This window comes from Streptomyces sp. GESEQ-4 (assembly GCF_017948455.1).
Lineage (GTDB): Bacteria > Actinomycetota > Actinomycetes > Streptomycetales > Streptomycetaceae > Streptomyces.
Genome location: NZ_JAFFSU010000008.1, coordinates 1 through 56371 on the forward strand (window position 1 = coordinate 1; position 56371 = coordinate 56371).

The 56371-nt window shown below is 70.1% G+C and carries 53 protein-coding genes, 1 tRNA gene and 1 pseudogene (1 of these 55 cut by a window edge); 36 read left to right on the forward strand and 19 right to left on the reverse strand.

Annotated elements, in window-relative coordinates:
• The 7 genes and pseudogenes from KCH48_RS17200 to KCH48_RS17230 form a co-directional block, all read left to right on the forward strand.
• Window positions 1-351: pseudogene (locus KCH48_RS17200) on the forward strand (hypothetical protein); the annotation flags it as partial.
• The gene (locus KCH48_RS17205; RefSeq protein ID WP_210575062.1) at window positions 348-1415 is read left to right on the forward strand and encodes a sugar phosphate isomerase/epimerase; all 1068 of its coding nucleotides are present in this window, start codon (window positions 348-350) and stop codon (window positions 1413-1415) included. The pseudogene KCH48_RS17200 and the gene KCH48_RS17205, both read left to right, overlap by 4 nt.
• Window positions 1412-2122, forward strand: a complete 711-nt coding sequence (locus tag KCH48_RS17210) for an EboA domain-containing protein (protein ID WP_210575063.1) — start codon at window positions 1412-1414, stop codon at window positions 2120-2122. Before KCH48_RS17205 ends, KCH48_RS17210 begins: the two co-directional genes overlap by 4 nt.
• Complete coding sequence (locus tag KCH48_RS17215) at window positions 2122-2970, forward strand: TatD family hydrolase (RefSeq protein WP_210575064.1); 849 nt, start codon at window positions 2122-2124, stop codon at window positions 2968-2970. The genes KCH48_RS17210 and KCH48_RS17215 overlap by 1 nt, the downstream gene beginning before the upstream one ends.
• 3 nt (window positions 2971-2973) lie before the next feature.
• Window positions 2974-4143 carry a metabolite traffic protein EboE gene (eboE, locus tag KCH48_RS17220; protein WP_210575066.1) on the forward strand — a complete coding sequence of 390 codons (1170 nt, stop codon included), beginning with the start codon at window positions 2974-2976 and terminating at the stop codon, window positions 4141-4143.
• Window positions 4140-5528, forward strand: coding sequence for a nucleotide pyrophosphatase/phosphodiesterase family protein (locus KCH48_RS17225; protein WP_210575068.1), 1389 nt, complete (start codon window positions 4140-4142; stop codon window positions 5526-5528). The genes eboE and KCH48_RS17225 overlap by 4 nt, the downstream gene beginning before the upstream one ends.
• A gap of 80 nt (window positions 5529-5608) precedes the next feature.
• Window positions 5609-6670 (forward strand): sugar phosphate isomerase/epimerase, encoded by a 1062-nt coding sequence (locus KCH48_RS17230; RefSeq protein ID WP_210575070.1) that lies wholly within the window; start codon window positions 5609-5611, stop codon window positions 6668-6670.
• Between the two features lie 60 nt (window positions 6671-6730).
• Here KCH48_RS17230 and KCH48_RS17235 read toward each other — a convergent pair whose 3' ends face one another.
• The 4 genes from KCH48_RS17235 to KCH48_RS17250 all read right to left on the reverse strand — a co-directional run bounded on the left by KCH48_RS17235 (window position 6731) and on the right by KCH48_RS17250 (window position 13308).
• Window positions 6731-8113 (reverse strand): OFA family MFS transporter, encoded by a 1383-nt coding sequence (locus tag KCH48_RS17235; protein ID WP_210575072.1) that lies wholly within the window; start codon window positions 8111-8113, stop codon window positions 6731-6733.
• Between the two features lie 121 nt (window positions 8114-8234).
• Window positions 8235-10379, reverse strand: a complete 2145-nt coding sequence (locus KCH48_RS17240) for an acetate--CoA ligase family protein (RefSeq protein ID WP_210575489.1) — start codon at window positions 10377-10379, stop codon at window positions 8235-8237.
• Window positions 10380-10383: 4 nt separating this feature from the next.
• Complete coding sequence (gene frc / locus KCH48_RS17245; protein ID WP_210575074.1) at window positions 10384-11613, reverse strand: formyl-CoA transferase; 1230 nt, start codon at window positions 11611-11613, stop codon at window positions 10384-10386.
• 12 nt (window positions 11614-11625) lie between these two features.
• Window positions 11626-13308 carry a thiamine pyrophosphate-binding protein gene (locus KCH48_RS17250; protein ID WP_210575076.1) on the reverse strand — a complete coding sequence of 561 codons (1683 nt, stop codon included), beginning with the start codon at window positions 13306-13308 and terminating at the stop codon, window positions 11626-11628.
• A gap of 144 nt (window positions 13309-13452) precedes the next feature.
• Between KCH48_RS17250 and sucC the strand changes: the two genes are divergently transcribed.
• The 4 genes from sucC (at window position 13453) to KCH48_RS17270 (ending at window position 17375) form a co-directional block, all read left to right on the forward strand.
• On the forward strand, window positions 13453-14583 hold the full coding sequence (gene sucC / locus KCH48_RS17255) for an ADP-forming succinate--CoA ligase subunit beta (RefSeq protein WP_210575078.1): 1131 nt from the start codon (window positions 13453-13455) through the stop codon (window positions 14581-14583).
• 11 nt (window positions 14584-14594) lie between these two features.
• Window positions 14595-15479, forward strand: coding sequence for a succinate--CoA ligase subunit alpha (gene sucD, locus KCH48_RS17260; RefSeq protein WP_210575079.1), 885 nt, complete (start codon window positions 14595-14597; stop codon window positions 15477-15479).
• A 111-nt stretch (window positions 15480-15590) separates the two neighbouring features.
• Window positions 15591-17132, forward strand: coding sequence for an aldehyde dehydrogenase family protein (locus KCH48_RS17265; RefSeq protein ID WP_210575081.1), 1542 nt, complete (start codon window positions 15591-15593; stop codon window positions 17130-17132).
• Window positions 17133-17290: 158 nt separating this feature from the next.
• Window positions 17291-17375, forward strand: a tRNA-Leu gene (locus KCH48_RS17270).
• Window positions 17376-17536: 161 nt separating this feature from the next.
• Here the strand turns inward: KCH48_RS17270 and KCH48_RS17275 are convergent.
• The 3 genes from KCH48_RS17275 to KCH48_RS17285 are packed head-to-tail and all read right to left on the reverse strand — an operon-like array spanning window position 17537 to window position 22283.
• Entirely contained in the window at window positions 17537-19060 is a 1524-nt protein-coding gene (locus tag KCH48_RS17275; RefSeq protein ID WP_210575083.1) for an AMP-binding protein, read from the reverse strand.
• A 5-nt stretch (window positions 19061-19065) separates the two neighbouring features.
• Window positions 19066-21390: a CoA transferase gene (locus tag KCH48_RS17280; protein ID WP_210575084.1), complete on the reverse strand. Its 2325-nt coding sequence runs from the start codon at window positions 21388-21390 to the stop codon at window positions 19066-19068.
• A gap of 26 nt (window positions 21391-21416) precedes the next feature.
• Entirely contained in the window at window positions 21417-22283 is an 867-nt protein-coding gene (locus KCH48_RS17285) for an alpha/beta fold hydrolase (RefSeq protein WP_210575085.1), read from the reverse strand.
• Between the two features lie 138 nt (window positions 22284-22421).
• Between KCH48_RS17285 and KCH48_RS17290 the strand changes: the two genes are divergently transcribed.
• Together KCH48_RS17290 and KCH48_RS17295 are read left to right on the forward strand one after the other, a co-directional pair.
• Window positions 22422-22901 carry a MaoC family dehydratase gene (locus KCH48_RS17290; protein ID WP_210575086.1) on the forward strand — a complete coding sequence of 160 codons (480 nt, stop codon included), beginning with the start codon at window positions 22422-22424 and terminating at the stop codon, window positions 22899-22901.
• Window positions 22898-23323 carry an acyl dehydratase gene (locus KCH48_RS17295; protein ID WP_210575087.1) on the forward strand — a complete coding sequence of 142 codons (426 nt, stop codon included), beginning with the start codon at window positions 22898-22900 and terminating at the stop codon, window positions 23321-23323. Before KCH48_RS17290 ends, KCH48_RS17295 begins: the two co-directional genes overlap by 4 nt.
• Before the next feature lie 100 nt (window positions 23324-23423).
• On the opposite strand, the gene KCH48_RS17300 is transcribed toward KCH48_RS17295, so the two are convergent.
• Window positions 23424-23960, reverse strand: a complete 537-nt coding sequence (locus KCH48_RS17300) for a hypothetical protein (protein WP_210575088.1) — start codon at window positions 23958-23960, stop codon at window positions 23424-23426.
• Between the two features lie 156 nt (window positions 23961-24116).
• Here KCH48_RS17300 and KCH48_RS17305 point away from each other — a divergent pair, with 156 nt between their 5' ends.
• Window positions 24117-24335, forward strand: coding sequence for a hypothetical protein (locus KCH48_RS17305; protein WP_246885453.1), 219 nt, complete (start codon window positions 24117-24119; stop codon window positions 24333-24335).
• Between the two features lie 105 nt (window positions 24336-24440).
• Here the strand turns inward: KCH48_RS17305 and KCH48_RS17310 are convergent, their stop codons facing one another.
• From KCH48_RS17310 to KCH48_RS17330, 5 genes are all read right to left on the reverse strand, one after another.
• Window positions 24441-25394, reverse strand: a complete 954-nt coding sequence (locus KCH48_RS17310) for a zinc-binding alcohol dehydrogenase family protein (protein ID WP_210575090.1) — start codon at window positions 25392-25394, stop codon at window positions 24441-24443.
• Entirely contained in the window at window positions 25391-26212 is an 822-nt protein-coding gene (locus KCH48_RS17315) for an ABC transporter permease (protein ID WP_210575092.1), read from the reverse strand. The genes KCH48_RS17310 and KCH48_RS17315 overlap by 4 nt, the downstream gene beginning before the upstream one ends.
• Window positions 26209-27063 (reverse strand): ABC transporter ATP-binding protein, encoded by an 855-nt coding sequence (locus KCH48_RS17320; protein WP_246885454.1) that lies wholly within the window; start codon window positions 27061-27063, stop codon window positions 26209-26211. Before KCH48_RS17320 ends, KCH48_RS17315 begins: the two co-directional genes overlap by 4 nt.
• A complete protein-coding gene (locus KCH48_RS17325; RefSeq protein WP_210575094.1) occupies window positions 27060-28061 on the reverse strand; it encodes an ABC transporter substrate-binding protein in 1002 nt (333 codons plus the stop codon). Before KCH48_RS17325 ends, KCH48_RS17320 begins: the two co-directional genes overlap by 4 nt.
• A gap of 153 nt (window positions 28062-28214) precedes the next feature.
• Complete coding sequence (locus KCH48_RS17330) at window positions 28215-29033, reverse strand: SDR family NAD(P)-dependent oxidoreductase (RefSeq protein ID WP_210575096.1); 819 nt, start codon at window positions 29031-29033, stop codon at window positions 28215-28217.
• Between the two features lie 133 nt (window positions 29034-29166).
• Here KCH48_RS17330 and KCH48_RS17335 point away from each other — a divergent pair, with 133 nt between their 5' ends.
• The 7 genes from KCH48_RS17335 to KCH48_RS17365 all read left to right on the forward strand — a co-directional run bounded on the left by KCH48_RS17335 (window position 29167) and on the right by KCH48_RS17365 (window position 35578).
• The gene (locus KCH48_RS17335) at window positions 29167-30390 is read left to right on the forward strand and encodes a Rieske 2Fe-2S domain-containing protein (protein WP_210575098.1); all 1224 of its coding nucleotides are present in this window, start codon (window positions 29167-29169) and stop codon (window positions 30388-30390) included.
• A 115-nt stretch (window positions 30391-30505) separates the two neighbouring features.
• Window positions 30506-31855 carry a M20 family metallopeptidase gene (locus KCH48_RS17340; RefSeq protein ID WP_210575100.1) on the forward strand — a complete coding sequence of 450 codons (1350 nt, stop codon included), beginning with the start codon at window positions 30506-30508 and terminating at the stop codon, window positions 31853-31855.
• Complete coding sequence (locus tag KCH48_RS17345; protein WP_210575102.1) at window positions 31852-32799, forward strand: catechol 1,2-dioxygenase; 948 nt, start codon at window positions 31852-31854, stop codon at window positions 32797-32799. The genes KCH48_RS17340 and KCH48_RS17345 overlap by 4 nt, the downstream gene beginning before the upstream one ends.
• A gap of 9 nt (window positions 32800-32808) precedes the next feature.
• Window positions 32809-33666 (forward strand): alpha/beta fold hydrolase, encoded by an 858-nt coding sequence (locus tag KCH48_RS17350; RefSeq protein WP_210575104.1) that lies wholly within the window; start codon window positions 32809-32811, stop codon window positions 33664-33666.
• A 147-nt stretch (window positions 33667-33813) separates the two neighbouring features.
• Window positions 33814-34647, forward strand: a complete 834-nt coding sequence (locus KCH48_RS17355; RefSeq protein ID WP_210575106.1) for an IclR family transcriptional regulator — start codon at window positions 33814-33816, stop codon at window positions 34645-34647.
• Window positions 34644-35174: a MaoC family dehydratase N-terminal domain-containing protein gene (locus KCH48_RS17360; protein ID WP_210575108.1), complete on the forward strand. Its 531-nt coding sequence runs from the start codon at window positions 34644-34646 to the stop codon at window positions 35172-35174. Before KCH48_RS17355 ends, KCH48_RS17360 begins: the two co-directional genes overlap by 4 nt.
• Window positions 35171-35578: a MaoC/PaaZ C-terminal domain-containing protein gene (locus tag KCH48_RS17365; protein ID WP_210575109.1), complete on the forward strand. Its 408-nt coding sequence runs from the start codon at window positions 35171-35173 to the stop codon at window positions 35576-35578. The genes KCH48_RS17360 and KCH48_RS17365 overlap by 4 nt, the downstream gene beginning before the upstream one ends.
• A 1-nt stretch (window position 35579) precedes the next feature.
• Here KCH48_RS17365 and KCH48_RS17370 read toward each other — a convergent pair whose 3' ends face one another.
• A complete protein-coding gene (locus KCH48_RS17370; protein ID WP_246885455.1) occupies window positions 35580-36572 on the reverse strand; it encodes an ABC transporter substrate-binding protein in 993 nt (330 codons plus the stop codon).
• Window positions 36573-36706: 134 nt separating this feature from the next.
• Here KCH48_RS17370 and KCH48_RS17375 point away from each other — a divergent pair, with 134 nt between their 5' ends.
• The 7 genes from KCH48_RS17375 to KCH48_RS17405 are packed head-to-tail and all read left to right on the forward strand — an operon-like array spanning window position 36707 to window position 42654.
• On the forward strand, window positions 36707-37729 hold the full coding sequence (locus KCH48_RS17375; RefSeq protein ID WP_210575110.1) for an NAD(P)/FAD-dependent oxidoreductase: 1023 nt from the start codon (window positions 36707-36709) through the stop codon (window positions 37727-37729).
• A 1-nt stretch (window position 37730) separates the two neighbouring features.
• Entirely contained in the window at window positions 37731-38057 is a 327-nt protein-coding gene (gene fdxA, locus KCH48_RS17380; RefSeq protein WP_210575111.1) for a ferredoxin, read from the forward strand.
• Window positions 38054-38854: a 2-keto-4-pentenoate hydratase gene (mhpD, locus tag KCH48_RS17385; RefSeq protein ID WP_210575112.1), complete on the forward strand. Its 801-nt coding sequence runs from the start codon at window positions 38054-38056 to the stop codon at window positions 38852-38854. The genes fdxA and mhpD overlap by 4 nt, the downstream gene beginning before the upstream one ends.
• Window positions 38851-39789 (forward strand): acetaldehyde dehydrogenase (acetylating), encoded by a 939-nt coding sequence (locus KCH48_RS17390; RefSeq protein ID WP_210575113.1) that lies wholly within the window; start codon window positions 38851-38853, stop codon window positions 39787-39789. The genes mhpD and KCH48_RS17390 overlap by 4 nt, the downstream gene beginning before the upstream one ends.
• Complete coding sequence (dmpG, locus tag KCH48_RS17395) at window positions 39786-40802, forward strand: 4-hydroxy-2-oxovalerate aldolase (RefSeq protein ID WP_210575114.1); 1017 nt, start codon at window positions 39786-39788, stop codon at window positions 40800-40802. The genes KCH48_RS17390 and dmpG overlap by 4 nt, the downstream gene beginning before the upstream one ends.
• The gene (locus tag KCH48_RS17400; RefSeq protein ID WP_210575115.1) at window positions 40799-41863 is read left to right on the forward strand and encodes an LLM class flavin-dependent oxidoreductase; all 1065 of its coding nucleotides are present in this window, start codon (window positions 40799-40801) and stop codon (window positions 41861-41863) included. The genes dmpG and KCH48_RS17400 overlap by 4 nt, the downstream gene beginning before the upstream one ends.
• On the forward strand, window positions 41860-42654 hold the full coding sequence (locus tag KCH48_RS17405; protein ID WP_210575117.1) for an alpha/beta fold hydrolase: 795 nt from the start codon (window positions 41860-41862) through the stop codon (window positions 42652-42654). Before KCH48_RS17400 ends, KCH48_RS17405 begins: the two co-directional genes overlap by 4 nt.
• A 5-nt stretch (window positions 42655-42659) precedes the next feature.
• Here KCH48_RS17405 and KCH48_RS17410 read toward each other — a convergent pair whose 3' ends face one another.
• Window positions 42660-44243: an AbgT family transporter gene (locus KCH48_RS17410; RefSeq protein ID WP_210575119.1), complete on the reverse strand. Its 1584-nt coding sequence runs from the start codon at window positions 44241-44243 to the stop codon at window positions 42660-42662.
• Window positions 44243-45517, reverse strand: coding sequence for an amidohydrolase family protein (locus KCH48_RS17415; protein WP_374104688.1), 1275 nt, complete (start codon window positions 45515-45517; stop codon window positions 44243-44245). The genes KCH48_RS17410 and KCH48_RS17415 overlap by 1 nt, the downstream gene beginning before the upstream one ends.
• 77 nt (window positions 45518-45594) lie before the next feature.
• Here KCH48_RS17415 and KCH48_RS17420 point away from each other — a divergent pair, with 77 nt between their 5' ends.
• Together KCH48_RS17420 and KCH48_RS17425 are read left to right on the forward strand one after the other, a co-directional pair.
• Window positions 45595-46752: an Lrp/AsnC family transcriptional regulator gene (locus tag KCH48_RS17420; RefSeq protein ID WP_210575123.1), complete on the forward strand. Its 1158-nt coding sequence runs from the start codon at window positions 45595-45597 to the stop codon at window positions 46750-46752.
• A gap of 631 nt (window positions 46753-47383) precedes the next feature.
• Complete coding sequence (locus tag KCH48_RS17425; RefSeq protein WP_210575125.1) at window positions 47384-48142, forward strand: YhjD/YihY/BrkB family envelope integrity protein; 759 nt, start codon at window positions 47384-47386, stop codon at window positions 48140-48142.
• Between the two features lies 1 nt (window position 48143).
• Here KCH48_RS17425 and KCH48_RS17430 read toward each other — a convergent pair whose 3' ends face one another.
• Window positions 48144-48833, reverse strand: coding sequence for a FadR/GntR family transcriptional regulator (locus KCH48_RS17430; RefSeq protein WP_210575127.1), 690 nt, complete (start codon window positions 48831-48833; stop codon window positions 48144-48146).
• Between the two features lie 244 nt (window positions 48834-49077).
• Here KCH48_RS17430 and KCH48_RS17435 point away from each other — a divergent pair, with 244 nt between their 5' ends.
• From KCH48_RS17435 to KCH48_RS17450, 4 genes are all read left to right on the forward strand, one after another.
• Entirely contained in the window at window positions 49078-50319 is a 1242-nt protein-coding gene (locus KCH48_RS17435; RefSeq protein WP_210575129.1) for an aminotransferase class V-fold PLP-dependent enzyme, read from the forward strand.
• Window positions 50320-50393: 74 nt separating this feature from the next.
• Complete coding sequence (locus KCH48_RS17440) at window positions 50394-51698, forward strand: sugar ABC transporter substrate-binding protein (RefSeq protein WP_210575131.1); 1305 nt, start codon at window positions 50394-50396, stop codon at window positions 51696-51698.
• 2 nt (window positions 51699-51700) lie between these two features.
• On the forward strand, window positions 51701-52711 hold the full coding sequence (locus tag KCH48_RS17445) for a carbohydrate ABC transporter permease (RefSeq protein ID WP_210575134.1): 1011 nt from the start codon (window positions 51701-51703) through the stop codon (window positions 52709-52711).
• Entirely contained in the window at window positions 52708-53544 is an 837-nt protein-coding gene (locus KCH48_RS17450) for a carbohydrate ABC transporter permease (protein ID WP_210575136.1), read from the forward strand. Before KCH48_RS17445 ends, KCH48_RS17450 begins: the two co-directional genes overlap by 4 nt.
• A 51-nt stretch (window positions 53545-53595) precedes the next feature.
• On the opposite strand, the gene KCH48_RS17455 is transcribed toward KCH48_RS17450, so the two are convergent.
• Together KCH48_RS17455 and KCH48_RS17460 are read right to left on the reverse strand one after the other, a co-directional pair.
• A complete protein-coding gene (locus KCH48_RS17455) occupies window positions 53596-54321 on the reverse strand; it encodes a chitinase (protein WP_210575138.1) in 726 nt (241 codons plus the stop codon).
• A gap of 51 nt (window positions 54322-54372) precedes the next feature.
• A complete protein-coding gene (locus KCH48_RS17460) occupies window positions 54373-54891 on the reverse strand; it encodes a lytic polysaccharide monooxygenase auxiliary activity family 9 protein (RefSeq protein WP_210575140.1) in 519 nt (172 codons plus the stop codon).
• A gap of 281 nt (window positions 54892-55172) precedes the next feature.
• Between KCH48_RS17460 and KCH48_RS17465 the strand changes: the two genes are divergently transcribed.
• Window positions 55173-56072, forward strand: coding sequence for an oxygenase MpaB family protein (locus KCH48_RS17465; protein WP_210575143.1), 900 nt, complete (start codon window positions 55173-55175; stop codon window positions 56070-56072).
• A gap of 153 nt (window positions 56073-56225) precedes the next feature.
• Window positions 56226-56371, forward strand: partial view of an isochorismatase family protein gene (locus KCH48_RS17470; protein WP_374104689.1) — the start only. 415 nt of this gene lie beyond the right edge of the window; only the first 146 of its 561 coding nucleotides appear in the window; the start codon lies at window positions 56226-56228; the stop codon falls past the right edge of the window.

Below are 56371 nucleotides of genomic sequence, written 5' to 3' on the forward strand. Positions count from 1 at the left end.
CCCCCCCCCCCCCCCCCCCCCCCCCCCCCCCCCCCCCCCCCCCAACCCCCCCCCCCCCCCCCCCCCCCCCCCCCAACCCCCCCCCCCGCCATGCCACCCCCGGCCACCCCGACCCCCCTTCCCACAGCCCTCGCCACGGTCTACGCGGCAACCGCGGCCCGCCCCTACTTCCACGCCACGCTCAACCCGTCACCCCCACTCACCCAACGCGCCGTCGCCGGCGGCATCCGCGCGATGATCCCCCTCCAAGCCGCCCTCGCCGCCCGCTCCGGCGCCCCCGCCACCGCCCTGCTGACCGCCGCCCTGGCCCCACTCGCCCGCAGGTTCGCAAGGAAGGTGACTATCACATGACCCCGGAACCTCACCTTCCCCAGAACACCCGAGCATCGGCCGCCTCCACCAGGGGTGACGACAAGACAGGCCTCGCGCAAGCCGCCCCAGCAACCACCCCGAACCGCGGCCCCCACCTCCTCCGTTTCGGCTACGGAACCAACGGCCTCGCCGACCTCCGTCTCGACGACGCCCTCTCCCTGCTCGCCGACCTCGGCTACGACGGAGTCGGGCTGACCCTCGACCACATGCACCTCGACCCGATGGCGCCCGACCTCGCCGCCCGCACCCGCCGGGTCGCGCAACGGCTGGACGCGCTCGGGCTGGACGTCACCGTGGAGACCGGCGCCCGCTATGTGCTCGACCCGCGCCGCAAGCACGGCCCTTCTCTGCTGGACGCCGATCCGGCGGATCGGGCGCGCCGGGTCGACCTGCTGATCCGGGCCGTCCGGGTCGCCGCGGACCTGGGCGCGCACGCGGTCCACTGCTTCAGCGGAATCACCCCGGCCGGGACGGACACGGACACGGCGTGGAAGAGGCTGGCCGAGTCGCTCGAACCGGTCCTGGATGCCGCCACCGACAACGACGTCCCGCTCGCTGTCGAACCGGAACCGGGTCACCTCCTCGCCACCCTCGCCGACTTCCACCGTCTCCGGGAGACCTTCGGTGACGCCGAGTACCTGGGCCTGACCCTCGACATCGGCCACTGCCAGTGCCTGGAACCCCTGCCGCCCGCCGACTGCGTTCGCGCCGCCGCCCCCTGGCTGCGGCACGTCCAGATCGAGGACATGCGCCGCGGCATCCATGAACACCTCCCTTTCGGAGACGGCGACATCGATTTCCCGCCGGTACTCGCCGCCCTCGCCGCCACCGGCTACCAGGGCCTGACCGTCGTCGAACTGCCCCGCCACTCCCACGCGGGCCCACACCAGGCCGAACTCTCCCTTCCCTTCCTCCAGCAGGCCGCCGGACAGTACGCCGCCGAACAGCACGCGGCCGGACAGCACGCCCCCGCCCCACACACCCCTCCCGTCGCACCACCCCACGGCGAGCCCTCCGCCACCCCTGAAGGGAGCACCCCATGACGCAACCGCACGCCGCGCCGGAGCCCCCCGCGGCCGGCACCCAAGGCGGCACCGCACTCGCCCTCACCCCGCTGGACGAGCTGCACCGCCACCTCACGACCCGCCTTGCCGGTGCCGCCCGGGCCTGGCTGGACCAGGCTCTCGACGAGGCCGCCGCCCATCCCGGCACACACGGCCCCATCTCGGTGTGGGAGCTGCGCCTCGCTGAGGCCGGCCGCCGCTGCGGAGCCGACCATGCCGACGCCGCCCGCGTCCTGATCCTGCACGCGGCCCACGCCGACGCCGACGCCCTCACCCGGGTCTACTCCCAGGGCACCGCCGCCGAACGCCGAGCCGTCCTGCACGCCCTGCCCCACCTCGTGCCGGGCCCGGACGCCCTCCCGCTCGTCGAGGACGCCCTGCGCACCAACGACACCAGCCTCCTCGCCGCGGCCGTCGGCCCGTACGCCGCCCGTCACCTCACCCCCCACCACTGGCGGCACGCGGTCCTGAAGTGCCTGTTCACCGGCGTGCCGGTCGACGAGGTGGCCGACCTGGAACGCCGCGCCCACGGCGACGCCGAACTCGCCCGCATGCTCGGCGACTACGCGGCCGAACGCAGCGCCGCGGGCCGTCCCGTACCGGAGGACCTGCACCGCGTCCTGGCCCTGACCGAGCCCGGACCCACACGGCACTCAGCTGCCGACCCCCACGGCAAGGAGTCCTGATGCGCATCTTCGACCCCCACATCCACATGACGTCACGGACCACCGACGACTACCAGGCCATGCACGCGGCCGGTGTCCGCGCCGTCGTCGAGCCCTCCTTCTGGCTCGGCCAGCCCCGCACCTCTCCCGCCACCTTCCTCGACTACTTCGACTCCCTCCTCGGCTGGGAACCCTTCCGCGCGGCCCAGTACGGCATCGCCCACCACTGCACGCTCGCCCTCAACCCCAAGGAGGCGAACGACCCGCGCTGCCTCCCCGTCCTCGACGAACTGCCCCGCTATCTCGTCAAGGACCAGGTCGTGGCCGTCGGTGAGATCGGCTACGACTCCATGACCCCCGCCGAGGACACCGCGCTCGCCGCCCAGCTCCAGCTCGCCGCCGACCACGGCCTGCCCGCGCTGGTGCACACCCCCCACCGCGACAAGCTGGCCGGCCTGCGCCGCACCCTCGACGCCGTCCGGGAGTCCGCGCTGCCCCCGGAACGCGTCCTGGTCGACCACCTCAACGAGACCACCGTCAAGGAGGCCAAGGACAGCGGCTGCTGGCTGGGCTTCTCCGTCTATCCCGAGACCAAGATGGACGAGCAGCGGATGGTGGCGATCCTCCAGCAGTACGGCCCCGAGCAGGTGCTGGTGAACTCCGCCGCCGACTGGGGCCGCAGCGACCCCCTGAAGACCCGCAAGGTCGCCGATCTGATGCTGGCCGAGGGCTTCACGGAGGACGACGTCGACCGGGTGCTGTGGCGCAACCCCGTCGCCTTCTACGGCCTCAGCGGACGACTCGTCCTCGACGTCGCCGCCACCGACGCCACCCACGAGGGCAACTCCATCCTGCGCGGCGGGGAGTGAGCGATGCGCTTCCGCCACCCCGACGGTTCCACCGTCCACCTCGCCTACTGCACCAACGTCCACCCCGCCGAAACCCTCGACGGAGTCCTCGCGCAACTCCGCGACCACTGCGAACCCGTGCGCCGGCGCCTCCACCGCGACCGCCTCGGCATCGGCCTCTGGCTCGCCAAGGACGCCGCCCACGCCCTCGTCACCGACCCGTCCGCCCTGCGCGGACTGCGCACCGAACTCGACCGCCGCGGCCTCGAAGTCGTCACCCTCAACGGCTTCCCCTATGAAGGATTCGGCGCCGAAGAGGTCAAGTACCGCGTCTACAAGCCGGACTGGGCCGACCCGGAACGTCTCGACCACACCTTCGCCCTGGCCCGCGTCCTCGCCGCGCTGCTCGCCGACGATGTCACCGAGGGCACCATCTCCACGCTGCCCCTGGCCTGGCGCACCGCCGCCACCGAGGAGCGCTCCGCGACGGCCCGCACCGCCCTGCTCGCGCTCGCCGAACGCCTCGACGCCCTCCACGAGTTGACCGGCCGGTCCATCCGCATCGGCCTGGAACCGGAGCCCGGCTGCGTCGTCGAGACCACCGCCGACGCCCTCGCTCCGCTGACCGCGATCGCGCACGACCGCATCGGCATCTGCGTCGACACCTGCCACCTCGCCACCTCCTTCGAAGACCCGCACACCGCCCTGGACGCGCTCACCGAAGCCCGCGTCCCTGTCGTCAAGTCCCAGCTCTCCGCCGCCCTGCACGCCGAACACCCCCATCTCCCCGAAGTCCGTACGGCCCTCGCCGCCTTCGACGAACCCCGCTTCCTGCACCAGACCCGCACGGCCACCGCCGCCGGCCTGCGCGGCACCGACGACCTCGGCGAAGCCCTCAACGGCGACTCCCTCCCCGACGGCGCCCCCTGGCGCGCCCACTTCCATGTCCCGCTGCACGCGGCCCCCGCCGCGCCCCTCACCTCCACGCTCCCCGTGCTCAAGTCCGTACTGACCCGCCTGGTGGGCGGCCCGCACCCGCTCACCAGCCACCTCGAGGTCGAGACGTACACCTGGCAGGCCCTCCCGCCCGAGCTGCGTCCCCGCGGCCGGACCCAGCTCGCCGACGGCATCGCCGCCGAACTCGCCCTCGCCCGCGATCTGTTGACGGACCTCGGCCTGAAGGAACTGCCATGACCCGATCCGAAGGGCCCACTCCTCTCCTCGTCCTCGATGTCGTCGGTCTCACCCCCCGCCTGCTGGACCACATGCCCCACCTCAAGACGCTCGCCCAGTCCGGCTCCCGCGCACCGCTCGGCACCGTCCTGCCGGCCGTCACCTGCGCCGCCCAGTCCACGTTCCTCACCGGCACCCACCCGTCCGAGCACGGCATCGTCGGCAACGGCTGGTACTTCCGCGAACTCGGCGACGTCCTGCTGTGGCGGCAGCACAACGGCCTGGTCGCCGGAGACAAGCTCTGGGACGCCGCCCGCCGCGCGCACCCCGGCTACACGGTCGCCAACATCTGCTGGTGGTACGCCATGGGCGCCGACACCGACATCACCGTCACCCCCCGTCCGGTCTACTACGCCGACGGCCGCAAGGAACCCGACTGCTACACCCGGCCCCCGGCCCTGCACGACGAACTCACCGAGAAACTCGGCACCTTCCCCCTCTTCCACTTCTGGGGACCCGGCGCGGACCTGGTCTCCAGCCGCTGGATCATCGACGCGACCCGTCACATCATGCGCACCAGGCACCCCGACCTGACGCTCTGCTACCTCCCTCACCTCGACTACGACCTGCAGCGTTTCGGCCCCGACGACCCACGCTCCCTCAAGGCGGCCGGCGACCTGGACGCGGCCCTGGCCCCGCTCCTGGCCGACGCCCGCGCCGAAGGCCGTACCGTCGTCGCCCTGTCCGAGTACGGCATCACCCGCGTGAGCCGCCCGGTCGACATCAACCGCGCACTGCGCCGCGCCGGCCTGCTCGAAGTCCACACGCAGGACGGCATGGAGTACCTCGACCCGATGGCCTCACGGGCCTTCGCGGTAGCGGACCACCAGATCGCCCATGTCTACGTACGCCGACCCGAAGACCTGGAGGCCGTCCGGCAGGCGCTGCACGATCTGCCCGGCATCGAGCAACTCCTCGACGACGAGGGAAAGAAGGCCCACCATCTCGACCATCCGCGCTCCGGCGAGCTGGTCGCCGTGGCGGAGCCGGACGCCTGGTTCACGTACTACTACTGGCTCGACGACGACCGCGCGCCCGACTTCGCGCAGCTGGTCGAGATCCACCGCAAACCCGGCTACGACCCCGTCGAGCTCTTCATGGACCCGCTCGACCCCTATGTGAAGGTCAAGGCGGCCACCGCCCTGGCCCGCAAGAAACTCGGCATGCGCTACCGCATGGCGGTCGTGCCCCTGGATCCCTCACCTATTCGCGGCAGCCACGGCCGCCTCCCGGCGAGCGACGACGACGGTCCGCTCTTCATCTGCTCCACCCCCCGCGCTGTCGGTGACCGCGTCGCGGCCACCGATGTGAAGTCACTGCTGCTCCAACTAGCCGGTCTCACCTGAGGAGTGAACCCATCAGGTCCGACTGGTCACAAGTGAAGCACTCACCACTGACAACGCCCTCCCACCACGAGGAGTTCCAGATGAGCCGCACACCCCGCACCGCCAGATCCAGCAAGGCGCACGACCCCGAACTGGCCCACCGCCTCAGCAGACGAGGCATGCTCGGCGTGGCCGCCGGCGCCACCGCCGCCGCCCTGCTCGGCGCCACCTCCACTCCGGCCGTCGCCGCGACCGACGCGACAGCCGGCGCCCAGCGCCGCGGCCGTCCCGTCCTGCCCCCCGGCCGCCTGGGCATCCAGCTCTACAGCCTCCGCGACAAGGTCTCCACCCTCGGTTTCGCCGCCGTCTTCGCTGAACTGGAGAAGTACGGCTATGACGAGGTCGAGTTCGCCGGATACACCCAGGGTTCGGCGGGCCCGATCACGCTCGCCCAGCTCAAGCGGCTGGCGAGGAACCACGGTCTGAACCCGATCGGCAGCCACGTCGGCTACTACTCCGACGACCCGAACGCCTACACCTTCGCGCAGAACCTCACCAAGGTCCTCGACGACGCCCAGGCCCTCGGCCTCAAGCACATCGGCACCGCGTCGAACCCGTTCCGCTACGGCTCGACCGTCGACGCGTGGAAGCGCGCCGCCGAGGAGTTCAACACCTACGGCGCGGCGGCGAGGGCCCGCGGCATGAAGTTCTACCAGCACAACCACTCCGAGGAGTTCTCCTTCGCCACCGACAAGCCGAACGTCCGCCTCTACGACGTGCTGCTCGCCGAGACCGACCCGAAACTCGTGTACCTGGAGATGGACATCTTCTGGGCGTACTCGGGCCAGTTCCGCTTCTCCAAGCGGGTCGACGGCACGCCCGCCCCCTTCGAGCCCCTCGACTACGTACTCAAGCAGCCGGACCGCTACCCGCTGTTCCATGTGAAGGACGGCGAGAGCGACCCGTCGAATCAGTACGGCTACCGCATGACCGACGTCGGCGACGGCGACATCGACTACCAGCGCTTCATCTCCGGCGTCACGCGCCTGAAGGGCCACCGCCTGGCCCACCACTGGCAGGCCGAACACGACAACCCGACCGAGTCCTTCACGTTCGCCCGCCGGTCCAGTGCGCACCTGCACTCACTGCGTGAGAAGTGCTGAACGGCACACTCACACACGAGGAGGCCCCTCCCGAGCTCCGCGGGAGGGGCCTCCTCGTGCTCACGCCGTCTCCTCGCCGAGCGGGTGCGGGTTGGGAGTGATGCGGCCCTTGTCGCGCCCTGGTGGACTCAGGAACACTGCCACGCAGCCGGCGAAGAGCGAGATGGAGCCGGCCAGGATGAAGGCACCCGAGTGTCCCCAGGCACCGACGACCACGGCACCCATGCCGGCGCCCAGACCGGAGACGAGCTTGGCGCTGTAGACCATGCCGTAGTTGGACGCGTTGTTGTTCTCACCGAAGTAGTCCGCGGTGAGCGCGGCGAACATCGGGAAGATGGCGCCGCCGCCGAAGCCGGAGATCGAGGAGAAGACCAGGAACAGCGGCAGGTTCTTCATGTCGGCCGACCAGAGGATGCCGTACTGGGACAGGCCCAGGATGACGCAGACGGCGAGCAGGCACCGCTTGCGGCCGTAGAGGTCGGAGAGCCAGCCGATGACGCCGCGGCCGGTGCCGTTGACGATCGCCTTGAGGGACATGGCGGTTGCCACGATGCCGCCCGCGAATCCGGCTTCCTCGCCGATGTCCACCTGGAAGGCGATACCGAAGATGTTCACGCCGGACGTGCACGCCAGACAGAACCACATCAGGGCCACCCGGCCTGTCTTCCACGCCTCCTTGGGGGTGTACTGCTTGACGGCCGGTGGGTTCATGCGCAGCGAGCGTGCCGCGCGCGGGTCCTTCGGCGGGTTGAGCGGGTCGATCGTCGCGGGCCACCAGTTCTTCGGCGGGTCCCTGAAGAAGTAGCCGGAGCACGCGACCATCCCGGCCAGGAACACACCCACCGAGACCAGCACCCAGCGGAAGTTGGTGAGGTCCATGTAGCCGTTGAAGAGGAAGACGAAGGGCACCGAGCCATAGGCGAAACCGCCGTTGACGAACCCGGTCTTGCCGCCCTTCCGCTCCGGATACCACTTGCCCACCATGTTGACGCAGGTGGCGTACACCATGCCCGCGCCCATACCGCTGAACACGCTGAAGCCGACATAGGCGACGATCACGTGCGGCGCGAAGGCCAGTGACAAATAACCCAGCAACGTGCCCGTCGCGCCGAGCATCATCGCCCAGCGGGCGGGCAGTTTGCCGCTCTCACGCAGTTTTCCCGCGGGGAAGGCCACCGCGGCCTGGAAGAAGACCCAGACGGTCATCATCCAGAAGATGTGCATGCTGTTCCAATGGTGCGCGGTGTGCAGCGTGTCCTCGGCGGACGCGAACGCGTACTCGGCGGAGGAGATGCCCATCATGCCGATCCAGGGCAGGATCACCATCCACTTGCGTTTGCGACCCATGATGTCGATGTCGGACTCGCCGATGCGGTAGACGCGTCCGTTCTTGTCGGTCACCTCCCGGTAGGCGGTGACCGATGAAACGTCGGTGGTAGTCACAGTTGGTTGCACCCCTAGCGTCGAAAGTTCTGGCCAGCGCCCCCTGTCCAATGCCTTTCGTGCGCGCGCGGGTCCCGGGGCCGGCCGACGCGCACCGTCGGCCGGCCCCTGCTCCCTCACCTCATGAGCCGCCCCCCAACAGGCCTGCCGCCCGCGCCCACCGGTACTTCGCGCCGAGCACCGCCACCGGCTTCTCGGTCGTGTACGGGTACGCCACGACCCCGCGCTCGTACAGGTACTGGCAGGCCTCCTCGACCTCGACGTCACCGGCGAGCGACGCGACGACGGGCTTGTGAATGCCGCGCTCCCGGAATTCGGCCACCACGCGCGCGGTGAGTTCGGCGAAGACCATCGGGGGAGTGACGATGGTGTGCCAGTAGCCTAGGACCAGCGCGTGGATGCGCGGATCCTCCAGGCCGAGACGGATGGTCGCCTCGTACGTCGACGGCGGCTCGCCCCCGGTGATGTCCACCGGGTTGCCCGCGGCCCCGAAGGGCGGGATGAACTTCCGGAAGGCCTCGTCCAGGTCCGGCGGGATCTCCATCAGGGACAGCCCGTTGTCGGTCACGGCATCCGACAGCAGCACACCGCTGCCGCCGGCCCCGGTGATGATCACGATGTTGTCGCCCTGGGGAGCGGGAAGCACCGGCAACCCGCGCGCGTACTCGAGCATTTCGTTGAGCCCGGGCGCCCGGATGACACCGGCCTGCTTGAGGATGTCGTCGTACACGGCGTCGTCGCCCGCGAGCGCCCCGGTGTGCGAACCGGCCGCCTTCGCACCGGCCGCCGTACGCCCCGCCTTGAGAACCACGACCGGCTTCTTCGGTACGGTCGCCCGCGCGGCCCGCACGAAGGCGCGTCCGTCCTTGAGGTCCTCCAGGTGCATCGCGATGCACTCGGTGTGCGGGTCCTCGCCGAACCACGTCAGCAGGTCGTCCTCGTCCAGGTCCGATTTGTTGCCGAGGCCGACGATCGCCGACACACCCGTCTTCGTGGTGCGCGCGAACCCCAGGATGGCCATCCCGATGCCACCGGACTGCGAGGTCAGCGCCACCCCGCCCTTGACGTCGTACGGCGTGCAGAACGTGGCGCACAGGTCCTGCCAGGTCGAGTAGTAGCCGTAGATGTTCGGCCCGAGCAGCCGGACGCCGTGCCGCTCGGCGATCGCCACGATCTCGGCCTGGAGTGCGTGCTCGCCGGTCTCCGCGAACCCGGAGGGGATGAGGACGGCGTTGGGGATCTTCTTGCGTCCCACCTCCTCCAGCGCCGAGGCCACGAACTTGGCGGGAATCGCGAAGACCGCCACATCCACCTCACCGGGAACGTCCGTGACACTCTTGTACGCCTTGCGGCCCAGAATGTCATCGGCCTTGGGATTCACCGGATGGATCTCCCCGGAGAAGCCGCCGTCAATGAGGTTGCGCATCACCGAGTTGCCGATCTTGCCCTGCTCGTTGGAGGCGCCGATCACGGCGACCGAGGAGGGCTGCATCAGGCGGCGCATGGAGGTGAGGATCTCGTCACGGGTGTACGTCCGCCGGGGCGTCGGCTGCGACTCGGCGAGGATGACCCGGATGTCCGCCGCGACCGCGCCCTCGGGGGTGGCGATCACCGGGTTGAGGTCCACCTCGGCGATCTCCGGGAAGTCCGCGACCAGTTGGGACACCCGGCGGATCTGCTCGGCGACCGCCCACCGGTCCACGGCCGGCGCCCCGCGCACACCGCGCAGGATCTCGGCCGCGCGGATCGAGTCCAGCATGGACAGCGCCTCGTCCGCGTCGACCGGCGCGAGGCGGAAGGTGACGTCCTTGAGGACCTCGACGAGAACACCGCCGAGCCCGAAGGCGACGACCTTGCCGAAGGTCGGGTCGGTCACCGCGCCGACGATGACCTCCTGACCTTGGGGGAGGAGTTCCTGGACCTGAACGCCCTCGATGCGCGCGTCGGCGGCATAGGCACGCGCGTTCTCGATGATCTTGTGGAAGGCGGCCCGTACGTCGCCGGCGCCCTCGACCCCGACGATCACACCGCCGGCGTCGGTCTTGTGCAGGATGTCCGGGGAGACGATCTTCATCACGACGGGCCCGCCGAAGCGCGCCGCGTACGACACCGCCTCCTCGACGTCCGTCGCCAACTCCTCGCCGGGTACGGCGATCCCGTACGCGTCGGCGATCACCTTGCCCTCGGGTGCGGTCAGCGCGGTGCGTCCCTCGGCCCGCACGGCATCGAGGAGCGTGCGCACCCTCAGGAGGCGGTCTTCGGCCATCACGTCAGATCACTCCGTTCGACTTGAGCAGGCGCAGTTCCTCGTCGCCGAGGCCGAGCTCGCCGATGTAGACCTGTTCGTTGTGCTCGCCGAGCAGCGGTGAACTGCTCACCTCGACGGGCGAGTCGGAGAGCTTGAGCGGGCTGCCGACGGTGACGAACTCGCCCCGCTCGGGATGCGGCACCGTCACGACCATCTCGTTGGCGACCAGCGACCGGTCCTCGATGATCTCCCTGGTGGACAGGATCGGACCGCACGGGATGTTGTGCGCGTTGAGCTTCTCCAGCACCTCCCACTTGGGAAGCGTCGCGGACCACTCCTCGATCAGCTGGAACATCTTGTTGAGCCTGGGCAGCCTGGCCTCGGGGCTCGACCACTCGGGGTCGTCGGCCAGTTCGGGCCGGCCGATGAGCTCGGTGATCGGCTTCCATCCGACGGGCTGCACGATCACGTACACGTAGTCGTTCGGGCCGCCCGGCGCGCACTTGACGGCCCAGCCGGGTTGACCGCCGCCGGACGCGTTTCCGGACCTGGGAACCTCGTCGCCGAAGTCGTCGTTGGGATATTCAGCGAGGGGCCCTTGTGCCAGGCGTTGCTGATCCCTCAGCTTCACCCGGCACAGATTGAGTACAGCGTGCTGCATGGCCACGTTGACCCGCTGACCACGCCCGGTGTTCTCCCGCTGGAAAAGCGCCGCGAGAATCCCCGCCACGGCGTGCACGCCCGTTCCCGAGTCACCGATCTGGGCCCCAGTCGCCAGCGGCGGCCCGTCCTCGAAACCGGTGGTCGACATCGACCCGCCCATGGCCTGCGCGACGACCTCGTAGGCCTTGAAGTTGGTGTACGGCCCGTCCCCGAACCCCTTGATGGAGGCATAGACGATCCGCGGATTGATCTCCTGGATGCGGTCCCAGGTGAAGCCCATACGGTCGACCGCGCCCGGCCCGAAGTTCTCGACCATGACGTCCGAGCGCCGGATCAGCTCGGTGAGGATCTCCTTGCCGCGCTCGGTCTTGGTGTTGAGGGTGATGCTCCGTTTGTTGCAGTTGAGCATCGTGAAGTAGAGGGAGTCGACGTCCGGGAGGTCGCGCAGCTGCTTGCGCGTGATGTCACCGGTCGGCGCCTCCAGCTTGACCACGTCCGCACCGAGCCAGGCGAGCAACTGGGTGGCGGAGGGCCCGGACTGGACGTGCGTCATGTCGAGGACGCGGATGCCTTCGAGAGCCTTGGTCATGCCGAGGTCACCTCACTTGTACATCGTCTGGTTCATGGTTCCGGGGGCGTACGCGTCCGGGTCGACCCAGACGTTGATCAGCGACGGCTTGCCCGACTCGCGGGCGCGCCGCAGTGCCGGGCCGATGTCGGCGGGGTCGCGGACCTCCTCGCCGTAACCGCCCAGCATCTGGGCGAACTTGTCGTAGTGGACGTCGCCGAGGGTGTTGCCGACCCGCTCGCGTGCCTCGCCGTACTTGGCCTTCTGGCCGTAACGGATCTGGTTCATGGAGGAGTTGTTGCCGACGATGCCGACGAACGGGAGGTCGTAACGGACGAGAGTCTCGAAGTCCCAGCCGGTGAGGGAGAACGCGCCGTCACCGAAGAGGGCCACCACTTCCTTGTCGGGCCGCGCCTGCTTGGCGGCGAGCACGAAGGGGACACCGACGCCGAGCGTGCCCAGGGGGCCCGGGTCCATCCAGTGCCCGGGTGACTTGGGCTGCACGACCTGCCCGGAGAAGGTGACGATGTCGCCGCCGTCGCCGATGTAGATCGAGTCCTCCGTGAGGAAGTCGTTTATCTCGCTGACCAGACGGTACGGGTGGATCGGCGAGGCGTCCGACTTCAGGTTCGGCAGCCGCTTCTCGAGGGCCGTCTGCTCGGCGGCGCGCAGCTCGTCGAGCCACTCCTTCCGCTTCGACGCCCCGCCGTTGACGCGTCCTGAAGCCGCCTCGGTCACCGACTTCAGCACCAGCCCCGCGTCGCCGACGATCCCGAGGTCGATGTCGCGGTTCTTGCCGACGGTCCGGTAGTCGAGGTCGATCTGCACGACGGTCGCGTCCGGTGACAGCCGCTTGCCGTAGCCCATGCGGAAGTCGAAGGGCGTGCCGACGATGACGATGACGTCGGCGCCCGAGAAGGCGTACCGGCGGGAGAGCTGGAAGTGGTGCGGGTCGCCGGGCGGCAGAGTGCCGCGGCCGGCGCCGTTCATGTACGCCGGGATGTTCAGCGTGCGGACCAGCTCGATGGCCGCTTCGGTGCCGCGGGTCGTCCACACCTGGCTGCCGAGCAGGATGGCCGGCTTCTCGGCGTGCACGAGCAGGTCGGCGAGCTTCTCGATCGCGTCGGGATCGCCGGCCGAGCGGGTGGAGGCGCGGTAGGCCCCGGGCTTCGGGACGCGGGCCTTCTCCACCGGCACCTTGGCGTCGAGCACGTCGCGCGGGATCTCCAGGAAGGAGGGGCCGGGCGCGCCGTGGTAGCACTCGCGGAAGGCCATGGAGACCATGTCCGCCGCCCGGGCGGTGTCCGGCACGGCCGCCGCGAACTTGGTGATCGGCGTCATCATGTCGACGTGCGGGAGGTCCTGGAGGGACCCCATCTTGTGCTGGGTGAGGGCCCCCTGGCCGCCGATCAGCAGCATCGGGGACTCCGCGCGGAAGGCGTTGGCGACACCGGTCACGGCGTCCGTCGTTCCGGGACCGGCGGTGACCACCGCGCAGCCGGGTTTGCCGGTGATGCGTGCGTAGCCGTCGGCGGCGTGGGCGGCGACCTGCTCGTGACGGACGTCGACGACCTCGATGCCCTCGTCGACGCAGCCGTCGTAGATGTCGATGATGTGGCCGCCGCACAAGGTGTAGATGCGGTCGACCCCCTCGGCCTTCAGGGCTTTGGCGACGAGGTGACCGCCGGAGATGACGTCCTGAGTGTCGTCGGGCATGGCGAAGTCCTGTCCCTTCATAGGGGGTTGGAGCACTCTCGCGGTACATTGCATACAGTCGACGAATACTGTATGAAGCTTGTTATCCCGCATCCGGTGGGTGGTGTCCAGGGGGCGTGCGGCACTTTTGAGTCAGGAGCCGGAATGGACCTGTACGAGCACCAGGCAAGGGAACTCTTCGAGGAACACGGCATCTTGGTGCCCCGGGCCGAGGTCACCGCCTCGTCCAAGGAGGCGCGCGAGATCGCCCGCAGGCTCGGCGGCCGGGTCGTCGTCAAGGCACAGGTGAAGACGGGCGGACGCGGCAAGGCCGGAGGCGTCAAGCTCGCCGCGGACCCGGCCGCCGCCGAGATCACGGCACGCCAGATCCTCGGCATGGACATCAAGGGCCACACGGTGGGCACGGTGATGCTGGCCCAGCCCGTGGACATCGAGACCGAGTTCTACGTCTCCTACGTCCTCGACCGCGCGGCGGGCCGCTTCCTCGCGATCGCCTCCGCCGAGGGCGGCATGGAGATCGAGGAGGTCGCCGCCACCCGGCCCGAGGCCGTGGCGCGTGTCCCCGTCGACCCCGCCGAGGGCGTCACCTCGGCGAAGGCCGCGCAGATCGCCGAGGCGGCGGGGCTGCCGCCGCAGACCGTCGACGTTCTCGTACGGCTGTGGCAGGTGCTGGTCCGGGAGGACGCGGTCCTCGTCGAGGTCAACCCCCTCGTGCGCACCGAACAGGGCCAGATCCTGGCGCTCGACGGCAAGGTCACCCTCGACGACAACGCCCGCTTCCGGCAGGCACGTTGGGGCGACCAGCGAGCCGCGCACGACGATCCCCTCGAAGCCGCGGCCGCCGCCAAGGGCCTCAACTACGTCAAGCTGGACGGTGAGGTCGGCATCATCGGCAACGGCGCCGGCCTGGTGATGTCGACGCTCGACGTGGTCGCCGGCTGCGGCGCCCGCCCCGCCAACTTCCTCGACATCGGCGGCGGAGCATCCGCCCAGGTCATGGCCGACGGGCTGTCCGTGATCCTCTCCGACCCGGCCGTGAAGTCGGTCTTCGTCAACGTCTTCGGCGGGATCACCGCCTGCGACGCGGTCGCCGACGGCATCGTGCGGGCCCTGGACACCGTGCAGTTGACCAAACCGCTGGTCGTCCGGCTCGACGGCAACAACGCCGTACGCGGGCGCGCGATCCTCGACGAGCGCGCGCACCCCCTGGTCCAGCAGGCCCCCACCATGGACGGCGCCGCGGCCAAGGCCGCCCAACTCGCCCACGCAGCCTGAGGAGACGGAACATGGCGATCTACCTCACCAAGGAGAGCAAGGTCCTCGTCCAGGGCATGACGGGCGCCGAGGGCATGAAGCACACCCGGCGCATGCTCGCGGCCGGCACCGATGTCGTCGCCGGCGTCAACCCGCGCAAGGCGGGCCGCACCGTCGACTTCGACGACCGGGCCGTCCCCGTCTTCGGCTCGGTGCGCGAGGGCATGGACGCGACCGGCGCCGACGTCACCGTCGTCTTCGTGCCGCCCGCGTTCGCCAAGGCGGCCGTCATCGAGGCCGCCGACGCCGGCATCGGCCTCGCGGTCGTCATCACCGAAGGTATCCCCGTCCACGACTCCGTCGCCTTCACCGCGTACGCGAAGGCACGCGGCACGCGCGTCGTCGGCCCCAACTGCCCCGGCCTGATCACCCCCGGCCAGTCCAACGCGGGCATCATCCCGGCCGACATCACCAAACCGGGCCGCATCGGCCTGGTCTCCAAGTCCGGCACGCTCACCTACCAACTCATGTACGAACTCCGCGACATCGGCTTCTCGTCCTGCGTGGGCATCGGCGGCGACCCGGTGATCGGGACGACCCACATCGACTGCCTCGCCGCCTTCGAGGACGACCCCGACACCGAAGTGATCGTCCTCATCGGGGAGATCGGCGGCGACGCGGAGGAACGCGCGGCCGCGTACATCCGCGAGCACGTCACCAAGCCGGTCGTCGGCTACATCGCCGGCTTCACGGCACCCGAGGGCAAGACCATGGGGCACGCGGGCGCGATCGTGTCCGGGTCGTCGGGTACGGCGGCGGCGAAGAGGGAGGCACTGGAGGCGGCGGGCGTCGGGGTGGGAAGCACGCCGACCGAGACGGCGCAACAGGTACTCGCCGTACTGGGCGAGCCGAGGTGACGTCACTCATAGTTGACAGCGGGTGACTTTCAGGAGTTATCGCGCCTCGCCGGCGTCCACCGTAGCCATTCACCTACCGCCCCCGACTGTGCACCGAGAGCGGAGTAACCCATGGCAACCACCCTCACCCTCAAATCAGGCACCTCCTGGACCGACGCCTGGCAACGCTGCCTGAGCGTCGCCCCCGAGGCCTTCCGGGACGACCGTGTCCTCAATCTCTGGAACTCCTCCTGGCAGGCGGACGGCCGGGCCCTGCCCGCCACCAGCCCCGTCGACGGCAGCCCGATCGCCGGCCCGCCACGCCTGGACCGCACCACCGCCCACCAGGCCGTACGCGTCTCACTCGACCAGCACCGCGCCTGGCGCCACGTTCCCCTGGACGAGCGGCGCGCCCGCGTCGCCGCCACCCTCGACGCCCTCACCGCCCACCGCGAACTGCTCGCGCTCCTGCTCGTCTGGGAGATCGGCAAGCCCTGGCGGCTCGCGCAGGCGGACGTCGACCGGGCGATCGACGGGGTGCGCTGGTACGTCGACGGCATCGAGCCGATGATCGACGGCCGGGCCCCGCTGGACGGCCCGGTGTCCAACATCGCGAGCTGGAACTACCCGATGAGCGTGCTCGTTCACGCAGTACTGGTACAGGCCCTGGCAGGCAACGCGGTCATCGCCAAGACCCCGACCGACGGCGGTGTCGCCTGTCTGACCCTGGCCTGTGCGCTGGCCGCCCGCGAAGGGATTCCCGTCACCCTCGTCAGCGGCAGCGGAGGCGAGCTGTCCGAGGCGCTGGTGCGGGCGCCCGAGGTCGGCTGCGTCTCCTTCGTCGGCGGCCGGGACACCGGCGCCGCGGTGGCCACCGCCGTCGCCGACCTCGGCAAGCGACACGTACTCGAACAGGAAGGACTCAACACCTGGGGCATCTGGAACTACACGGACTGGGACGCACTCACGGCCCTCGTCCCCAAGCTCTTCGACTACGGCAAGCAGCGCTGCACGGCGTACCCGCGCTTCGTCGTCCAGCGCGAGCTGTTCGACGAGTTCCTGGCGGCGTACCTCCCGGCGGTCCGTACGCTGCGGATCGGCCACCCGCTCGCCGTCGAGCAGCGGGACGACCCGTACCCGCGGCTGGACTTCGGGCCGCTGATCAACGCGGCGAAGGCCAAGGAACTCCAGGACCAGGTCGCCGAGGCCATCGACCGCGGCGCCGTACCCCTGCACCGAGGCAAGCTGTCCGACGCACGCTTCCTGCCCGGCCAGGACACGTCCGCGTACGTCCACCCGGTCACGCTCCTCAACCCGCCGCCGTCCTCCCCGCTGCACCACGCGGAACCGTTCGGCCCGGTCGACACCATCGTCCTGGTCGACACGGAGGCGGAGCTGCTGGCCGCGATGAACGCCTCGAACGGCGCGCTGGTGGCCACGCTGTCCACGGACGACCGGGCGACCTTCGACCGGCTCGCCCCCCAGATCCGCGCCTTCAAGGTCGGCCACGGCGCACCCCGCTCCCGCGGTGACCGTGACGAGCTCTTCGGCGGCTTCGGCGCGTCCTGGAGGGGCGCGTTCGTCGGCGGCGAGCTGCTGGTGCGCGCGGTGACGCAGGGGCCGACGGGCGAGCGGCTGCCCGGGAACTTCCCGGAGTACCAGCTCATGCCGTGACCGATCGACCACCCGTGGTGAGAGGCCCGGCAGGGGTGCGCGCCCGCCCTCCGGCCGGGTCTCACGCCGCGGATATGCAGGTGAAGGGCACTACGAAACCTTGGTATTGTTGTCCGTGTCGCCGCGGGGAACACCTCCGTCAAGGCGGCAGACACCTAGTCCGGGTGGCGGAATGGCAGACGCGCTAGCTTGAGGTGCTAGTGCCCTTTATCGGGCGTGGGGGTTCAAGTCCCCCCTCGGACACAGACCGTATCCCCAACTTGTGCGGGTCGAGCTGAGCCTCGGCCCGCACGAGCTGTTTTGCGGGCTCGTAGGTGAGCTTGCTCGGCGACGACGCGGACCTGGCGATCGTGGACACCGATCTCCGGGGCGCCGGCGCCCAGACTCTGCGCGCGACGCTGACATCAGGCCTTCGCAGGTGCGCGGGCGGTCAGGTCCCAGGTGTCGGCGGTGACGCCGCGTTCGCGCAGCACCGCTTTGCGGACCTTGCCGGTCTCGGTGAGCGGCAGGGACGGGACCGTCTCGATGTACCGGGGCACGGCGAACGCGGGCAGCTCGCGCGCGCAGTGCCGGGCCAGAGCCTCCGGGTCCAGCACGCTGCCGGGCCGTACGACGACCGCGACCATGACCTCGTCCTCGGCCAGCTCTGACGCCACGGGGAAGGCCGCGGCTTCGGCGACGGCCGGATGGGAGCGGACGGCCGACTCCACCTCGTACGAGGAGATGTTCTCGCCGCGCCGCCGGATGACGTCCTTGATGCGGTCGACGAAGCGGAACCAGCCGTCCGGCTCACGGATCACGCGGTCGCCGGTCCTGCGCCAGGAGTGGGGCGGTGGTGCCGACTCGCCCAAGTAGCCGGTGCAGAAGGCGAACGGCTGGTGACTGCGGACGACCAGCTCGCCGGGGGTGCCGTCCGGGACGGGGACGAGGGCCTCGTCGACCACACGTGCGGAGAAGCCGTCGCGCACGGTGCCGATGAGGCCGGGCCGCTGCTGCGTGGGGGTGGAACCGATGACGAGGTTTGTCTCCGTGGAGCCGAATCCGTCGATCAGAGTGACACCGAAGCGCTCGCGGAAGGGCTCCCAGGCGGGGCCCGGAGTGGCGGGGGAGAGGCCCCGCCAAGCCCGGTGCCCGCGGTCCTGCTCACCGGGCGGCTGGGCCAGCAGCATGGGCACCATCGCCCCGAGCAGATGAATGACCGTGGCGTCGGTCTCCGCCACCCTCGCCCAGTACTTCGAGGCGGAGAAACGCTCGTCGAGCGCGTAGGCGGCACCGGCCACCGTGGCCTGCGCCAGCGCGTTCAGGGCGTTGGTGTGGAAGAGCGGAAGGCAGGTGTAGAGCACGTCGTCCGAGGTCAGCCGCAGCGAGTCCGCGACGTTGCGGCCCCACCAGGCGAACTGCGCGTGCGGGCAGCGCACCCCTCGTGGTGTCCCCGTGGTGCCCGAGGTGAACAGGATCGAGGCGGTGTCGTACGGCCGTACCGCGGCCGGTGGCACAGACTCGGCCTCTCCCGGCCGTGGGGCGTCGCCCTCGCCCACGATCCAGAGCGTGCCCCGGTAACCCGACTCGACCACCCGGCCCGCCGACTCCGCCTCCGTGAGCAGGAAGGACGGCGCCGCCTCCCGCAGGACGTGGCGCAGACTCCGGCCGCGCAGGCCGGTGTTGAGCGGCACCAGCACCGCGCCGAGCCAGGCGCAGCCGAGGATCAGGTCGACGAACTCGATCCGGTTCGACAGCAGGGCCGCGACCCGGTCGCCCGGTCGGCAGCCGCGTGCGGCGAGCGCTCCCGCCGTCGTCGCCGCGGCCTGACGGGCCTGCCGGTACGTGCGCTCCGTCCCGCCCGCGCGCAGGAAGATGCGGTCGCCGTACTCCTCCGCCGAGGAGTCCAGCAACTGTGGGATGGTCATGGCGTTCAGCGGGATGGGCATGGCGTTCACTGGAGCACTCCGGCCTCCCGCAGTCGACCGAGCCGCTCGGCCGGGATCCCGGCCCACTCGCTCAGCACCTCGTCGGTGTCGGCACCGAGCAGGGGCGCGGGCTTGCGTATGCCGCCAGGTGTGCCGGTGAGGCGGACGGGCACGCCCTCGTGGAGGAAGGCGCCCGCGGCCGGGTGCTCAAGACGGACGTAGAAGCCACGTGCCCTCAACTGCGGGTCGTGCTCGACGAGTTCGCGGCCGTCCTGCACGGCACCGGCCGGAATCCCGCGCTCCTGCAGCAGCTCGGCGGCGGCGTCGGCGGGCAGGCCGCGCGCCCAGTCGCCGAGTACGCCGTCGATCAGCGTGCTCTCCCGCCTGCGGCCGTCGGCGGTCAACAGCCGTGCGTCCTCGGCCAGTTCGGGTTGCCCGATGGCGTGGCACAGGGCCGTCCACTCCTCGTCCGAGCGGACGCTGACGGCGAGCCAGCGGTCGGCACCCAGGCAGCGGTACACACCCTGAGGGCTCCACCGGTGGTGTGCGTTGCCCATCGGCGACCGTGCCGATGTGAGGAGGCTCGTCCCCATGTGGGCGGCGATCGCCTCGAGTTGGGACAGGTCGATGTGCTGTCCGCGGCCCGTTTCCGCGCGGTGTTCCAGCGCGGCGACCGTGGCCAGCGCGGCCTGGAGTCCCGCGACGATGTCGCCGTGGCCGTAGATCACGCCCACCACGTCGTCCGGGTCCCAGCCGGTGAGCCCGGTCAGCCCGCCACTGGCCGAGACGGTGTCCGCGTACGACACCCAGCCGGACCGCGGGCCGGTGTGGCCCATGCCAGACATGCTCACGTAGACCAGACCCGGGTTGATCTCGCGCAGCGCCTCGTAGCCGAGGCCGAGCCCGGTCATGACCGTGGCGCTGAAGTTCTCCACGAGGACATCGCAGGAGGCGATGAGTTCGCGCAGCACCACGACGCCCTCCTCGGTCCGCGTGTCGAGCGCGATGCTGCGCTTGTTCCGGTTGACCTCGTTGAAGTAGCCGTTGGTGTTCGGGTCCGTGTGGTCGCCCCGGGACAGGTGCATGAAGGGCGCGAAGCGGGTCGGGTCGGGGCGCCGGACGGACTCGACCTTGATGACGTCGGCGCCGTGGTCGGCGAGGACTTTGGTGCAGTACGGGCCGGCGAGCACCCAGGTCAGGTCCAGGACGCGTACGCCGTCCAGCGCGGGCAGGCCGGGGGAGTCGCCGTCGACCGGGCGCGTCGCACGAGGTTCGTCGAGCAGCGCCTGGTCGGCACCGGGCCCGGGCACGGTGAGCGCCGTGACGCGGCGGCCCTCCGGGAACGCGAAGGGGAAGCCGAGGTCGGTCCGGTCTCCCTGCTCCGTCCTGACCTGGGTGAAGAAGCCGCGCGCGGTGAGCTGCGGGTTGTCCGGCAGTTCGTGGGGCAGGTCGACGGCGGCCCACGGCAGTTTCCTGGCCTGGGCCCGCTCCGCGAACTCGGCCTTCGGCCATGTACCCACGAAGTCCTGCACGACCTTGAACACATGTTCCTGGTGCTTCTTGCGCTCGACGGGATCCTGCCACCGGGGCTCCGCCAGATCGGCCTCCGCGCCCTCCTCGCGCAGCCAGGCGAGCAGCGCGTCCCACATACGGGGGCTGCCGCCGAGCCCTCCGCCCAGATGACCGTCCGCGGCCCGGAACAACCCGTGCGGGACCAGCGGATGCACCCGTCCGGGGCGCGACGGGACCCGGTCCTCGTGCAGGTAGGCGAGGGCGCCCGCCTCCAGCGCGGCGGCCACGCACGCCTGTGCCGACACGTCGATGAGTTGCCCGGAGCCGCCCCGCCGGGCGCGCAGGCCGAGCAGGACGGCGATCGCCGCGTTGACGCCCGCGAGTTGCTCCGCCTGGTTCTCCGGCAGCCGCAGCGGCGGGCCGTCCGGATCGCCGACCTGCGCCAGCATGCCGCCGAGCGCGGCCACCACCAGATCGGTGCCCTGCCAGTAGCTGCGCGGGCCGACGAGGCCGAACGGTGTGACCCGTACATGTACGAGGTGGTCGAGACAGGCGGCGACCGGCTCGGCGCCCTCGGTGCTCCCGTCGAGCAGCGCGGCCGCGCTCTCGAGGAGCCGGCGCAGCTCAGCGGCACCTTCGGGCGTGCCCGTATCGAGGGTGACCGAGCGTTTCCCGGCGTGCCAGTGGGCGAAGGCGTCGCCGTCGAGTTCGTGCCGGGTCGCATCGCCTCCCGGCGGTTCGACGAGGACCACCTCGTGACCGAGGCCCACCAGGAGCCTGCCCGCGAAACGGGCGAAGGGACTGGACAGTTCGACGACGCGCACCACGGACTCACTCACTGTCGCTCCTCGGCATTCATCGGCATTCAGTCGTGCTGTTGGTTCAGGAAACCGGTGACGACGGTGTAGTAGTCGTGCGGTCGCTCTTCCTGGAGGTGATGGGACGTCCGGCTCATCACATGGAGGTTGCCCCGGGGAACCATCCGGGCAAGCATCAGCGGGTAGTCCGGCGTCAGGAACGCGTCGTACATGCCCCATATGAACAGCGACGGCGCCTCGATCCGGCCCAGTTCCCCGGTGAGGTCCTGCCAGTCGCCGCGCGGGTTGTCGGATGCGGCGGCGAGCGCCATCTCCTCGGGGTCCAGGCTCTGTTCGTGACGCAGCTTCACCGTGCCCTCGGGGATGGCGTCCGCGTCGTACCACTCCAGGCGGGCCATCAGCTCGCGCATCTTCTCCGGCGAGGGGCCGTCGCCGCCGTAGTACACGTCCCGGGCGTTGCGACCGCGACGGGCCCCCTCGGGGAGGGGCGCGAGCGGCCCGTAGAAGACCGGCATGCTGCCGGTGATGACGAGGGACCGGACCCGTTCGGGGTACTTGGCGGCGAGGTTGAGGGCGATGGTCCCGCCCCACGAGTTGCAGACGAAGTCGGCGCGTGCCACGCCCAGCGAGTCGAGCAGCGCCACGGTCTTGGCGGCGTGGTAGTCCCACATGGGGCCCTTGATGACCGGCTTCGCGGACTTCCCGTACTGCAGGATGTCGACGAGGAAGCACCGGCGGTCCTCGGCGAACAGCCGCGCCACCTGCCCGAAGTCCGACCAGCTCGTGCACCCCGGGCCGCCGCCGTGCAGGAAGACGGTGGGGCTTCCCTCGCCCATCTCGATGTAGTGGTACGTGACGCCGTCCGCCTCCGCGTAGGCGCCCTGCGGAGGCGGCTGAATGTCCATGAGGTCCATGTCCCGCATGGTGTCCCCGCGAGGCGGGCCCGCCCAAGCGGAGCGGTCCGCTGAGCGGGCCGGTTCCATGGCGACGCGGAAGGCGTCGCGGCTAGCGTCCGGTCATCCGAGTGTGGCTTTCGAATATGGAGGCGGTGCATGGCGAACGGGCTTGACCTCGCCGAGGAGCGGGCACGGGCGTTGGTCGGGCGGTTCGAGCGGCGGCAGCTGGGTGTCGTACGGGCCGAGGACGCCGCGGAGTTCGCCCGCGCGGCCGGCGAGACCGCGCCGCACCTGACGGATCCGGACAGCTCCCGGTTCACCGTCCACCCCATGTACGTCGTCAGCCTGCTGCGCGGCGCGCCCGGAGCCGGCCCCGACGAGGTCCGGCCGGACGGCATGTACCGCGACGAGGTCCCCGGCACCGACGGGCTCGACGTCCGGCTCATGGCAGGTGGTCAGCAGGTGCGCTGGACGGGCGAGGTGCGGGCGGGGGACCCGATCGAACTGCTCCGGGTCCTCACGGCAGTTGAACGCAAAGGAGCGGGGGACGGGTTCCTGCTGCTCACGGTCGAGAAGACGTGCAGCACGACGCGCGGAACGCTCGTCGAGGTCACGGAGAGGTTCATCGCCAGGTGAGGGGATACAGCGACGTCACCGTGGGGCAGCCGGTAGCGCCCGTGGAGTTCACCCCGGACGCGGTCGCCCTGCTGCGTTTCGGCGCCGTCACCCGCAACACCCATCGCATCCACTACGACACCGCCTTCGCCCGGTCCGAAGGGCTGGCCGACCCGGTCGTCATGGCGCAGCTGCACGGCTGCCTCTTCCACCGGGCCGCGGCGGGTTTCGCCGGCGAGACCGGGCGGGTGCGCGAGGTCGCGTGGCAGAACCGGGCGCCCGCCCACGCGGGGGACCGGCTCGTGGTCACCGGCACGGTACGCGAGGTTGATCGGGCGCGTGGTGAGGTCACGCTCGACCTGGTGGAGCACTGCTCGGCCGCGCACGGCGACGGCCCCGGAATCGTCTGCTGCCGGGGCCATGCCGTGGTCGTACTCGCCTGACACCGACACCTCCAAATGGTGTTCCAGAACTCCATCTCCAGCTACCACGTCGAGGTCGAGACTCGCCGGGCCTGCCTTCTGGCCCGGCGCACCTGCGGGCTCAGCCAGGGATGGGCGGCCCACCAGGGACATCGGCGCCGGCTTCGCGCGCCGGATACATCTGCAGACTGCTCAGCCGGTGCGGTGGTTCGGCTTCGGTCGCTGCCTCGATGTGCAGGTCGGCGAGGCGTGCGCGAAGGTACAGCGGTTCGGCCTGCACGTCAGCGAGGCCCTCGCGCAGTCGTTCGGCGACCGTGGTGAACAGGTGGGTCACCCAGTCCGTCGGCACGAGGCTCAGGTAACGGTCATCGAAGTGTCGGCGCAGCTCCTCCTCGTCGGGGGGTGTCCATCCCGGGGTGCCGGCCGCCGCGAAGCGCGACATCACCCACCGCACGTGCGTCAGGGCGTGGCTCGCGGGGTTTTCGGCCTCGATGCGTTCCTTGAGTGCGGTCCAGCTCGGCAGCCCGTGCTCACGGGCGATGGCCAGCTGGGCTTCGTGGAGTGTCGCGAACTCCCCTGTGGAGAGGCGACGTTTCGCCTCGATCTTCAGGTACCGGAGGCTGGGCCGGTCGGGGAGAGGGCGTGGTTGATCGGACAAGGCAGTCCTTCCTCGGCGCCCGCGGGTCCGCGACATCGGGCTGGAAGATCTGCCAGTGATGTTCATGTGCAACCGGTGAGCTTGCAGCTCTGCCTGCGGACCCAGAGGCGGCCGGGAAACCGCCAGGGCACGACCGTACACCGCCACCCGGGGTTCATGGAGCGGCGCATTGGTGCGTTCTTCGTCCGGCACATCGCGCCGTTGCAGGCCCGCGGGTTGTCCAACCCGGCGCTGGACAAGTGCCTGGCTGCCGTCGGCGGCTGGGCGGACATCGGCGTGACGCTGCGCTGGCCGGCGTCGTCGGCGCCCCTCGACGCGGTCGAACCGGCCCGCGCCGACGCCCGCCGGCTGCTGCCCGAGCTCTTCCCGGCGTAGCCCCTGCCCGCTCGTCAGCACGACCTGGCCCACGATCTGAGCATGAGCCCGGCCCCACCGGGAGGGATCCGCGATGGCAGAGCAGAGTTCCTAGGCGGATGCGCGTCAGGTCAAGTCCAGCGCCACCTTCCCGACCGCCTCACCCGTACGCAGCCGCTCCACCGCCTCCGCCAGCGCAGCGAGCCCGTACCGTTCGATCGGCAACGTCAGCTCCCCCGACGCCAGTTCGCCCAGCATCCGCTCGGCGTCCGCGGCGACCTCCTTGCCCCGTGACATCAGGTTGACGGGCAGCAGTGCCACGTCGGCGAGGAGGAAGTCCGCGAGGTCCACGGTGAATTCGCGCCCGGCGGTGTAGCCGACCAGTGCGACACGCCCGCGCGGGCGGACGAGCCCGAGGCAGTCGCGCAGCACCGGCCCGCCGACGGTGTCGATGAGCGCGTCCACCGGCCCGCCCACGGACTCCGGCGACAACTCGGCCGCCAGGACCGGCTTTCCGGGCGCCGGCACATGGCCGAGCTTGGCGGGACGGCCCACCACCCCGATCACCTCGGCTCCTGCGCGCGCGGCAACCTGTACGGTCAGCGCGCCGACCGCGCCCGCCGCGCCGGTCACCATGACCCGCTCGCCGGGCCGTATCGCCGCGACCGAGTGCACCGCCGCCCAGGCCGTGCCCGCCGGTGAGAAGAAACTGCACGCCAGCGCGGGATCCGTACCCTCGGGCACCGGGACCGCGGCGGCGTCCGGCACGACCGCGTGCTCGGCCCAGCACCCGTCCCGACGCAGCCCAAGCCCCTTGCCATTGATCCTGACCAGGCTGCCCTCGGCGTGCGTGTCCGAGGCCAGAACCACCCCGCACGCCGTGGTGCCCGGCACCGCGGGCAGCTCCGGCAGGATGCCGAACTTGCCGTCCACGACGTTCAGATCGAGGTGGCCCACCTGCGCCGCCCGTACGCGTACGAGGGTCTGGCCGGGCTCCCGTACGGGCACCGGCCGCTGCACCAACCGGGGCAGGGTGCCGAACTCTTCCAGGACAAGGGCACGCGAGGTCTCGCCACTCACAGCTTCACTCCGTATCGACGCAGGACCCGGGAGGCGACGATCCGCAGCACGCGGTCGAAGACGAACCCCAGGATGCCCAAGGTGATGATCCCGACGAAGACCCAGTCGATGCGCCCGTAGTTGCGGGACGTCCAGATCAGCGAGCCGAGTCCGACCTGGGCGGCGACGATCTCGGCGGAGACGATGGTCAGGAAGCTGTTGCCCATGGCGAGGCGCGCCCCGGTGACGATGTACGGCACCGTCGACGGCAGCACGATGCCTTGCAGGATCTGCCGGCGGCTCGCGCCCAGACTCGCCGCCGCGCGCAGCTTCGACTCGCTCACGGCCATCACGCCGGCGCTCGTGTTGAGCGTGACGATGAAGACCGCCGTGTAGAAGATCAGCACGACCTTCGACGACTCGCCGATGCCCAGCCACACCACCGCCAGCGTCACGAACGCGACCGGCGGGATGAAGCGGAAGAACTCGATGTAGGGGTCGAGGAGTTGGCGAACGAGCGTGATCTGCCCGATGAGCAGGCCGACCGGTACGCCCACGAGCAGACCGAGTCCCCAGCCGATCAGGATGCGGCGGCTGGAGGCGATGATCGAGTTGGTGAGCGTTCCGTCGCCCGCCAGTTCGCCCGCCGCGTCCAGGGTCGCGCTCGGGGAGGCGACCAGGGAGGCGCCGTACTGCATCGCCAGCAGCTGCCAGATCCCGATGCCGACGAGGACGGACACCACGGACAGACCGATCCCGCGCAGTCCTCGCGCGGCGTCCCGCAGCGCACGCCGCTCGGCACGGGGTTCGGCGGCGGGTTTCGCCGTGACGACCGTCATGCGTCCACCTCCGCGTCGAGGCCCTGGTCGCGCAGGGCCTTGCGTACCTCTTCGCCGATGTCGTCCCGCAGGGCGCGACGCAGTTCGAGGGCCGCGGGGTCGGTCTCGTCGCGCGGCCTGGGCAGGTCGACGGGGTAGACGGACTTGACCGACGCCGCCGGTCCCGCCGTCATGACGGCGACGCGGTCGGCCAGCAGGATCGCCTCGTCGATGTCGTGCGTGACGAAGACGACGGTGCAGCCCGAGGCCTTCCAGATACGGTTCATCTCCTCCTGCATCACCTGCCGGGTCTGCGCGTCGAGCGCGCCGAACGGCTCGTCCATCAGCACGACCCGCGGTTCGTTCGCCAGCACGCGGGCGATCTGCACCCGCTGGCGCATGCCGCCGGAGAGTTGGTCCGGGAACCGGTCGGCGCAGTGCCGCAGCCCGACCAGGGCGAGGTACTCGTCGGCCAGCTCGGCCTGCTCGGCACGGGACTTGCCGCGCATACGCGGGCCGAACGCCACGTTCTGGCGCACCGTCAGCCAGTCGAAGAGTGCCTCACTGCTCTGGAAGACCATGCCCAGGTCGGGATCGGGACCGCCGATCGGGGCTCCGTCGACAGTGAGGGCGCCCTGGTGCGGCCGTACGAAGCCGGCCAGCGCGGACAGCAGAGTGGACTTGCCGCAGCCGCTCGGACCGAGCAGACACAGGAACTCACCGGCGGCGATGTCCAGTGAGATACCGCGTACGGCGTGGAAGGAGCCGAACCGGATGTCCACTGAGTCGACGGACACCGCCGCGCCGCGGCTGCCGCCCACGGGTGGCGAGCCGGACGGCGGCCGGTCGGCCTCGATGGCCTTCGTCATCATGATCCCTTCGTCTGTTCGGTGAACCATCCGCGCAACGCGGCCCGTGCCACGTCCGGCGGGGACTCGACCTTGCCGGTGTCCGCGTAGAACTCGGCGGTCGAGGCGTACCCCTCGAGGTCCTGTGCGGTGATGTCGCGTACGTCGAAGTCGATCTCCTCGATCGCCTTCAGGGTCTGGGCGGTGGGAATCTTCGCGGCCTTCTGGGTGGCACTCGCCGCCCCGTCCGGGTCCGACTCGGTGAGCCGGGCCGCTTCCTGGAGCGTCTGCGCGATCTTGACGGCCGTGGATTTGTTGGTGCTCAGCCACTTGTTGTCCGTGATGAGCCAGTGGGCGTACGACAGACCGTAGTCGCCGGTGGTTTCCAGGACTTTTCCGCCCAGCTCGGTGCCCTTGGCCGGCCAGGGCTCCCACAGGACGTAGGCGTCGACGTCGCCCTTCTGCAGCAGAGCCGGGATTTCCGGCGGGTCGGCGGTGATGAAGTCGACCGACTTGGTGTCGATCCCCTTCGACTCCAGGAAGCGGGTCGCCGCGAGTTCCGAGAGCCCCGGTACGACGGCCATCGTGCGGATCTTCGAGGGGTCGGCGACCTCGGGGCCGAGGACGACCTTGAGGTAGCGGCCCGACTCCTCGTACACCAGGAGGGACCGCAGGCCGGAGTTCTGCCCGAGCATGCCGATGGTGGTGGTGTCCGAGTTCCCGGCCAGCTGTACCTGGCCGCCGGCGAGGGCGTCGACGCCCTCGCCGCCCCGCCCGAACTGGACGAGTTCGACATCGAGACCGTTCTCCGCCCACAGCCCCTGCTCGTCGGCGAGGAAGAAGGGCGCGAAGGAAGGGTCGATGCCGACAGCGATGCGGACCGTGGGGCCGGTGGCCGCGCCGGCGCCGGAACCGCCGGCGGAATCGGTGGTGGCCGCGCTGCACGCGGTCAGCGACATCAACGCGATGAGGAGAACGACGATGCGCGGAACGGATCGTCTGCTGTTGGCCCGTGCCTCCATGAATACCTCGGTGGGTTGACGGGAGACCGCCGGTTCCGGCTGGTCATCGGGCATCGGCGTGCGGACGCGGAATTGGCGAACCGTAGAACGCGGCACGGCGGGAGGGCATGGATCGCGGTCCGCTGAGCGGGACGCTGTGCCGCAGCAGAGCCGTCAATGGGCCAGATAGCCGCCGTCCACCGGCAGTACGGCGCCGGTGAGATACGCCGAGTGAGGCGAGGCCAGCAGGAGCAGCGCGGCCGACAGTTCGTGGACCTCGCCCCACCGCCCGAGTGGCACCTCCTGTCGTACGAACGCGGCGGCGACCGGATCGTCGCGTGCACCCTCGTTCATCTCGGTGAGCATGGGGCCGGGCAGCAGGCAGTTCGCGGTCACCCCGCTGTCCGCCAGCTCCAGGGCAAGCGACTTGGTGAGCTGTACGACCGCTCCCTTCGACGCGGCGTACGCGCCCCGCTGAGGCGCTCCCACCGAGCCGAGCACCGAGCCGAGCGTGATGATCCGCCCGAATCCGGCACCGGTCATCACGCGCGCGGCCGCCCGGCAGGCGTACCAGGTGCCGAACACGTTGGTCGCGAAACACCCGTGCAAGTCCTCGGTCGGCAGGTCGGCCACGGAACCGCGGGCCAGCCTGCCCGCGCTGGTGACCAGGACGTCCAGCCGGCCCCACCGCTCCAGGACCGCCGCGACGGCGGCGTCGACCTCTCGCTCGTCGGTGACCTCGCAGCTCAGGCCCATCACCTCCGGTTCCCCGGCGGTGCCGGTTCCCCGAGTCGGCACCCGCTGCTTCGCCAGTCGTTCCGCGGCCGACCGGGCCCGCCCGGAGTCCCGGGCCGTGACCGCCACCTGCGCGCCCATGGCACGCAGCGCACGGGCGGCCGACGCTCCGATACCCGAACTGCCGCCCGTGACCAGCGCGGTGCGTCCCGCGAGAGAAAAGAGATCGGGCGAGAACAGATCCTCCATGTCATCCATGACGGGACCTTCGCAGGCGCGGCCGTCGTGGCGATCCGGCGCGGTCTGCTCAGCGGAACAGGTCCGTAGGCGGATCCCGTGCGCCCCCTGATGCTCAATGCCATGTTCCGACGGCAGCAGGAGGTCACGCACGATGACGACGGGTGAGGGCTCGCTCGCCTCCAAGGGCACCGGCCGAGGCAGTCGCAGACCGGCGGGGCAGCCCGGTCGGCAGGACTGGTCGACGTGGCCCCACTACGACGCGGCGGCGGCCGGCTTCCGCGGCTACTGGTATCCGGTCACCTGGTCCAGCCACATCACCGGCAAACCGCTCCCGTTCACGCTCTGCGGCGAGAAGATCACGCTGATCCGCGACGGCGGCACGGTGTACGCGCTGCACAACCGCTGCCCGCACCGCGGGGTGCCGCTGTCCGAGGGCAACCAGCAGTTCCCCGGCACGGTCAGCTGCCCGTACCACGGCTGGACCTTCGACCTGCCCACCGGCAAGCTCTGCGCGGTCATCACCGACGGCCCCGACTGCCGGCTGACCGGCAAGGTCGAGGTGAAGACGTACCCGGTCGAGGAACGCCTCGGCATGGTGTGGGTGTACATCCCCGTCGCCGACGAAGAGGCGTCCCCGATCGACGAGCAGCTTCCTGAAGAGCTCGTCTCCAACGGCTTCGTCATGGGCGGCCGCATCGAACCCCGCGGCGGCAACTGGCGGTTCGCCTGCGAGAACGGCTTCGACGAGGGTCACGCCAAGTACCTGCATCGCACCGCGCTGTGGCGGCTGTTCAAGGCGATGCCCACCTGGAACATCACCAGGATCGTCCCCCAGGGGCGCTGGATCTTCCGGGTGCAGGACGAGGTCCACTGGGAGGCCGACTTCCCGGGCGTGGGCCGCTGGTCCAACAAGCGCTGGTGGAAGCAGCAACCGCCCAAGGAGACCTTCAACCTCGGCAACACCGGCAAGGCGGACAAGGTCGACCCGGTCATCGAGGCCCAGGAGTTCCCGGGCTTCGCGTCCCTGTCGATGCCGGGCGTGCTGCGCATCGCCTACCCGAACTTCATCCATTACGAGTTCTACGTCCCGGTCGACGCGGACCACCACCGCTACGTCGGCGTGATGGTCAACTTCACCGAGGGCTGGAAGACCCTCGGCTTCTACGCCAAGTACCTGGGCGCCATCCGCTGGCTGTTCCACGGCCAGTTCTCCGGCCAGGACGCCTGGATGGTCGACGTCACCGACGCGCCCCCGGAGAAGCTCTACCGTCCCGACATCTCGCTGACCGCCTGGCGGAACCTCAGCGAGGAGGAGTACGAGAAGAAGCTCGCCGCGGTCGGCGTCGCCGGACCCGTCAACGGAAAGAAGGGCTGACCATGGGCCGCACCCTGCTCACCCTGCTGGCCGGAGCCGCGCTCGCTCTCGCGCTCCCGCTGGCGAAGAAGCGCTTCGAGCGCACCACCATGACCCAGGTCCACAGGATCAACCAATGAGCGGCCCTCGACCGGCGGGCCTGGCCGGGCTGGACGAGCGCCGAAGCGCCTGGGTCACCGAAGCCTGGCGGCACGTCACCGGCGACCGGCTGCGCGAACTCGTCGTCGGACTCGTCGACATCCCCAGCCCAACGGGCGACGAGGGGCCCCTCGCTCAGCACATCGCCGCCACTCTCTCGTACGCAGGATGCCGGGCCGAGGTGCAGCCGCTCGACGACCGCCAGGCCAACGCCTGGGCGCGCGTCGAAGGCGACGGCACCGGCCCCGACCTCATGCTCTACGCCCCGATCGACACTCTGACCGTGGGTGAGGAGAGCGAAGATCTCCCCTGGATCGGGCCGGAGTTGAGGGACGACATGCGCCCGAGGGCCGTCGTCGACGGGGAGTTGGTGACCGGGCTCGGGGCGTCCAACCCGAAGGGGCACGCCGCGTGCGTGATGATGGCCGCCGAGGCGATCGCCCGGGCCGGGATCCCGCTCACCGGCGATCTGATCGCCGCGTTCGGCGCGGGCGGTATGCCCACCAACGCGCGTCCGGTCGGCGTCCGGTACAACACAGGTCAGGGTGTGGGTTGTTCGTTCCTGCTGGAGCAGGGCGTGTGGGCCGACTACGCGGTCATCGCCAAGCCCGGCTGGACCATCTCCTGGGACGAGGTCGGCCTCGTCTGGTTCGAGGTCACCGTCCGCGGCACCCACACCTACGTCGGGTCGCGCCACCGGCTCCCGTACGACAACGCCATCGCCCGCGCCGGAGAGGTCGCCCGGCACCTGGAGGAGTGGTTCGTCGAGTACGCCGACCGCCACACCGCCGGCACGGTCGCACCGCAGGGCATCGTGTCGTCGGTACGCGGCGGCTGGCCGCGCATGGCAGCCGTGACCCCGGCCGCCTGCACGCTCATGGTGGACCTCCGCATCAGCCCGGACACCACCCCCATGCAGGCCAAGCGGGAGTTCCTCGCAGCCCTCGACAAGCTGCCGAAGACCGACGTGACCGCCGAGATGGTCCTGGCCATCCCCGGCACACGGACCGACCCCGACAGCTGGATCTCCCGTACCGCACAAGCGAGTTGGGAGGCCCTGGAGGGACGCGAACACGACATCGTCCGCGGCAACAGCGGCGCCACCGACGCCAACATCCTGCGCGGTCGCGGTATCCCCACCGTCCGCGTCGGCATGCCGAAGGTCGCCCAGGCCGAGGCCCCCTTCGAGATCGACTTCGCGCGAGGGATGAACACCGTCTCCGTACGGGCCATGGAGAAGCTGACGCGTCATCTGATCCGTACGGCCGTCGACACCGTCACCCGCTCCCGCGCCGAGGTGGAAGCAGTGGAAGGAAAGGTGGCATGACCGAGATCGTCCTGGGCGTCGGCGCCTCGCACAGCACGCTGATGAACACCCACTGGGAGGAGACCCTCCACAAGGACCGCGCGGAGCGGTTCCGCGACGCGCTGAAAGCGGCGCGCGACGAGCTCGCCACGGCCCGCCCCGACACCGTGATCCTCGTCGGCTCCAACCACTTCCGGGGCTTCTGGCTGGACCTCATCCCTCCCTTCACCCTGGGCGTCGGCGAGTGCGTCGCGAGCGGTGAGTCCGGCACCCCGAAAGGGCCGCAGCCGGTGGATGTGCCGCTCGCCCGCCACATAGCCAACTCCCTTGTGGAAGGCGGCCGTTTCGACCCCGCGTACTCGGCCCGGCTCCAGATCGACCACGGCCAGTCGCACGCCGTCCAGTACCTGCTCGACGGCCTTGACGTGGAGATCGTTCCGCTCGTCGTCAACGTCTTCGCCCACCCACTGCCCACCCTCGCGCGCTGCGAAGAGCTGGGCAGTGCCATCAGGGACGCCGTACTCGCCTTTCCCGGCGACCGACGCGTCGCGGTGATCGGCTCCGGCGGACTCTCGCACCGGCTGCCCTGGCCCGACTGGCGGGAACCGCACGGCGAGGACGAGGAGTTCATGGTCGGCGCCTGGCTCAACGGCCGGGAGAACTGGCAGGACTACGACGTCCGGCGCCGCGAGATCATCCGGGCCGCCGAGGCCGCCCTCAACCCCGAGTTCGACGACGAGTTCCTCTCCCTCGTGGAGCACGGCCGGACCCACCGCATGACCGAGTACTCCACCGAGGAGTTGGAGAAGGTCGCGGGCAACGGTGCCCAGGAAGTACGCACCTGGCTGCTGATGGCGGCCCTGCTCGACCACGCCCCCGGCCGGCGGCTGGCCTACGAGCCGATGCCCGAGTGGCTGACGGGCATGGCCGTCGCCGTCCTCGACCCCGTACAGACAGACCACTGAAAGGCAGCCATGAGCATCTGGAACGAACTGACCGGCGTCGACTACCGGCACGCGTACGTGGAGACCGGCGGCTTCAAGACCCGGGCCCTGCAGGCGGGTCCCGAGGACGGCGAGCACGTGGTGTTCCTGCACGGCACGACCGGCCACCTTGAGGCGTTCGTACGGAACATCCCGGCGCACGCCGCGCGCTACCGCTGCCACGCCATCGACATGCTCGGCCACGGCTACACCGGCAAGCCGGACCGCCCGGGCGAAATCCCCGCGTACGTCGAGCACCTGATGTCCTACCTGGACGCCGTCGGCGCCGAACGCGCCCACCTGGTCGGGGAGTCGCTGGGCGGCTGGGTCTCGTCCTGGGCAGCGAGCGAGTACCCGGACCGGGTCGCCTCGCTGCAACTGCTGTGCATGGGCGGTACGAAGGTCAACCCGAAGGTGATGGAGCGGCTGAAGACCTCGACGCGGGCCGCCGCCCTGGAGGACGACGTGTCCTTCACCCGGGAGCGGCTGCGGCTGCTGTGGGCCGAGTGGGACGAGGACCTCGGCGAGGAGCTGACCCAGGTCCGCTACGACATCTACCACCACCCCGACTTCCAGCGGAACCTGCACAACCTGCTGGCCCTTCAGGAGCCCGAGACGCGCGAGCGCAATCTGCTCCGCCACGACCGGATGGCCCGCATCAAGGCCCCGACCCTGGTCGTCTGGGGCAACAAGAACCCGCTCGGGGACGTCCCGGAGGCCGAAGCCATCGCTGCCGCCATCCCCGGCGCCCGCCTGGAGGTCTTCAACGAGTGCGGGCACTGGCCGCAGCACGAGAAGGCCGACCTCTACAACCCGCTCAGCCTGGCGTTCCTCGCCGAGGCGCGGTAGGAACGCCCGTTCCGCGTCCGCGGTCACGGCGAATTAACACCCCGACTCATAGTCATGATCAAGGCAGGCGTGGTTCCGTTGAGGGGCCAGATCCAGCCACGTACCGCGTTCTCCGGAAGGCAACGGATTGATCGGGAGGTTCTCCCCATGACGGTCACCTCGATCGGCCGCACCGGCATCCAACCCGTCGGGTCCGCCATCCCCCGCCCACCCGACCCGGCTCCCGCTCCCGACCCCGCCTCCTGCCCCGACCCGATGAACTCCGTCCTGGGCAAGGTCAGACCGATCCTGGAGGCGTTCACCGCCGAGGACAGCGCCCTCTCGCTGGCCGAACTGGTGCGCCGCACGGGCGTGGCCAAGGCCACCGTGCACCGGCTCGCCCAGGAGCTGGTGGTGTGGGGGCTGCTGGAGCGGACGGGCTGCGACTACCGGCTCGGGCTGCGGCTGTTCGAGATGGGCCAGCGGGTGCACCGGCAGCGCATCCTGCGGGAGGTGGCCCAGCCGTATATGGAGGACCTCCTGCTGGCCACCCAGGAGACCATCCACTTCGCCATCCACGACAGCCTCGACGTGGTGTACCTGGAGAAGATCTTCCCGCACCGAGGTCTGAACGAGGAGTCCCGGGTGGCGGGCCGGCTGCCGCTGTACTGCACGGCCACCGGCAAGGCGATCCTGGCCTACTCACCCGGCTCGCTGTTCGCCGAGGTGGTCAGGAGCGGGCTGAAGCCGTTCACTCGGCACACGGTCACCTCACCGGGCCGGCTGCGCGCCCAACTGGAGCGGATCCGGGCGGAGGGCATCGCGACCGAGGCCGAGGAGATCCGCCTGGGTTACACGAGTATGGCCGTGCCGGTCTTCGGCAGCCGGTCCACGCTCGTCGGCGCGCTGTCCATCACCGCGCCCACCTACCGCATGGACCCCTCCGGGCACGCCACGGCACTGCGCACCGCCGCCCTGGGAATCAGCCGGTCGCTGCGGTGAGCCGGCACCACACGACCGCGGCACTGGACGAGGTGCTCTCCCGTGCCCGGAAGCTGATCGGGGAATGGGAGACCGAGGACTGCGGCGTGCTCCGCGTGAAGGACTTCTGCCGGTACGCCGCCGCACTCAACGACACGGACTACATCCGCCGGGCCCGCGCCCAGGAGGCGGCCGGGGAACCGGTCGTCGCCCCCGCCCTGTTCCTCGCCGGAACGCTGAGCTGGGAGGACGGCCCGGTCGAGGGCGAACTGCGCCCGGACGGGCTCGCGCTGCGCGAATCGCCCTGCACGCAGGGCCTGCCGGTACGCCAGGTGCACGGTGGCGAGTCGGTCCGGCTGGGCCGCCCCCCTGTCGCGGGCGCCCGCGTCACCGCCTCCCGCGCGGTCACCTCGGCCGATCACCGGCGCGGCCAGTCGGGCGAGTTCGTGCTGCTCGGGGTCACCACCCGCTTCACCGCGGAGGACGGAGAGGAACTGATGGCCGTGGACGAGACGATCGTCGTCCTGGACGGCGGGGCCGCCGCATGACGTCGGCTGCCGCCGAAGGGCAGGTCTGCCCGCCACGCGTGTACTCCCACAGCAGGCTCCAGCTGTTCCGGTTCAGCGCCGTGTCGTGGAACTCCCATCGCATCCACTACGACGCCGAGTTCGCCGCCACGGAGGGTTTCCCGGACGTGGTCGTCCAGTCCACCCTGCACGGCGAGACGCTCAGCCGGTACGCGCTTCAGTGGGCCGGGCCCGGAGCCCGCCTGGAGTCGGTGAGCTGGCGCAACCGGGCGACCGCCGTGGCCGGGGAAAAGCTCACCTGGACCGCGACGGTACGTACGACCGAGCCCTGCGACGAGGGAGTGCGGGTGACGCTCGACGTCTCGGTCCTCAAGGACGACGGCGTCCCCTGCGTCACAGGGCAGGTCGGACTCACGCGGGCCTGACTCACTTCGCGTGCTGCTCGTACCAGCCCTTCAGCAGCGACGTCCCCAGGTCCGGCGACTGCTTGATCAGGTTCTGGTCGAGGAGGAAGTCGACGATCTTCTTCGACTCGGTGACATCCGTGCCGTTGATGCCGCGGGCGGCGAAGGTGATCTCCGGCAGCACCTTCGCCGTCTCCGCCGCGGGGAGTTTCACCTGCTGGTTCGAGGCCTTCGCCGCGGCGGCGGGGTCGTCGGTGACGAGCTTGTCCGCGGCGGCCACCACCTTGAAGACCTTGCCGGCAACCTCCTCGTTGTCCTTGAGCCACTTCTGGTCGGTGAGCAGCCACTGCACGTACTTCACCCCGAAGTCACCGATGCGCCCCTCGATATGACCGCCGTCGGCGTCGCCCTTCGCCGCCCACGGCTCGAAGAGGATGTACGCGTCGATCGAGCCCTGCTTGAGCATGCCCGGGATCTCCGGCGGCGAACTCTGCGGGATCTTCACCGACTTCGGATCGATGCCGTTGTGGCGCAGATACTGATGCGTCGCGTACAGCCCGAGCCCGCCGATCGACGCCATCGTCTTGATCTGCTTCGGTGACGTGATGCCGTCGCGCAGGACGACCTTGAGGTAGCGGTCGGAGGACTGGAAGACGCCCAGGGACCGCAGATCGGGATTGGCCGCCATCAGCGGCAGGGCGGTGGAGTCGGCGTTGGCCGAGATCTGCGCGGTGCCCGCGGACACGGCCTCGGCCGCCGCGGGACCGCCTTCGGTCTTCACGAGCTCGACATCGACGCCCGCCTTCTCGAACATGCCCCGTTCCATGGCCAGGTAGAACGGCGCATACGAGGCGTCGACACCGAGGGCGACCCGTACCGTCGGCTTCCCTGCCGACGACACCCCCGCCGAGTCCGTCGAACCGGCCGTGCAGGCCGTGGTGAGGACCAGTGCCGCGCAGGCGGCGGTCATGGTGCTGAGCCTGACACCGAGCCGTGGTTCTCTGTCCGTACGCATGTGGGTCCTCCGCTGGCGGGAAATCGTCGGACGCCGACCATCCCAGCGCCGGCCGGGTCCGCATAAGCAAGGCGTCCTGCTCACCGGAACGGACTCGTTGGGCGGGATCGCGGTCGTCCATACGCTCCCAGACCATGAGCGTTCTATCCGACGTGCCGGTGAGCACGGACTTCTCGCGCCGGATCGAGACAGACGTCCTGATCATCGGCGCCGGGCCCGCGGGCCTCTACGGCACCTACTACGCGGGCTTCCGCGGGCTCCGGGTGGCGGTCATGGACGTCCTGCCCCAGTGCGGCGGCCAGATCAGCGCCATGTACCCGGAGAAGCCCATCTTCGACATCGCCGGGTTCCCGTCGGTGCGCGGCCGCGACCTCGTCGACAACCTGGTCGCCCAGGCCGAGCCGTACGGGCCCGTCTACCTGCTCGGTCATCGCGCGGTCGAGCTCTCCCACGACGCGGACGGACGTCCCGTCGTACGCAGCGATCAGGGGACCACGGTCCACGCCGGAGCCGTCGTGATCACCGGGGGAGTGGGCACATTCACCCCCAGACCCCTCCCGGCGGGCGACGCCTACCTCGGCCGTGGCCAGGTCTACTTCGTGCCGGACCCCGCCGACCACGCCGGCCACGACGTGGTGGTCGTCGGCGGCGGCGACAGCGCCTTCGACTGGGCGGCGATGCTCGCCCCGATCGCCCGGTCCGTCAAGCTCGTCCACCGCAGCAGCCGGTTCCGCGCCCATCGCGCGACCGTGGAGAAGGTCCGCACGCTCGGCATCGAGATCATCGTGGACTCCGAGGTGAGCGCGCTGCACGGCTACGCACACCTGGAGCAGGCGGAGATCCGGCACCGCGTGGACAAGAGCACCCGGCTCCTCCCGGCACAGACCGTCGTCGCGGCCCTCGGCTTCACCGCCGACCTCGGCCCACTCAAGGACTGGGGCCTGACCCTCCAAGCCCGGCACATCGCCGTGGACACCCGGATGGCCACCAACGTCCCCCGCGTGTTCGCCGCGGGCGACATCACCGACTACCCGGGCAAGGTGCGCCTCATCGCCGTCGGCTTCGGCGAGGTCGCGACCGCCGTGAACAACGCCGCCACCGTCATCGACCCGGAGGCCCAGCTGTTCCCCGGGCATTCCACCGAGAAGGAGAACTGAGATGACGTACGTCATCGGGTCGGCCTGTGTCGACATCATGGACCGTTCATGCGTCGAGGAATGCCCCGTCGACTGCATCTACGAGGGCGCCCGCAAGCTCTACATCAACCCGATGGAGTGCATCGACTGCGGTGCCTGCGAGGTCGCCTGCCCCGAGCAGGCGATCACCGTCGACCGGCGCGCCGAACCCGAACACCGGGAGGACAACCGGCAGTTCTTCGAGGTGGTGCTGCCCGGCCGGACGGAACCGCTGGGGACGCCGGGCGGTGCGAGCGGTGTGGGGCCCGTCGACGCCGAGTCGCCTCTGATCGCGCAGGTGGGCTCGTGACCGCCCCCGAGGTGATCAAGGTCGCGGACACGCTCGTCGAGGCGGGGCGCACGGGTACGGCCTGCCCGCCCGTACGCGCCCTGTTGCCCGAGGGTGACATCGCCGCCGCGTACGCGGTGCAGCGGGCGAACGTCGAGCGTGGCGTGGCAGCCGGGCGTCGGATCGTCGGCCGGAAGATCGGCCTGACGTCGCCCGCCGTGCAGGCCCAACTCGGCGTGGACCAGCCCGACTTCGGGGCCCTCTTCGCCGACATGGCGGTCCCGGAGGGTGGTGAGGTGGCGGCCGGGCGGCTGCTTCAGCCCAAGGTGGAGGCGGAGGTCGCCCTGGTCCTGGGCGCGGATCTGCCGCACTCCGAGTGCACGGTGGCCGACGTGCTGCGCGCCACCGACTTCGCACTGCCCGCGCTGGAGATCGTGGACAGCCGGATCGCGGAGTGGGACATCACCATCGTCGACACGGTCGCTGACAACGCCTCCAGCGGCCTCTTCGTGCTCGGCGGCACCCCCGTACCGCTGATGGGCCTGGACCTGCGCGGCGTACGGATGACGATGACCCGCGGCGGCGAGCTGGTCTCCGAGGGCACCGGTGCCGACTGCCTGGGCGGTCCGCTGAACGCGGCGGTGTGGCTGGCGGCGACGCTGGCCGGGATGGGGGATCCGTTGCGGGCCGGGGATGTGGTGCTGACGGGGGCGCTGGGTCCGATGGCGGTCGCGGTGCCGGGGGACCGGTTCGAGGCACGTATCAGTCAACTGGGCCGGGTGGCGGTCGGGTTCGCGATGGAAGGAGACCGGTCGTGAGTTTCCGTACCAAGGTGGCGGTCATCGGCTCGGGGAACATCGGCACCGACCTCATGATCAAAGTGCTGCGGCTGTCGGAGAGCCTGGAGATGGCGGCGGTGGCCGGCATCGATCCCGACTCCGACGGTCTCGCCCGCGCCCGTCGGTTGCGGGTGGCCACCACGCATCAGGGCATCGACGGGCTGGTCGCACTGGACGAGTTCGCGGACGTACGGATCGTCTTCGACGCCACCTCGGCGGGTGCCCACCGCCGTCATGACGAGGTGCTGCGTGGTCTCGGGCACACGGTGGTCGATCTGACCCCGGCGGCGGTCGGTCCGTATGTCGTGCCGCCGGTCAACGCGGACGCCCACCTGGACGCCGGAAACGTCAACATGGTCACCTGCGGCGGGCAGGCCACCATCCCCGTCGTGGCCGCCGTGTCGGCCGTGACACCGGTCCACTACGGGGAGATCGTCGCCTCCATCGCCTCCCGCTCGGCGGGCCCCGGTACGCGGGCGAACATCGACGAGTTCACCGAGACCACCGCTTCCGCCATCGAGCAGGTGGGTGGCGCGGCCCGCGGCAAGGCGATCATCGTCCTCAACCCCGCGGAACCGCCGCTGATCATGCGGGACACGGTGCACTGCCTCGTCTCCGACTGTGACGAGCAGGCCGTCACCGCGTCCGTCGAGGCCATGGTCGGACGGGTCCAGGCGTACGTCCCCGGCTACCGGCTGAAGCAGAAGGTGCAGTTCGACAAGGTCGCCGCCGACGACCCCCTGCGCATGCTCGTGCCCGCCGACCCCGCCCCCGTGAAGGTCTCGGTGTTCCTGGAGGTGGAGGGCGCCGCACACTACCTGCCCGCCTACGCCGGCAACCTCGACATCATGACCTCGGCCGCGCTGCGCACCGCGGAACGCCTGGCCGCCCACCGGACGGAGGCGGCCAAGTGACCACCTTGTACGTGCAGGACGTGACCCTCCGCGACGGCATGCACGCCATCCGGCACCGCTACACCGTCGAGCAGGCCCGCACCATCGCCGCCGCCCTCGACGCGGCCGGAGTGGCCGCCATCGAGATCGCGCACGGCGACGGCCTGTCCGGCTCCAGCATCACCTACGGCGTCGGCGCCCACACCGACTGGGAGTGGATCGAGGCCGTCACCGACGCCGTCCGGCAGGCGACCCCGACCACCCTGCTGCTGCCCGGCATCGGCACCGTGAGCGACCTCAAGCGGGCGCACTCCCTGGGCATCCGCTCGGTGCGCATCGCCACCCACTGCACCGAGGCGGACATCTCCGCTCAGCACATCCACGCGGCGCGGGAGTTGGGCATGGACGTCGCCGGATTCCTGATGATGTCCCACATGGCGGAGCCCGCCGAACTGGCCCGCCAGGCGAAGCTGATGGAGTCCTACGGCGCACACTGCGTGTACGTCACCGACTCCGGCGGCCGGCTCACCATGGACGGCGTCCGCGACCGCTTCCGTGCCTACCGCGACGTGCTCGACCCGGCAACGGAGTTGGGTATCCACGCCCACCACAACCTCGCGCTGGGCGTGGCCAACACGGTCATCGCCGTCGAGAACGGCTGCACCCGCGTCGACGCCTCCCTGGCCGGGCAGGGTGCCGGGGCCGGTAACTGCCCCCTGGAGGCGTTCATCGCGGTCGCCGACCTGATGGGCTGGCAGCACGGCTGCGACCTGTTCCCGCTCATGGACGCCGCCGACGACCTCGTACGACCCCTCCAGGACCGCCCCGTCCGCGTCGACCGCGAAACCCTCAGCCTCGGCTACGCCGGCGTGTACTCCAGCTTCCTGCGCCACGCCGAGACCGCCGCCGCCCGCTACGGCCTGGACACCCGCGCGATCCTCGTCGAGGTCGGCCGGCGCGGCATGGTCGGCGGCCAGGAAGACATGATCACCGACATCGCCCTCGACCTGGCGGCAGCGGGAGAGCGGTCATGAGCGCCACGCGGGCGCCGCTCCGGGTCGGCATCCGCGTCCCGCCCTGCGACCGCGCGGACCGTGTCGTCGAGACCGTACGACGAGCGGAGCAACTCGGCTTCCACGACGTCTGGTTCCCGGACTCCCAGCTCCTGTGGCGGGACGTGTTCACCACACTGACCGCCGCCGCCCTGGGCACCGAACGGATCGGCCTCGGTACGGCGGTCACCAACCTGGCGACCCGCCATCCGGCCGTCGTCGCATCAGCGGCCCGCAGCGTCGCCGAACTCGCCCTCGGCCGCTTCACCCTCGGCCTGGGCGTGGGCAACAGCTCGGTCGGTCCCATCGGCCTGCGTCAGACCACCTCGGCGGCGATGCGCGAGGGGCTCGGCATGGTGCGGGCGCTGCTGGACGGCAACGAATGGGACTTCGAGGGCAAGGTCCGCTCCCGACTGCGCGATCCTCAGCCCCGAGTACCCCTGCACCTGGCCGCGAGCGGTCCGAAGAACCTGCGGCTCGCCGGTGAGATCGCCGACGGCGTGATCCTCCTCAGCGGTGTTTCGCCGAGGACGCTGAAAGGCGCCACCGACCGCGTACGCGAAGGCGCCGAGGCGGCGGGCCGGAGCGCCGACGACATTCCGCTGACCGTCTCCGCGTTCTGCGCGGTGACCGACGACATCGAAGCCGAAGCCCGGCTGCTCAAACCCATCTGCGCCTCGATCGCGCAGAACGGCGGAGCGCCCTTCCTCGCCCTCGCCGGGATCGACGTCGACGTACCCGCGAGGATCGAGGGCATCTACCCGGACCTCGTGCACGCGGAGGACCGGGACCGGGCGGTCGAGATCTGCTCGGCATGGATCAGCGACGAGGCGGTCCTCCGATTCGCCCGGGAATTCTGCCTGTTCGGTACCGCCGAGCAGATCACCGAACGCCTCCGCGCCCTGCACGCCACCGGAGTCACCGGGGTCTTCCTCCAGCACGTCGGCTCCTACGACCCGCCCACCGAACTGATCGAAGCCGTCGGTACCTCGGTGCTGCCGGCGCTCTCCCTTCCCAGCCCAGCGAAGGCAGGCCACCGATGACGCACACCCTGCGCAAGGGCTATGTCCCCAGCCCCTTCGGGCAGTTGCACTATGCCGAATGCGGCAGGGGTGAGCCCGTACTGATGCTCCACCAGACCCCGCGCTCCTGGACCGAGTACCTCGACGTACTGCCCTTGGTCGGCGCCGAACACCGGGCGATCGCCATGGACACCCTGGGCTTCGGCGCCTCCGCGAAACCCGAGGGGCCGCACACGATCGAGCGGTTCGCGGACGCCGCCGACGCCCTGATCGAGGCGCTGGAACTGGACCGCTTCCATCTCGTCGGGCACCACACGGGCGGGGTGATCGCAGTCGAACTCGCCGCCCGCCACCAGGACCGGGTCGCGAGCCTCCTGCTGTCCGCGACCTCCTTCGTCGACGAGGAGAAACGGCGTACGGCAGCCACGCGCAAACCCGTCGACCATGTAGACCCGAAACCCGACGGCTCGCACCTGCTGGAGCTGTGGAACCGGCGCCGCGGCTTCTACCAGGAAGGAGAGGAGGCCGCGCTCAACCGGTTCATGGTCGACGCACTGACCGTCCTCGACCGGGTGGAGGAGGGCCATGAGGCGGTGCGGCGCTTTGTGATGGACGAACGTCTGCCTCACATCACGGCCCGGACCCTCGCGGTCTGCGCCCCTGGTGACCACTACTCCCTGCCCTCCCTGGAGAAGTTCGCCGCCGCCCTCGGCTGCGAGACCCGCGTCCTGTCCGGCGGCCATGTCCCGGCCCTGGAGCAACTGCCCGAGGAGTTCTCGAAGGTCGTCCTGGAATGGGTGGCGGCGGCGTAACCCGGTCACTTGAGGCCGATGTGCGCACCCGGCCCGAGCGGCAGATCGAACCCGTAGAAGATCCCCAGGATCACCAGCCACACCGCCAGGAACGGGGCCACGAAGATCGCGAGCCGGGAGATCAGGGTGCCGAGCCTGGCCTCCGGCTCGTACTGGCGGAGCATGGCCAGGATGAGGAAGACGTACGGGTTCATCGGGGTGATGGCGCCGGTCGCGGAGTCGCCGATGCGGAAGGCGGCCTGGCTGAGCGCCGGGCTCATGCCCATCAGCATGAACGCGGGGACGAAGACGGGGCCGACCAGGGACCACAGGGCCGAGCCGGAGACGATGAAGAGGTTGAGGCAGGAGGCCAGCAGGACGAACACGACGATCGCCCAGAAGCCGGTCACTCCCATGGAGTCGAACAGCGCGGCGGCCTTCACCGCCAGCAGCACCCCGACGTTGGACCACGTGAACAGCGCGATGACCTGCGCGGCGACGAACATCATGACGATGTAGCCGGACATGTTCTTCACCGAGTCGGTCACGGCGGTGACCGCGTCCTCGGTGCGGGTGACCTTCTTGACCGCGATGCCGTACGTGAGTCCCGCCAGCAGGAAGGCCCCGAAGAGGACGGGGACGATGCCGCTGAGCAACGGCGATGGTACGAAGGCCCCGCCCTCGCCGCGCAGCGGCGCCCCCGGCGGCAGCCACAGGGCGAGGACCGCGCCCAGGTAGAGGAGGACGACCAGGCCGGTGAGGAGCAGCCCTCGGCGCTGGACGGGCGTGAGGGTGAGGTCCTGCTGCTCGGGCTCGTCCGCGGCAGGCTCGTACGTCCCCAACCGTGGCTCCAGGACACGGCTGATGAGGAATCCGCCGAGCAGGGCGAGCACGATGCTGCTCGCCGCGGTGAAGAAGTAGTTGATCAGCAGATGGATGTCGAGTCCGGCGGCGGCCGGGAGCACCGCGGCCGCCTGCTGGGTGATCCCGACGTACAGGGCGTCGAGCGAGCCGATCGTGAAGCCGGCGGAGTACCCCGCCGTCACGCAGGCGAAGCCGCCGATGAGACCCGCGACGGGATGACGTCCGGCGCTCTTGAAGACCAGAGCGGCCAGCGGCGGCAGCACGATCGCGGCGACGTCGCTCATCATGTGCGCCTGGCTGGCGATGAGCGCCACCGCGTACGGGAGCACGGCCCGCGGCACCCGGGCCAGCGTGGCCCGCATCAGGGTCTCCAGCAACCCCACCTTCTCCGCGAGCCCGACCACCATGATCAGGACCAGTACGGCACCGATCGGCGGGAACGTCGCGAAGTTGGGGATCAGGTTCTCCACCAGCCAGCGCAGTCCCTCGCCGGTGAACAGCCCGGTGACCGGCTTGGTGTCGTCGGTGCCGGGGACGTCGACGGAGACGTCGGCAAGGGAGAGGGCGGTGGAGACGAGACCCAGGAGTACGAAGAGCACGGCGAACAGGACGATCGGGTTGGGCAGGGAGTTGCCCGCCCGCTCGATCAGCGAGAGCACCCGGTCGAGGGCGCCGCGCCGCTCGGCGTCCGGGGACTTCGGGGACTTGCTGTCCGGGCCGGGGAGGCCGGTCAATGAGGACGACATCAGGGCTGCCTTCCGGTCGTGGCCCCTGGGAGCAGGAGGTCCTTGCGGATCACGCCGTCCTGGACGACGCAGACGATGTTGGCGGGATCGCCGAGGACGCCGATGTCCGTGAGCGGATCGCCGTCGCAGACGATCAGGTCGGCGGTGCGGCCGGGGGCCAGCGTGCCCAACCGGTCGGCGACACCGAGGAGTTCGGCGGAGGTGCGGGTCCCGGCGACGATGGCGGCCATCGGGTCCATGCCCAGGTCCACCAGATAGCTGAGCTCCATCAGGTTCACACCGTGCGGGCCGACCGCGGCGTCGGTGCCCAGCGCGATCCGGGCCCCGTACTCGATGGCCCGGGCGATGTTCTCCTTGGTCAGCCCGGACCAGCGGACCTTCTTCTGGTAGTGGTAGTCCGGCATCGTGTCCTTGTTGATCCCGGCGTACACGGTCGACAGCGTCGGTACGACGAAGGTGCCGCGCTCGCCCGCCAACTCCAGGGCCCGCTCGTCCAGGCCGTAGCCGTGCTCGATGCTGGTGACGCCGCCCCGGATGGCGTTGACGATGCCCGCGTTGCCCTGGGCGTGCGCGGCGACCGGCTTGCCCCCGTGCCGACGGGCCTCGTCCACCACGGCCCGGATCTCCTCCTCCAGGAGGCCCTCGTCGTCGGGCTGGTCGTACGGGCTGCCCATGCCGCCCGTGGCGCAGACCTTCACCAGGTCGGCGCCGTCCCGCAGAACGCGGCGCACGGCGAGGCGGGCCGCGTCGGCCGTGTCCGCGAGCTCCGACATGCCCGCGCTCAGATCGGTGCCGTCGGGCAGGCGTACGTCGGCATGGCCGCCGGTGTGGCTGATGATCCGTACGGCCGTGTGCAGCCGGGGACCGACGATCCGGCCGGTCTCGACGGCGGTGCGGTAGCCCGCGGACAGGCCGCCCACGTCACGGGCCGTGGTGATGCCCGCGTCGAGGGTCTGCCGCATCCGCGCGGCGGTGTCCAAGGTGACCAGCACGGGGTCGAGTTCGGCGCGGCGACCGGGCGGCGAGCCCTGTGCGTACGCGAGGTGGACATGGCAGTCGAAGAACCCGGGCAGGACGGTACGGCCGCCGACGTCGACGGTCTTCGTCGTTGCGGTGTCGTCGGGCGCCGTCGCGGCGGGGCCGGCGTAGGTGATGGTTCCCTCGGCATCGGCGACAACAACCGCGTCGTTCACGGGAGTTGCCCCGGTGCCGTCGATGAGCCGGGCGTTGTCGAACCGCAGCGCGGTCCTGACGGTCTCTCGCTCTTGCTTCATGGCATCCGTCATGGCGGGCGGAATCACTCCTCCGATATCGGGAATGTGGCATCAGTTACAGGCGAATGGAGTGTGGAATGCACAAGAAAACCCGGTGTTACGGTGCAGCTTTCGGCCTCGATTCCCGCGAGACGCGCAGGAATACGCCGCCCGGAGGGGCGCAGGATCGTGCCGCGACGACGCTGGACGAGCTCGACCGGTCCGTCGTGCACGCGCTGCAGATCCATCCCAGGGCCTCATGGACCCTGGTCGGCGAGGTGCTCGGCATCAACCCGGTGACCGCGGCCCGGCGTTGGCGACGGCTGGAGGAGGCCGGTCTGGCATGGGTGACGGCCTATCCGCGGCTGTCGAACTCCCGGATCGTGGTGAGCGGGGTCGTGGAGGTCGATTCGGAACCGGGTGCGGCCGAGGACGTGGCGCAGGTCCTCGCGGCGGAGTCGGCGGTGGCGAACATCAAGCTCATGGCGGGCGGCCGGGACCTGGTGGCCTCGGTGCAGGCCCCCGACCTGAACGAACTGGCCCACCTCACCACCCTGCTCTTCCACGGGACTCCGGGGGTACGGGCCACACGTACGCATGTGTCCACGGGCGTGCCCACCGAGGGCAGCCGGTGGAGGCTGCGCAGTCTGGACGCCGCCCAGTGCGCGCGGATCGAGGCGGCCCTGCCCGTGCCGTCGGCCATGGCGGAAACGGCGAGTTGGGACACCCTGGACGCACACCTCATGGAACTGCTGAGCACGGACGGCCGCATGTCCCTGCGCAGTCTGGCGGCGGCGACCGACGCCGGTCTGACGACGGTGCGCCGCAGACTCCAGTCGCTGCTCGCCTCACGGGTGAGCCTGCGCTGCGACCTGGCCCGGCCACTGTCCGGATGGCCCCTGTCGGCGGTGTACTTCGCGTCCGTACCGGGCCAGTACCTGGAGGAGACGACCCGGGTGCTGGCCGGCGTGCGAGAGGTCAGGTCGTGTGGGATCACGGCGGGGCCGAACAACCTAGTGATCGATGTCTGGCTGCGGACGCTGGCCGACGTGCACGCCTTTGAAGCCCATCTGTCGCGCCGACTGCCGCGCCTGACCATCGGCGACCGCTCGGTGGTGCTGCGCACGGTCAAGCACATGGGGCGGCTGCTGGACCGGGACGGCCGCAGCGTGGGCGTCGTCCCGCTGCGGAACCCGCACGGCCCGCTCCCGTCCGCCTCAGGCCTGACCGCCGGCTTGGATCTGTCGGTGGGGTAGCGGCAGTGGCGATCCGAAGTGCGTCGGGCAGGCTCAGTTCGTCGGCGTCCACCCGGGTCGTGGACCAGGTGACCGCGCTCCAGAGTGGTTGCGCGCGGCCCCACCATCCGACGCAGTCGGCTCGATCGGCCTCGGCCGGCGGGCTGGTCCTCCCCACGCTGTTCACCCGTGGCGGCCACGGCGGCCGAGCGGCACGTCCAGATCGTCGTCGTCATCATTCGCGACGGTCTGTAACTCGAGGTATCGCCCGCCGGGCCCCGCCGAGCCGCTGGGTCGGTCGCGCATCCGGAGCCGGGGGAGCACGCTGGAAGCAGCCGCTCGCGATGGGAACAGGACGAGGTGACCTCGCATGCGCCACGCGGTCGTGTCCCCACTTCAGCAGGCTTGCCGCGGCTCGCTCGGCGGTGGCGGGCATGACCCCTCCGGCCGACCCGTGGAACCGGTCGGTCCATCGGGCCCCCGGGACTCCTCCGGGGCGCCTGAGTCTCCGGGTTCCCCGGCCCACGACCGGCCCGACACGAACGCGAATGACCCGCGCACCCGCACCCGCCCCCACCGGTCAAGGGACGTGCGCCGCTCCCTCCACGTCAGGGGCACGCGCGTATGGCGGCGCGGCAGGGAAGTGGAGCTGATGCACCGGGCCATGGGCTTCGCGGCCCTCGGGCTGGTGACGATCGCCCCGCTGCTGATCGTGGTCGCGGCGGCGGCCCCGATCCAGGAACGGGGCTTCGCCCTGTGGCTCGTGGACGGCATGGGGCTGTCCGGGCGTTCCGCCGACGCAGTGCAGGACCTCTTCGCCGCCCCCCGCAAGGTGCTGAGCACGATCAGCGTCCTGAGCGTGGCGTTGCTGGCGCTCTTCGGCGTGCCGTTCGCGGGCAGTGTCCAGACCGGCTACGAGAAGGTGTGGGACCTGCCGGCCGGGCGCTGGCACACCGTATGGCGACGTGTGGTGTGGCTTGTCGTGCTGACGGCCTACCTTTTCGCCGAAGCGCAGAGCGGGGCCGCGCTGGGGCCGGGAACCCTGCGGTCATGGGCGCGGATCGTGCTGAGCACGCTGCTCGGCGTGCTCTTCTTCTGGTGGGGACAGCGCTTCCTGCTGGGCGGCCGGATCCCCTGGCGCGCTCTCCTGCCGGGCGCCATCGCCACGATGGTGGGCCTGGGCGGCCTGCGTGTGTTCTCCTCCCTGGTCTTCTCCCCGCTCATCGTGAGCAACGCGGACTCGTACGGTTCGGTCGGCACCGTCCTGATCGTGACGTCCTGGCTCGTCGGTGTCGGCTTCGTCGTCTTCGGCGGCGCCCTCGTCGGCCGCTACTGGTACCTCCACGAACCGCACCACATCCCGCACCCGCACCCGCGCGCCCACCCCCGCTCCCGCTCCCGGAAGCGCTGAATCACACTTCCTCGACGGGAGGCATGAAGGCCCGGAGCCACCGCTCCGTCTGTGCCACGTGGGCCTGTGCGGCGCCGGCCGCGGCGACGGGGTCGTGGTCGGCGATGGCGGTGGCCAGGTTGCGGTGGTCGGCGTCGCTCTTGCGGCGCAGCTCAGGGCCCTCGGGGAGGGTGAAGACCTGGTACTTGCGGGAGCGGGCGCGGAAGACGGAGAGCAGGGTGGCCAGGGTGGGGTTGCCGCCGATCCGGGCGATCTCGGCGTGGAAGCGGTGGTCGAGCTCGGAGGCCTTGGTGGGGTCGGCGGTGGCCTCCATGTCCTCGATGAGGGAGAAGAGGGTCTCCACGGACTCCGGTGTGCAGCGCGCCGCGGCCTGCGCCGCGACGTGGGACTCCAGTACCCGCCGGATCTCGTACACCTCCAACAGGCCGGTCAGCGGCAGGAGTTCGAGGGTCAGCGAGAGGCTGCCGATGACGTCCTCCGGCCTGAGCTGGGAGACGTAGGTGCCGGAGCCGTGCCGCGGTTCGACCACTCCCAGGGCCGCGAGCATCCGTACGGCCTCGCGCAACGACCCCCGGGAGACGCCGAGTTCCTCGCAGAGTTCCCCTTCGGGCGGCATGCGCTCGCCCGCGCCGAGGCGCCCCGTCCCGATCATGTGCCGTAGGCCGTGGAACGCCTTGTCGACTGCGGACATCCGACTCCTCCCGTGACCCTGACGGGCCGGCGGCGGCGTCCGGACCCTCCCGGAACTGTACCGAGTCGCCGGATCGTGAGTCATCAGATGTCTTGGGTGTATCGAGACTGAGTCATCTGATGACTATCGCTGTTCGACCCCTTGATTGCTGGAAAATCGACTGCCAGGATGCCGAGTCATCATACGTACCTTGGCGGGTGTCCGATGTCCTGTCAGGGTGCCCGTCCGGCAGATGTGGAGTCACGTGAGCGAGACCGAGGTCACCACAGCCCCGCGCCCGCTGCTGCTGGCCGACGGCCGGCCCGCCGCCGGGGCCTGGTCGCTGGACCCCGCGATGAAGCACCTGAACCACGGCTCGTTCGGGGCGGTCCCCCTGGTGGCGCAGGAGCGGCAGAGCCGGCTGCGTGCGGAGATGGACCGCTCCCCGGTGGTGTGGTTCCCGGCGCTGCCGCAGCGGATCGCCGCCACCCGGGTCGAACTCGCCGACTTCCTGCGGGTCGCCCCCGACGACCTCGCCCTGGTGCCCAACGCGAGCGCCGGTGTCAGCGTCGTGTACGCCGCCCTCTCCCGCCGCCGTGGTGGCGAGATCGTCGTCACCGATCATGGCTACGGCGCCGTGACCATGGGCGCCGAACGGCTGGCCCGCCGCTGGGGCGGCCGGGTCCGCACCGCCCGGGTGCCGCTGGACGCGGACGAGGAGCAGGCGTACGAAGCCGTCGCCGCCGAGTTGGGCGAGGCCACCGACCTCGTCGTCCTCGACCACATCACCTCGGCGACCGCACGCCGGATGCCGGTGGAACGGATCGGCGCGGAGGCCCGGCGGCGCGGCATCCCGCTGCTCGTGGACGGCGCGCACGTCCCCGGTCTGATCGCCGCCCCCCTCGACGGCGTGACCTGCGACTTCTGGGTCGGCAACCTGCACAAGTGGGGCTGCGCACCCCGCGGCACCGCCGCGCTGGTCGCCCGCGGAGCACTGCGCGACCAGCTCTACCCCCTGATCGACTCGTGGGGCGCCGCCGATCCGTATCCCGACCGCTTCGACCAGCAGGGCACGGTCGACGTCACCGGCTGTCTGGCGGCGCCGACGGCACTGGACTTCATCGAGCGGACCTGGGGCTGGGGTACCGCCCGCCGGTACATGGAGGACCTGGCCGGCTACGGCGAGCGCGTCGTCGGCGCCGCCTTCGCCGAGCTGACCGGCGTCTCCAGCGCGGTCGACGTGGGCATGCCCGTTCCCGGCATGCGGCTGGTGCGGCTGCCCGCGGGGCTGGCCGGCAACCGCGTCGAGGCCGACGCGCTGCGCGACCGGGCGGCCCGCGAACTGGGCGTGGAGACGGCCTTCACCAGCTTCGGCGGCGTCGGCTACCTGCGGCTGTCCGCCCACGTGTACAACACCGCGGCCGACTACGAGTACTTCGCCGAGGCCTGCGTCCCCGTCCTCGGCGAGTGGGCCCGCGCGGCCCGCGAACAGCCCGGCGCGTCGTAGGCGGCGCACCCCCTCCAACCCCCCGTCCCCGAAGCCGCTGCCAGCGCGGCCGTAGCAAGGAAGAGGTCGGCACGATGAGAAGAAGGACGGCAGCTCTCGCCCTCGGCACAGCCAGTGCGTTGGTCCTGTCCGGCTGCTCCGCCATGAGCGGTGGTGGCAGCGGCGGAACCGTCACTCTCAACATGGTCGAGAGCCTGACGAACCCCGCCCGCACGGACCTGCTGAAGGACCTCATAGCGGACTTCGAACAGCAGAACCCCAAGATCAAGGTCAATCTGATCTCCCCGCCCACCGAGCAGGCCGACCAGAAGATCCAGCAGATGCTCCAGTCCGGCAGCGGCGTGGACACCCTCGAGGTGCGGGACACCACCGTGGGCCCATGGTCGAACAATGGCTGGCTCTACGACATGAAGAAGGACCTGGGGCCCTGGAAGGGCTGGCAGGCCATGACGGAGAACGCCGTCAAGGCCTCCGAGAACGCCGACGGCAAGACGTACTTCGTCCCGTACGGCTTCTACGGCCTGAGCGTCTTCTACCGCACCGACCTGATCAAGGAGGCAGGCTTCAGCAAGCCGCCGGCCACCTGGGAGGAACTGCTGACGCAGGCCTCCGCCATCCACGACCCGGCCAAGCGCCGCTACGGATACGCCTTCCGCGGCGGGACCAACGCCAACGGCAACGCCACCGCCGTCATCGAGGCGTACGTCGCCGACGAGATCGACCCCGCCGACGGCTTCAAGCTGAAGGACGGCAGTACGATCTTCTCCGCGCCCGAGGCCCTCGACGCCATGGAGACCTATCTCAAGCTCTTCAAGCAGGCGTCCCCGAAGTCGTCCGTGTCCTGGGGCTACCCGGAGATGGTCGAGGGCTTCTCCAACGGCTCCACGGCCTTCCTGCTCCAGGATCCCGAAGTGATCGCCACGGTCTCGGAGTCCAAGGCGATCACGAAGGACCAGTGGGACACCGCACCGCTGGTGGCGGGCCCCAGCGGCAAGACCGTCCAGCCGCTGGCCACCGCCGGATGGGGCGTCGCGGACGGCAGCAAGAACAAGGCCGAGGCCGTCAAACTGGTCGAGTTCCTCTCCGAGGGAGAGGCGTCGACGACCTTCACCAAGAAGAACAGCCTGGTGCCGATCCTCAAGTCGGCGACCGAGGACCCGTTCTACAAGACCGGCCCCTGGTCCAGCTACGTCACCATGACGGAGCACCCGGAGAAGTACCTCAACGTCAGCCAGCCGCGCGGCGTCGCCTGGTGGACCGAGTGGCAGCAGAAGGCCGATGCCGACATCCAGAAGATGGTGCTCGGCAAGACGACGCCCAAGGAACTGCTGGCCGGCTGGGACACGTACTGGACCGAGAAGCGGCAGCAGGAGCAGTAGGCATGCCCACCGCGTCCGAAGCGACGAGTACCACGGAAACGACGAAAACGGCGTCGACGCGCTCCTCCCGGAACGGGAAGGGGGGCGCCCCGCCCGCCCGCGGCGCGGAACGGGGCCGCCGCAAGCCGGAGTTCACCTCCCGGCGCGGCCTGCTCATCGCCGCCTTCATGGCCCCGGCCGCGATCTTCGTGGCGGTCTTCACGTACTACCCCATGGTCGCCGGCAGTCAGATGGCCTTCCGCCACTGGAATCTGACGGATCTGTCCGACACCTCGTGGGTGGGCCTGCAGAACTTCCGCGATGTCTTCGCCGACCCCGCCTGGGGCACCGTGCTCGGCAACACCGCTGTCTGGGTGTTCGGGTCGATCGTGCCCCAACTGGTGATCGGCTTCGCCCTCGCCCTGTGGCTGCGCCGGAAGTTCCGCTTCCGTGGCCTCTACCAGGCGCTGGTCTTCTTCCCCTGGGCGATCTCCGGATTCCTCATCGGCATCCTGTTCCGCTGGCTGTTCAACAGCGAGTTCGGCGTCGTCAACGACCTGCTGCAGAAGGCGGGGCTGATCGACGAGCCGGTCGCCTGGCTGGCCGACCCGAAGACGGCGATGTTCGCCGTCGTGGTCGCCAACGTCTGGTACGGGGTCACCTTCTTCACGATCATGATCCTGGCCGCGTTGCAGTCCATCCCCGAGGAGCTGTACGAGGCGGCGGCGCTCGACGGCGCCGGCAAGGTGCGCACGCTGTTCCAGATCACGATCCCGTACATCAGGGTCACCCTCGCGCTGACCGTGCTGCTGCGCGTCATCTGGATCTTCAACTTCCCCGACCTGATCTTCGGGATGACCGGCGGCGGACCCAATAACGAGACGCACATCGTGACCACCTGGATGATCAAGATCACCCAGCAGGGTGACTACGGCAGGGCCTCCGCGCTCGGCCTGATCGTGGTCGCCACGCTGCTGGTGTTCGCGGTCTTCTTCCTGCTGGCCACGCGCGAGAAGCGAGAGGTGAAGCCGTGATCGGCAAGGAGTCCACGGCCGGCCGGGCCGCCAAGTTCACCTTCCTGGGGCTGTGGCTGGTCTTCACCGTCTTCCCGCTCTACTGGATCACCATCACGTCGCTGAAGGCGCCCGGCGACATCTTCGCCTTCCCGATCGCCTACTGGCCCGAGCACTTCTCGCTGGAGAACTACAACGGGCTGTTCGGCAAGGCCGACTTCGGCGTCTACCTCACCAACAGCCTCATCGTCGCGACCATCGCGGGCGCGGTGGCCACGGTGATCTCGATGCTGTCGGCGTACGTGCTCGCCCGCTTCGAGTTCCGTACCAAGTCAGCGCTGTTGATGGCCGCGTTGGTCACCCAGATGATCCCGACCTTCATCGCGCTGGGACCGCTGTACCTGCTGATGACCGACCTCCAGCTGGTCGACAACCGGCTCGGGCTGATCCTCGTCTACATCGCCGTCTGCATCCCGTTCTGCACGGTGATGCTGCGCGGGTTCTTCGAGAACATCCCGGACGCGCTGGAGGAGGCCGCCATGATCGACGGTCTGTCCCGGTTCGGGGCGCTGTTCCGGGTGTTGCTGCCGGTGATGCGTCCCGGGATCGTGGCCGCGTTCATCTTCAACTTCGTCAACTGCTGGAACGAGCTGTTCCTGTCGGTGACGCTGATGAACAGCGACAGCAACAAGACCGTCCCCACGGCCCTGAACGGGTTCATCTCCAGCTTCAACATCGACTGGGGCTCGATGTCCGCGGCGGCGGTCCTCACCATCCTGCCCACGATGGTGCTGTTCGCCTTCGCCAGCCGCCACATCGTCCAGGGGCTCACCGCCGGCGCGGTGAAGGGCTGAGGGACCGCGCCCCGCCCGCGAGGCGGGGCGCGATCCCGACGGGGGCGGGCGTCAGCAGCTGAGGTTGCCGCCCGGGTCCACGCCCAGGATCTGCGTGAACTGCTGGTACTTGTCGATGCGGCTCTGTACCTGCGACGGGTTTCCGCCGTTGCACTCCAGACTGCCGTTGATGCTGCGGATGGTCTCGCCGAATCCGGCGCTGTTGACCATGGCGTTGTGCGGTGTCATGGTCCCGGGCCCGGTCTGCGTGTTCCAGTACCAGAGCCCGGTCTTCCAGGACACGGCGGAGTCGTTCTGCACCAGGTCGGGGTTGTTGAGTAGATCGATGCCCAAGGCGTCGCCCGCCGCCTTGTAGTTGAAGTTCCAGCTGAGCTGGATCGGACCACGGCCGTAGTACTTGTCGTGGCCCGCGGGGCAGCCGTACGGCTGGCTCGTGTCGCAGTAGTGCGGGTAGTTCGCCTCGTTCTGCTCGACGATGTGGACCAGGCCGCCCGTCTCATGGCTGACGTTCGCCAGGAAGGCCGCGGCCTCTTGCTTGCGCACGGTGTCGCTGCCGGTCGTGGTGAAACCGGGGTACGCGCTCAGCGCGGCCGTGAGACCGCTGTACGTGTAGAAGGAGTTCCGGTTCGGGAACATCTGGTCGAACTGGCTTTCACTGACGACGAAATCGGCGGCTGCCGTCGTCTTCTGCGCCAGGGCCTGCGGGGCGAGGGTCGCGAAGGAGAGCAGGGTTGCCGCACCGGTCGCGGTCAGCAGCCCGAGCGTACGTCGACGCATGGGGACATCACTCCATGGATCAGGGTGCGAGAGAGCGGGTGAACTGCCGCTTCAGCTGCCGACGTTGACGTCGATGCAGGCGTAGAAGGCGTTGGAGGTGTCCGCGATGTTCCAGACGGCGAGCACCTTCTGCGGGCCGGTCAGGCCGCCGAAGTTCACCTGGTGGGTGACCGTCGCGCCGGGCTGGGCGCCGTTGTCGTTGAACTCGGCGATCTTCTGTCCGCCGGCGAAGTACTGCCAGGTGCTGGTGGAGTGACGGGCCGTCAGGTTCCACTGGAACTCGGTGGTGCCGCTCACCGGAGTGACCTTCCAGCCCTTGGCGTCGTCGTCGAGCTCGGCGAAGCGGGAGTTGCCGCCGCTGCAGCTGGTCAGCCCCTTCGGGCCTTCGACGCTCTGCGGCTCGTAGGTGATGTCGCCGCAGCTGACCGTCCCGGCGGCACACTGTGCCTGCCTGCTGGGCGGGTTGGAGATGTAGCCGTGTGCGCTCGCGGAGGACGCGGGCAGGCTCACGGCGATCACCGGGGCGAGCGCCGCGCCGATGAGCAGGGCCGTCTTCTTCCTTGCGTGCATGTTCTCTCCTTCACTGGAAGCCGTTCCGCGGATGTGCGGGGGTGTGGGGACCCCGGTACGGCGGGTCGGCTTCTCATGGGTGGGGGACCAGGAATGCGAAGGGCTTGGCCTAGACCATACCGGCGGGCGTGGACGCGTCAAGAGTGTTCCGTGAGACGGAAGTTGAAGGCGGGCTGGCGCTGATGTTCCGTCGGGATGGCGCCGCGGTACAAGGTGCGCCGCGTCGGTCTCCCTAGGGTGAGCGTCACGCCCCGAAGGCCGCGCCCTGGGAGGAACCGACGTTGCGCCGTGGGTACAAGTGGCTGGACCGCGAACTGGCCCGGATGGATCCGGAGACCGAGTGGGAGAGGATGATCTCGCTCTACGTCAACCACCGGGTTCCCGAGTTCGCCCTGGCGATGATGATCTATCCGGGCACCATGCACATGATGCAGCCGGGCATCGCGGCAGCCACGCTGGACCACACGGGAAAGCTGGCGACCAAGCCGCACCGGCGTTTCCAGGACGGCAACGACTTCCTCGTGGCCTGGATGGTCGACGGGGTCTCCAGCGAGGTGGGCCGCAAAGCCGCCGAGCGGCTGAATCGCATCCATATGGCCGTCGCCAGAAGGACCCCGCATTTGCCCGGCAATTTCGACGACGTCGACGACTACGTCTACGCGTTGGTCCTGCTGGCCACCTTCGCCCACCGGCACCAGACCTCGCTGGGCCTGCCCGGAATGCCCGAGCACATGAAACGCGCCTGGCACCACTGGGCGCAGGCCGTCTTCCGCCTCCTGGAACGCGAATCCGGTCCTCTGGCCGGGGAGGCATTCCCCGAGGACTGGAACGCGATGGAGGAATTCGCCCGCAGCTTCGACTCCCGGCCGTTCGAACCGACCGAGTCCGGTCACCGTGTCGCCACCGCGATGATGTATTTCTTCGCCGAGCGCTGGTTCCCGGCACCCCTCCGTGCCTTCGGTCGTGATCTGACCCGCTACCTCGCCGGAGAGCGAGTCTGCCGTCTGCACCGGATCGGCTGGATCAGCCCTGGCCGCGAGCGATTCATCCGCCTGTTTCTCAGGATCCTGTTCCACGCCCAACGCGTGCTTCCCGATGCCCGCACACCGCTGACCGAGCGTCTCCGACGGACCCGGCGCACCAACGCCCAACTCAAGGAGCTGGAGTCGGCGAGGCGCTGATGTTCCGTCAGCGTGTCGCTGAGATTCAATCGGCTCTGTACGGATCTTCCTAGGGTGAGCGGAGAAACGCCGCACAACTTGGGGTGTCCCATGGCAGGTATTCCGGCCATCGAGCCATATCCGTTTCCGACGTCCGCGGATATGCCGCACAACGTGGCCGCCTGGACTGTCGATCCGCGGCGCAGCGCTCTGTTGATACACGACATGCAGCAGTTCTTCCTGCGCCCTTTACCTGAATCCATGGCCGCACAACTCGTACGGAACACGGTCTCGGTGCGGGACCGGTGCCGGGAGCTGGG

Excerpts from the sequence above, each read along its gene's own strand:
- KCH48_RS17205 (WP_210575062.1), top strand. The coding sequence starts at position 348 with ATGACCCCGGAACCTCACCTTCCCCAGAACACCCGAGCATCGGCCGCC.
- KCH48_RS17210 (WP_210575063.1), top strand. The coding sequence starts at position 1,412 with ATGACGCAACCGCACGCCGCGCCGGAGCCCCCCGCGGCCGGCACCCAA.
- KCH48_RS17215 (WP_210575064.1), top strand. The coding sequence starts at position 2,122 with ATGCGCATCTTCGACCCCCACATCCACATGACGTCACGGACCACCGAC.
- eboE (WP_210575066.1), top strand. The coding sequence starts at position 2,974 with ATGCGCTTCCGCCACCCCGACGGTTCCACCGTCCACCTCGCCTACTGC.
- KCH48_RS17225 (WP_210575068.1), top strand. The coding sequence starts at position 4,140 with ATGACCCGATCCGAAGGGCCCACTCCTCTCCTCGTCCTCGATGTCGTC.
- KCH48_RS17230 (WP_210575070.1), top strand. The coding sequence starts at position 5,609 with ATGAGCCGCACACCCCGCACCGCCAGATCCAGCAAGGCGCACGACCCC.
- KCH48_RS17240 (WP_210575489.1), bottom strand. The coding sequence starts at position 10,379 with ATGGCCGAAGACCGCCTCCTGAGGGTGCGCACGCTCCTCGATGCCGTG.
- frc (WP_210575074.1), bottom strand. The coding sequence starts at position 11,613 with ATGACCAAGGCTCTCGAAGGCATCCGCGTCCTCGACATGACGCACGTC.
- KCH48_RS17250 (WP_210575076.1), bottom strand. The coding sequence starts at position 13,308 with ATGCCCGACGACACTCAGGACGTCATCTCCGGCGGTCACCTCGTCGCC.
- sucC (WP_210575078.1), top strand. The coding sequence starts at position 13,453 with ATGGACCTGTACGAGCACCAGGCAAGGGAACTCTTCGAGGAACACGGC.
- sucD (WP_210575079.1), top strand. The coding sequence starts at position 14,595 with ATGGCGATCTACCTCACCAAGGAGAGCAAGGTCCTCGTCCAGGGCATG.
- KCH48_RS17265 (WP_210575081.1), top strand. The coding sequence starts at position 15,591 with ATGGCAACCACCCTCACCCTCAAATCAGGCACCTCCTGGACCGACGCC.
- KCH48_RS17275 (WP_210575083.1), bottom strand. The coding sequence starts at position 19,060 with ATGCCCATCCCGCTGAACGCCATGACCATCCCACAGTTGCTGGACTCC.
- KCH48_RS17285 (WP_210575085.1), bottom strand. The coding sequence starts at position 22,283 with ATGGACCTCATGGACATTCAGCCGCCTCCGCAGGGCGCCTACGCGGAG.
- KCH48_RS17290 (WP_210575086.1), top strand. The coding sequence starts at position 22,422 with ATGGCGAACGGGCTTGACCTCGCCGAGGAGCGGGCACGGGCGTTGGTC.
- KCH48_RS17305 (WP_246885453.1), top strand. The coding sequence starts at position 24,117 with ATGGAGCGGCGCATTGGTGCGTTCTTCGTCCGGCACATCGCGCCGTTG.
- KCH48_RS17315 (WP_210575092.1), bottom strand. The coding sequence starts at position 26,212 with ATGACGGTCGTCACGGCGAAACCCGCCGCCGAACCCCGTGCCGAGCGG.
- KCH48_RS17320 (WP_246885454.1), bottom strand. The coding sequence starts at position 27,063 with ATGATGACGAAGGCCATCGAGGCCGACCGGCCGCCGTCCGGCTCGCCA.
- KCH48_RS17325 (WP_210575094.1), bottom strand. The coding sequence starts at position 28,061 with ATGGAGGCACGGGCCAACAGCAGACGATCCGTTCCGCGCATCGTCGTT.
- KCH48_RS17330 (WP_210575096.1), bottom strand. The coding sequence starts at position 29,033 with ATGGATGACATGGAGGATCTGTTCTCGCCCGATCTCTTTTCTCTCGCG.
- KCH48_RS17335 (WP_210575098.1), top strand. The coding sequence starts at position 29,167 with ATGACGACGGGTGAGGGCTCGCTCGCCTCCAAGGGCACCGGCCGAGGC.
- KCH48_RS17340 (WP_210575100.1), top strand. The coding sequence starts at position 30,506 with ATGAGCGGCCCTCGACCGGCGGGCCTGGCCGGGCTGGACGAGCGCCGA.
- KCH48_RS17345 (WP_210575102.1), top strand. The coding sequence starts at position 31,852 with ATGACCGAGATCGTCCTGGGCGTCGGCGCCTCGCACAGCACGCTGATG.
- KCH48_RS17350 (WP_210575104.1), top strand. The coding sequence starts at position 32,809 with ATGAGCATCTGGAACGAACTGACCGGCGTCGACTACCGGCACGCGTAC.
- KCH48_RS17355 (WP_210575106.1), top strand. The coding sequence starts at position 33,814 with ATGACGGTCACCTCGATCGGCCGCACCGGCATCCAACCCGTCGGGTCC.
- KCH48_RS17365 (WP_210575109.1), top strand. The coding sequence starts at position 35,171 with ATGACGTCGGCTGCCGCCGAAGGGCAGGTCTGCCCGCCACGCGTGTAC.
- KCH48_RS17370 (WP_246885455.1), bottom strand. The coding sequence starts at position 36,572 with ATGCGTACGGACAGAGAACCACGGCTCGGTGTCAGGCTCAGCACCATG.
- KCH48_RS17375 (WP_210575110.1), top strand. The coding sequence starts at position 36,707 with ATGAGCGTTCTATCCGACGTGCCGGTGAGCACGGACTTCTCGCGCCGG.
- fdxA (WP_210575111.1), top strand. The coding sequence starts at position 37,731 with ATGACGTACGTCATCGGGTCGGCCTGTGTCGACATCATGGACCGTTCA.
- KCH48_RS17400 (WP_210575115.1), top strand. The coding sequence starts at position 40,799 with ATGAGCGCCACGCGGGCGCCGCTCCGGGTCGGCATCCGCGTCCCGCCC.
- KCH48_RS17405 (WP_210575117.1), top strand. The coding sequence starts at position 41,860 with ATGACGCACACCCTGCGCAAGGGCTATGTCCCCAGCCCCTTCGGGCAG.
- KCH48_RS17410 (WP_210575119.1), bottom strand. The coding sequence starts at position 44,243 with ATGTCGTCCTCATTGACCGGCCTCCCCGGCCCGGACAGCAAGTCCCCG.
- KCH48_RS17415 (WP_374104688.1), bottom strand. The coding sequence starts at position 45,517 with ATGAAGCAAGAGCGAGAGACCGTCAGGACCGCGCTGCGGTTCGACAAC.
- KCH48_RS17420 (WP_210575123.1), top strand. The coding sequence starts at position 45,595 with ATGCACAAGAAAACCCGGTGTTACGGTGCAGCTTTCGGCCTCGATTCC.
- KCH48_RS17425 (WP_210575125.1), top strand. The coding sequence starts at position 47,384 with ATGCACCGGGCCATGGGCTTCGCGGCCCTCGGGCTGGTGACGATCGCC.
- KCH48_RS17430 (WP_210575127.1), bottom strand. The coding sequence starts at position 48,833 with ATGTCCGCAGTCGACAAGGCGTTCCACGGCCTACGGCACATGATCGGG.
- KCH48_RS17440 (WP_210575131.1), top strand. The coding sequence starts at position 50,394 with ATGAGAAGAAGGACGGCAGCTCTCGCCCTCGGCACAGCCAGTGCGTTG.
- KCH48_RS17445 (WP_210575134.1), top strand. The coding sequence starts at position 51,701 with ATGCCCACCGCGTCCGAAGCGACGAGTACCACGGAAACGACGAAAACG.
- KCH48_RS17455 (WP_210575138.1), bottom strand. The coding sequence starts at position 54,321 with ATGCGTCGACGTACGCTCGGGCTGCTGACCGCGACCGGTGCGGCAACC.
- KCH48_RS17460 (WP_210575140.1), bottom strand. The coding sequence starts at position 54,891 with ATGCACGCAAGGAAGAAGACGGCCCTGCTCATCGGCGCGGCGCTCGCC.